Origin of the sequence: Kibdelosporangium persicum, from assembly GCF_013280595.1 — a bacterium.
Taxonomy (GTDB): domain Bacteria; phylum Actinomycetota; class Actinomycetes; order Mycobacteriales; family Pseudonocardiaceae; genus Kibdelosporangium; species Kibdelosporangium persicum.
The window spans coordinates 342,940-392,958 of the sequence record NZ_JAAATY010000005.1; the positions used below are offsets into that span (position 1 = coordinate 342,940).

The following is a 50,019-nucleotide window of genomic DNA, read 5'->3' on the forward strand; positions in this document are numbered from 1 at the left end:
ATACCGCCCGGGTCCCAGCGTGAAGCCGAGCTTCTTGCCGCAGAGCCCGTCCGCCGGTGTCAAGGAGTTCGGGGTGTCCTCGTCCTCCTCCGCCGCGGGAATGCCGTAATCGGCCATTCCGTCGAGCGGAATGACGGCCCGGCGGACCTTCGCCTGCAGTTGTGCCCACGACTCCCCTTCCGTCGTCGGCGGAACTGACCCGGTCGTCGTCTGCCCGGTCGCGGTCTGCCCGATCGTGCTCGGCCCGCTCGAAGGTGGCCCTGACGGCGGGGTGGCCTGCGGGGCGGAACAGGCGGACAGAACAAGACAGGCGAACAACACTCGACGTAGCACGGCTTCTCCCCCGGTCACGGAAAGTCGAACACGACAGTATCGCGTACTCGACGGGCCACCGAGGCACATTCCGTTTCACATGCGAGTTGCATCCGGTACCGGGGTACAGGTTTACCGTCGAACCCATGAGCACAGAGCAACAGTGGGCGCCGCAGGCGTGCACCTTGCCGACAGAGCAACAACCACTGCGCGAGGCGGAGTTCGACGAACTGTTCGCGGCCTCGGTGCACGGGGTGACTCGGCGGACTCCGGCCGAGCTGCGGCTGGACCTCGACGCGACTGAGCAGGTCGCCGCGCGGACAGCGGGTCTGGTCGTGCGCGAGACCGGATGTTGTTCCTTCTTCACCTTCCGGCTCACCGCCACCGGCGGCGGTCTGCGGCTCGACATCACTGTGCCCGAGTCCCAGACCGGTGTCCTCGACGCGCTGCAGGCCCGAGCCACCGCGAAGGCGACGAAGTGACCGGGCTACGCAGCAAGCAGCTCGCCGAGGCAGCCGGGGTGAATCCGCAGACCCTGCGCTACTACGAGCGCCGCGGCCTGCTGTCCGAACCGGAGCGGACACTCGGCGGGCACCGCGTCTATCCGCCGGAGGCCGTCGCCGTGCTGCGGATGATCAAGGCGGCACAACGGCTCGGCTTCACGCTCGACGAGATCGCCGACCTCCTGGACGTTGGCCGTCATCGGCACAGTCCCGGGCTGCGGGCCCGGGTCACCGCGAAACTGGCCGACGTGGAGGCCAGGATCGCCGACCTGGGCGCCATCCGGGACACCCTGCGGACCGCGCTCGCTGCCGGGTGCGACGACCTGATCACGTGCTCACACACCGCTTCCTGCCCGATCCCGTTCTCCGGCGTCGCCGGGGCGGAACTATCGTCACGGCCATGACCCTGGCTCGTTCGCTCGTGTTGTTCGCCCTCGCCGCGCTCGCCGAGATCGGTGGTGCGTGGCTGGTCTGGCAAGGCGTCCGGGAACACCGGGGTCTACTGTGGATCGCCGGTGGCGTGGTCGCCCTTGGCGTGTACGGGTTCGTCGCGACGCTGCAACCGGACGCTCACTTCGGCCGGATCCTCGCGGCGTACGGCGGTGTGTTCGTCGCGGGTTCACTGGCGTGGGGCATGATCGTGGACAGGTTCCAGCCGGATCGCTGGGACTACGCCGGCGCCGCGATCTGCCTGATCGGCGTGGCGGTGATCATGTACGCGCCCAGGGGCTAGCACGCCCAAGCCGACCGATGAGTTTTCACGATCGGCCGGGTCCATCCTCCGAGACGACTGAGAGGAGGGTCCGAGTGGACCTGTACAGCGTGATGCCGGTGAGTGACGCGACCAAGGCACTGGCGTGGTTCGAGGTGTTCTTCGGGCGCCCGGCCGACGAGGTCATCGGCGAGGAGTACCTCTGGCAGGTCGGCGTGAACGCGTGGGTCGTCGTCGACGACCGGAACGTGCGGGCCGACCGCGTGGGTCAGGCCATGATCACGCTCGGAGTGACCGGCCTCGACGACATCCTGGCCCGCCTCGCCGCACACGGCATCGGCCATGAACCGGTGGAGACCTACGGCAACGGCGTACGTCACGTCGTGGTGCTGGACCCGGACGGCAACAGCCTGTCGCTCGCCGAGGCGCCAACTCCGTAGCACGACCGCGACCGGCGGCAGTCGGCACCCCGTGTCGACCTTTGCGGCACCCCGTGTCGACCTTTGCGGCACCCCGTGTCGACCTTTGCGGCACCCCGAAATTCCCCTGGCGATGCCGCGACGGTCAGGCGGACTCCCAGTGCGTTGGTCCGGGTCGGACCAGCACAGCGTTGTGCTGGCCCGACCCGGTGCTCTACTGCTGGCCGAAGGTCACCACCAACCGGCCGTCCGCCGCGAACGACCACCTCGGCGCACCGGGGTAGGACGAGCACCGGGACCCGTTCGTACCGGACCAGAACTGGTTCGAACTGTCCGAGTTGCCGATGATCCTGTCGTTCGAGCCGCTGCCGCTACGGCAGGAGACGTTGTTCCGGAACACCGAAGTGCCGCCGTCGAACGAGTAGTCGCGCTCGGCGTTGTCGATGCTGACGTTGTCCGACACCGTCGATGTTCGGCAGGCCGCCGGAAGTGGTCGGGTTGAGCCGGATCGTGTTACTGCCCGCGTTCACGGTGACGGGCAACGACTTGGTGACCCAGGTGTTCCACGCACCCGTGCTCTCGAACGACACCGCCTGCACGGTCGTACCGTTGACGATCAGGTCGGCGGGGCGGCTACTGCTCGTGCCGTTGGCGAACCGCACCTCCAGCGTCGCCGTACCTGCCGCCGAGGCGGTCGCGGTGAACTGGGCGTAGGCGCCAGTCGCGTTGGTGCCGTTGCAGAAGCCGGAACCGGAGAAACCCGACCAGTTGCTGTCGATCGTGCCGGTGCAGGTCGCCGGGGACGCCTCGACCTCATAACGTGTGGTCGCGGCGCTCGCCGACGCGGGGACCACCACGGCCAGGAGCACGGCACCAGAGACCAGAAGCGAGCATCTCATCGTCTGCCACCCATGTCAGAGCTTGCCCGCGCCCGCGCCGGCAGTGACGGATGCCTTGACGGTGCTGACGTTGTCCGCGGTGTAGCTGTACGGGATGGGCGCCACGGTTCCGTTGACCTCGCAGGGTCCGGAGTTGGTCAGCGAGTTGTCGCGTGCCACCAACCGCCCGGGATCAGATTCCGCGTACCCGCTCGCCGACCAGCACGCCTGCTGCACGTTCTCGAAGACGTTGCCCTCCACGAGCAGTCCGGCGTCCATAAGAGACGCGATGGCGTACGAGTCCTCGTTGTTGTTCACATTGGAGTAGTAGTTGTTGAACACGTGGACCGTCTCACCGAAGCGCACGCGCGGGCTGCGCTCGAACGTGCGGTCGAACCAGTTGTGGTGGTAGGTGACCCGCAGATGACCGCGGTCCTCACCGCCGTTGCCGTCGGAGTGGCCGACCAGCGAGGTCTTCCAGTGATTGCGGACGATGTTCCAGGACACCGTGATGTAGTCGGCGGCGTGGGTGATGTCGATCATGCCGTCGTAGTGGTCGGGGTCGTTCTCGATCGTGCTGGACATCGTGTTGTGGTCGAGCCAGATGTGCGTGGCGTTCTCGATCTGGATCGCGTCCCTGCCGGGTACGCCGCGGATGTTCATGTTCTGGATGATCACGTTGGCGGGGCGCATGTCCTCGATGTTGAGGGTGGTCCCGGAGATCCCCGATCCGGCGCCGACACCGCGGATCGTCTTGTCGGCACTGATCTCGACGGTGCCTGAGCCGCTGAGCATCCCGTTGACCAGAATGGTCCTGGCACCCGAGGCCTGCGCCTGGGTCCGGAAATCGGCGAAACTGCTCACGGTGACCGTGGACCCGCTTGCGCCACCGGTGGTACCACCGGCCTGTGTGGCCCAGCCGAGGATCCCACCGGGCGGCGGCTCAGTGGAGCCACCGCTGTCGAAGTCGAGGTAGTCGATGTTGGGCAGGCCGCTGGACGTGGTCGGGTTCAGCCGGATCGTGTTGCTGCCCGCGTTCACCGGCACGCTCACCGTCTTGGTCGTCCACGTCGACCAAGCCCCGGTTGCCTCGAACGACGGCGTCTGCACTGAGGCGCCGTTCACGACCAGGTTGGCCGGTCGAGCCGCCGTGGAACCGTTCGCGAACCGCAGCGCCAGTGTTGCCGTGCCAGCCGTCGACGCGTTCACCGTGAACTGGACGTAGCCGCTCGTTCCGTTGGTACCGTTGCAGAAACCGGCGCCGGAGTAGCCGGGCCAGTCGGAGTCGATCGTGCCGATGCACGCCGCCGGGGCGGTTTCGGCCTCATAGCGGGTGATCGCGGCGCCTGCCGAGGCAGGGACCACCAGCCCGGCCAGCAAGGCAACGCCTGCGACCAAAGGCATGCGTCTCATCATCCATCTCCCAAGTCAAAGTGTGGCCCGCGGTCCGGCGTACTGCCGCGACATGGCCGGGATGTCCGCTGCGAGTGCAGGGTGTACGAGTGGAAAGCCTCCGGCCGAACGCCGCCCCAGGCATGTGACGTCTTGTCGGAATGACGATGTGCCGGCTGGACCGCGGGTCGTGCGGTCCAGCCGGGCCGGTCGGCCTTACTGGTAGGTGATGTCGGACGCGGAGTAGACGCAGTTCTTCCCGTCCGCGCCGGTGCCGACCTTCTTGGACTCGCCTTCGCCCTTCTTGACACCGTTGTACTTGTCGCAGATGGTGACCTTCCTGCTGCTGTCACCCACGATCGTGACGCGGCTGAGCCGCGCGGTGTCGCCGTAGTTCACGTTGATGCTGACTATGTTCTTCGCCGACATCTCGATCCGTACGTTCTCCACCCGCACGTGCCGGGTCTGCGGGTTGTTGCTGCAGTTGCCGCATGTCCGGACGAGCTTGCCGATGCCCTGGGCGGCGAAGTTGCGCACGATCATCGTGCCGGGGGCGTTGTGCTGGAACACCTTGTCGCTGGCGCTCAGCGCACCGCCGCCGTCGATGGTCATCGTCTGCGAGGCGGACGTGCCCTTGAACGTCGCGGCGTCCTCACCCACGTCCTCCCACCACACGTTGCGCAACGTGCAGGTGCCCAGGCAGTGCACGCCGTCGGCGCCGGGCTTGCCGATGATCACGTTGGCCAGCGTCGCCCCGTCGGCGAGCTCGAACACCGCCTTCTGGCTCTCGCTGCCGCCGCCACCGCCCAGTCCCTCCGGGATGATCCGCTTCATCCCGTAGTCCCGGGAGCCGGAGACCTTGACGGTGCTCGTCACGGTCTCCTGGCCGTTGGCCGGTGGCACCGTCAACGCCTGCGCGGGCTGCGCGACCACCACGATCATGCCCGCCGCGAAGACGCCGGCGAACCCACCGGACAGGAACCGACGCCACTTCGTCGTGGCCATAGAACCTCCGAAGCACTTTGCAGGATGACTCCCCGAAGGGAAAGTCTTGTCGTGCGAGCCGGCCGCCGGACCGACCCTACGCACGGGAAAGCGCTTTCCGCAAGGCTCCTTGTCGATGAAACCCCTTTCACACAAGACGATCGCGCTGCGTCGCGGTTCGTGGCAGCCGAGTCGCGGGATCAGTCCACCGGAGCCGCCCGCGTCGCCGGCGCGAGTGTCCTTAATGTACTTCGGACGCGGCCCGGCCGAGCGGAAGCGGGACCGTCACCACTCCGCGGTCCGCGGCCTGAGGGCGTCCTCTCGGGACTCCATCGTTTTGCCGTTCACGTTCGAGTAGACACTGACCAGGTCGTCGGTGGTCAGGTACTGGTCGGGCACACCGGACGGCGCGGACACGACCAGCAGGGTCGGCGCCGGGACCTCGTTGAAGAAGCGGTGGATCGCCAGCCCGTTGCTGACCGCGACCTTGATCCCGGCCTGGATGCCCAGCGTCTCCCCGGCCTTCGCCTGCCAGCCGCGGTTCCACATCGCCGCGGCGAGCACCGGTACGAACAGGTGGGTCACGCCCGCGGCCGTCACCAGCCCATGCCGCTCCGGACGGCCGAAGTCCTCGCAGATCTGGATCGCGAACCGGCCCAGCCGGGATTCCAGGAGATTCAGCTGCCGGATGTGCGGGATGTACTCGTCACGCTTGATGTCGCCGAGGTCCACGCCGTACTCGTGCTGCTTCGCGGTGGTGAAGGCGAAACCGGACTGCTTGTCCTGGGTCATCAGCAGGCGTGCGCATCCCGAGCGGTGCACCAGGACCGCACGGTTCGGCGGACGGCTGCTCTGCAGGTTCGGCCCGACCGTCTGCACGGGCCCGCTGCCCAGCAGCAGCCAGGTCAACAGCCCGCCCTCCGGCCGCGGGGTGGACTGGAGCAGCTCGCACCACTTGGCCAGCAGGGTGTCGTCCAGGCTCGCCTCAGGCAGGATCGCCAGCATCGCGCCGCTGGCGTCGAGCGCGGCCAAGGCTTCGGCCAGGTGCGGGAGCAGTCGTTCGGCGGACGGCGTGACGGAGTAGAAGGCTCCCCGCCCGGGGAGCGTCCACAGCACGTCTTCGGGTTCGGCCAGGAACGGCAGCTGCGCGATGACCGGGGACGGCGGCGAGTCGAGCTCCTCGGCGTCCACGGCCATTTCGGTGTCGGGCAGGTCGTAGAGCTCGGGAACGAACTGCAGGTGCAGGTCGGCGCTGTGGTATGGGGGCACCCTGATCAGGTTCAGGAAGCCGTCGATGTACTCGGGATCCTCGTTCGGCCGCAGCCACGAGGCCCGCTTGAACACCAGAGAACCGCTGGTCTGGTCGTTGAGCCTGCCGGTCATCGTCAATCGGGTGCGCAACCCGTCCAGCGGGCTGAACGCGAGGGTGTCGGTCTCCTTGCTGGCGTGCAGCAGGGCCAGGTCGAGGCCCAGCAGCACCCCGAACGCCTCAGGACTCGCGGTCGGCGGATCCGGCAGCAGGTGGTCGGCCAGCGAGCCGGTCTGCTCGACGTCCAGCCGGACCTGGCCGGCGACCTCGCCGACCCGCCTGCTCTCCGACCAGTCGCTCAGCACGCTCGCGTCGACCGTCCGCAGCAGGTCGTAGAGCTTGACATAGGCATCCGCCGGGTCCATACTTAACACTTCCTTGACGATTGGGCGGTGGTTGCGAGATGGATGCCAGTTGCGCGTTTCCAACGCGCTCGCACACGTCCAGCGCGTCGTCGACCGGCCTGGAGCACGGGCTGAAGGTCTGGGCAGGCCGCCTCGCCGAGGAGACCGGGGACGGCAAGGTCCTCGGTGAGCAGGCAGCGGTCGACCGGTGGACCGCCGCGGTGAGCCGTTGGCTGGTGGACGCGACCCTGCTGGCCGATGTGCCGAACCTGCACGAGGCCTTGGAAGTCCTGCGTGCGGCGGCCATGCGTGCGCACCCCGCGGGCCCGACGGCCCGGCTGGAGACGACACTCGTCACGCTCGCGGAATTCGCGCGGGCGGGCTTGGACCGGGCGCGGCAGAACCAGCTCGCCGACACCCTCGACCCGAACTCGTGGGCGGCGCGGATGCTGGTGCTCGTCTTCGAGAGGCCGCACATCACCAGCGCGGACATCGTCACCGAGCTCGCGACGCACGAAGCCCAGATCAGCCGCAGCGGGAAGGCTCTCGTCGAACGAGGCCTGCTCGTCAAGAACCGGCACGGCCGATCGAAGGGCTGGCACGTCACGCCGCGTGGTGCCGTCACCGCCCAGCGGCTCACCGAGCGGCGAACACACCCCTGACCTGTTGCTCACTCCGTCTACCTTGCAGAACAGACAAACGGCGATCCGGCGGGCGTGTTCGCCGCGGATCACCGCGCACTGTTCCATCATCGCCGACTTTATAGTGCAGTTACAGCGAGTTACCCAAATGGCGTAGCGGAACCGCGGGAAAACCCGCGGCCGACGCCAGGCGGCGCGGCCGATCTAGCGACCGGAACACCAGGAAAGCAGCCGCCCCCGCACGCCGCGAGGGGAATTTCGCGGTGCCGCAAAGGCGAACTCGACGTGCCGGAAAGGTCGACACGGGGTGCTGGAAAGGTCGACACGGCGGGACGTCGCCGGGAGCGTGCAGCACGGTGCCGCGCATGGGGGTCTCCTTTCGGGTATGCCTCCAGGAACCGTCATCGTCGCTGACCAGGGAGCTTCTGGCGAAAGGTGCACGGACCGGGCACCTCGCCGGGTTTACCGTCGTGACGTGGACAATCGCGGGGAAGTCCGCGAGTTGCCGGCCACGCGGCGAGCCAGGATTTCACCCGAACAGGGGCGGGGCCTGCCCCGTAGCTGTGCAGGTGGAACGGGTGATCCATGGTGTGGTCGTTGACCAGCTCCCAGACCTCCGTGGTGCCGGAGCGGACCCGGATGTCCACCCGGTCGTGGTCGAACGTGCGGCCGTCGATGGTGAACACGCTGCCGCCGTCGCCGTTGAGCACCAGCCGCCGGGTTCGTACGGCCGGAGTGGGCGGCTCGATCGTGCGCAAAGCGCCAGGCAGAGCCACCGGCGCGAGTCCGGACGGCACGTTCAGGCTCGCCAGCAGGCGGTCTTCGCTGACCGTGCCGTTCGGGCCGTACACCGAATACGGCAACGCCCGCAGTTCCAACCGTCCTGCCGTGGTGGCGTCGACCAGAATCTCGGCCCGCTCCCCCGGCGTCAGCAGGATTTCCGTCACCTCGACAGGGTGTTCGACCAGTCCGCCGTCGGTAGCGACCAGGTGGAAGGCCCGGTGGTCCGCCTCGGCCAGCGCCAGGTGCCGCAAGGGGGCGTCCACGTCGGGCGAGAGCGGCAGTCCGTGGATGTGCAGGCTCGTCGGCACGTCGAGGCCGTTGCGGAACGGCAGCCGGACCCGCTCACCTTCCCGCCACCGCAACAACGGCCCGGGAACGCGGCCGGAGTACGCGAGACGGTCGCCCAGTGGCGCCGCGGTCAGTTCGCCGGTCAGCCCGGGGAATTCGGGTAACTCCCCGGCGGCTCTTCGTCCACAGCAGACCCGCGGCGATCGTACGCGGGTTCACGACTGCTCCCCGGCGACGAGAACGACCTTGCCCGCGACCGTGCCGGATTCGGCCAGGCGCATCGCGGCCGTGATGTCGGTCATCGGGATCCGGGCGGCGACCTGGGCGCGCAGGGTTCCGTCGGCCAGCAACGCGAACACCTGACCGAGGTCCTCCCGCATCCGAGCCTGGAACGCGGCCTTGTTCCGCCGGCCCGCCCAGATGTTGTAGAAGGACGCGCTCCGGCCGTTGGGCAACGCGTTCCACCACAGCAGACGCGCGATCAGCTTCAGCACGGGCAGACGCGACGAGCCTTGCTGGTCACGGGTCGACGCCGTGCCGTACGAGACGAGCGATCCGCGGCTGTTGAGCAGCCGGTACGAGTCCACGATGCCAGGCCCGCCCACGTGATCGAAGACCGCGTCCACACCGGACGGCGCCAGCTTGCGAACCTGGTCGACGAGATCCTTCGCCCGGTAGTCGAGCGGGATCGCACCCAGCTCCCGGACAGCGTCGTGGTGACGCGGGGACGCCGTGCCGATGACACGCACACCAGCCGCGTGCGCGAGCTGCACGAGCGTCGACCCGACGCCACCGTTCGCGCCCAGCACCAGGATCGTCTGGCCCGCACGGACTTTGGCGGACCGGTGCAACATCTGCCACGCCGTGATCCCGTTCACCACGACCGTCTCCGCGTCTTCCGGGGCGATGCCGTCCGGCACCGGAACCGCGTCGCCGGCGTCGGCGAGAACGTGGCTGGCCCAGCCACCGATCTTGGTCAGCACGGCGACCCGCGTGCCGATCAGCGTCCGGTCGACGCCGTCACCCACGGCCTCGACGACACCGACCACGTCATAACCGGGAACGAACGGGAACGGCGGCTGGTCGTAGTACTTCCCCCGGCGCATCTGCTGCTCGGCGAAGGACACGCCGCTTGCCTCCATCCGCACCAGGACCTGCCCAGGTCCGGCCGGAACACCGGGACGCCGCCGGACCTGGAAGCCGTCCGGGCCGACGATCCCTGGGAGCACGATCTCGGTGACAGTCGCGTTCAGTGATGTGTTCATGCCCCATTTCTCGCACCCGCGGCCGGGGTTCCGCCTCGGCGAAAACCACCTATTCGGCCGCGGTGGACGCACTAGGCGATTTTCACCGACGCGACCACATCGGCCCCGCTGCCAGCCTCGGCACCATGACGAGCACGACGGCGACGACCACGACGACCCAGCGAGGGCCGACCCCGGTGGCGCGGGCCACCCTGCTGGGCGCGGCCACGCTGACGATCATGGCGGCCGCCGTCATCGCACCGAGTCCCCGGCCATGAGCACGGTTTTCCCAGGTCAGGACGTGCTGGTCCGGCTCGCGCTGACCGTCACCTCGTTGGCGATCGCGATCAGCGCCCCGCTCTCGGGTCTCCTCGCCGACCGCTTCGGGCGACGGCCACTGCTGGCCGGCGGCCTGGCGCTGTACGCGGTCGCGGGCACGTCGGGCTACTTCGTGTCCGACCTCGCGGTGTTGCTGGTCACGCGAGCCCTGCTGGGGATCGCGGTCGGCGCGGTGATGACCGCGGTCAGCGCGATGATCACCGACTGGTTCGACGGACCGCGCCGCGCGTCGTTCCTCGGCCTGCAACAGGCCTTCGCGAGCCTCGGCGGCGTGCTGTTCCTGCCGCTCGCCGGTGTCCTGGCCACGGTGGACTGGAGGTTGCCGTTCTGGCTCTACGCCTGCTCGGCGCTCCTGCTGCCGTTCGCACTGTGGGCCCTCGACGAGCCGCCGCGCGTCGACAGACCCGTGTCCGGCTCCGGCCGGTCACGACATGTTCTGCGAATCAACGGCATCTACGTCCTTGCCCTGGTCGCGACGCTGGCGTTCTACATGGCGCCTACGCAGTTGCCTTTCCTGACGGCCGAATTCGGGCTCGGCCCGGCGGTCACCGGCGTCGTCGTCGCCGCAAGCACCTTCACCGGCGTGGTGGGCGCCCTCGCTTTCCCGGTGCTGAAACGAAAACTGACGGCCACGGCGATCACCACGGCCAGCGTCGCCCTGCTGGGACTGGGCTGGCTGGTGATCGGCACGGCGGCCGACGTCGTGCTCGTCGGGGCAGGCCTGCTCATCGGCGGCGCAGGCGTCGGGCTCGTGGTTCCCAATGTGAACCTCAGGCTGGCGGACCTGGCCACCGCCGAGCGACGCGGCCGAGTCCTCAGTGGACTCGTCACCGGCATCTTCCTCGGCCAGTTCCTCTCGCCGCTGGCCGCACAACCCCTTGTCCAGACCATCGGCATCGCCGACGCCTTCACCTACAGCGGCGTCGCGATGGCCGCGGGCGCGGCACTCGCCGCCCTGGTCCTCCCGCACCGAAACGAAAGGAAAGCCCGATGATCTACCACGGCAACCGCTTCACCCTCAAACCCGGCGTCACGCCCGAGCAACTCGAAGAGGCCCTGGAGAGCCTGCGCAACCAGGGCCGCGTCATCCCCTCGGTGAAGTCCTTCGTGGTCGGCCCCGACCACGGCGGCGAGTACGACTACGGCGCTGTCTTCGTCATCGAGGACCTGGCGGGCTACTGGGAGTACCTGGTCCACCCCGCGCACCTGAACACCGACCGGGTCGGGCTGCCGCTGGTGGACAAGTTCGCCTCGTTCGACGTGACCGACGACGAGGACCCACAGCTGGGCGAGAAGATCGCCGAACTGCACAAGCGCCGCTACGACAGCATGCCCGACATCAGCGATCTGGTCGCCGGCCTCGGTGAGTACACCGGCAGCGCCGCACCCGGCCGGCACGGCGAATGACCACAAGACATCCTCTGGAGACAACCATGTCCTACGACAGACTCGCCCGGTCCTGGGTGGACATCTGGAACGGCGACCTCTCCCTGATCGACAGCACGGTGCACGAGGACTTCGTCTCGCACGCCGCCCCGATGCGGGGCGGCCCGGTCGCGGACTCGGTGGGGCGGGCCGGCCTGGCCGAGTGGATCGGCGGAATCCGGGCCGCCGTCCCGGACCTGCGCTTCACCGTCCAAATAGGACCACTGGTGGACAATCCGTACCTGTTCATGCGCTGGCACGCCGAAGGCACGTACCTCGGCGGTATCCCCGGCGCCGCCGACGGCCCGATTCCGGTGGATTTCCACGGCACCGACATCCTGCGGATCACCGACAGGGCGAACGGCGAGGGAGTGATCACCGAGTACTGGCTCAACGCCGACATCCTCTGGCTGACCCAGCAGCTAGGCCTGCAAGTCGGGCAGGTCACGTAGCTGCCTGCGGGAGGTGATGCCGAGCTTGCGGAAGATGTTGCGCAGGTGGGCGTCGATCGTGCGGGGGCTGAGGAACAGCCGGGCGGCGACCTCTTTGGACGTCGCCCCGGTGGCCACCAGCCGCGCGATGTGCACCTCCTGCATGGTGAGCTCGTCGTAGCTGTGCACGGAACGGCTGCGTGCCTGTCCTCCGGTGGCACGCAGTTCGTCCGCGGCGCGGCGGGCGAACGCCTCCATCCCTGTCTGCGAGAACATCTCGTGCGCGTTGCGGAGGATCTGGCGGGCGTCGAGCCTTCGGCCTTGACGCCGAAGCCATTCCCCGTACAGCAACAGTGCCCGCGCCTGGTACGGCAGCACGGCGCTGCCGTCCAGCCGGGAGATGGCTTCGCGGTAGTCGTCCTCCTTGCCGGTGACCAGGCCACGGGCGTACGCCGCGACACCCAGTCCCCAGGTCGTGTTGCTGGCCTCGGTACGTTCGGTCAGCGACGCCAGTGCCTCCTCGGCGGCCGCGTCCTCGCCGCACCGGACCGCCGCCTCGACCAGCTCAGGCAGCGTGATTCCGGCGATGAACAGGTCTCCGTTGGCGACCGCCTGCCGTGCCGCGGTCAACGCGGCCGGGTAGTCGGCCAGGCCGTTGTTCAGGATCGCCGCCGCCCAATGGATGTTGGCGACAAGTTGCCCGATTCCCCGGGTGTCCGCCATCGCCCTGGCGGCCTCGATGGTCTCGAGCGCTTCCTTGCGGCGACCGCGCATCCCGGCCAGGTGCAGGCGGGGATACATCAGCGGCGGTATGCCCGCGGCGTCCGCGATCGCCTCCTCCTCGGCGATGGCAGACATCGCCTTGCCGAAGTCCCCGCTGTACACGGCGTTGGACGCGGTCAGCGCGAGGCCGAGCCGCAGCATCATCGGCGAGCCGGACTCCCGGCCGGACTTCGTGATCCACTCCGTGACCGCGGTGTGCGCGTCCGCGTCCCACAGCTCGGACGCGATCATGGAGGCCAGCGCGGGACGCGCGGCGATCGCCTCGTCGTCGGCGACGACCGCGCGCAGCACCGGCACGGCCGCCCGGTACCCCTCGGTGGTCAGCATGACCAGCGCGTCCAGGACGTCCGGTGATTTCGGGGCGGGCGGGGCGCAGCGGGCCGCGTCCACCACCGTGTCCAGCACACCACTGGCCCGGCCGACCAGCAGCGCCATCTCCAGCGCGTCCAGGTAACAGTCCCGCGACCACTTCGGGTCCAGCCCGGCCAGCCGGTCCGCGGCCCGCAGCATGAACCTCGGCCCGTCGCTGTCGTTGTGCCTGACGAACGCGATCTGCCCACGGAGCAGGTCGACCGTGGCCTGCCGCACCTCGTCCAGCCCGCTGGCGTCCACAGTGGACAGAAGTTCCGCGGCCGCCTCGGCGGTCCCCGCTTCGAGTTTCGCCCGCACCGCGGCGAGCGTGCGTTCCGTCCGTCTGTCCGGGTCCAGCGACAACGCGGCGGCTCGTTCGAGGAACGCGGCCGACGCCGCGACGCCGCCCCGCGCCCGCGCGCGGGCCGCCGACTGCTCCAGTTCGGCGGCCAGGCTCTCGTCCGGGCCGGTGCCGGACTGTGCTCGATGCCACGCCCGGCGATCAGGATCGCTCTCCGGGTCCGTGACGTCGGCGAGCACGCGGTGCGCGGTGTGCCGCAGGCCCACGTCGGCCGCGTGGTAGACCGTGGACCGGGCCAGCGGATGACAGAACCGCACCCGCGTGCCGAACTCGACCAGCCCGGACGCCTCCGCGGCGCCGCTCGCCGCCACGTCGATGCCCAGCTCACGGGCGGCGGCCCACAACAGGACCGGGTCTCCGGTCGGCTCCGCGCTGGCGACCGTCAGCAGCGTCCGCACATCAGCGGGCAGGCCGGCCAGCCGAGCCGCGAAGCTGCGCTCGATCCGGGTCGGCACCGAGGACGTCTCCGGCAGGTCGAACCCACCGGCCCTGGGCAACTCCAGCAACGCCAACGGATTGCCCCGCGCCTCGGCCAGGATTCGGTCACGCACCTGCTCGTCGAGCGTGGCCGGCAGCAACGCGCGGGCGTCCGGCTCGGCCAGCCCTTCGACGACGAGACCAGGAAGCTCCTCGAGCCCCTGACGAGCCGCGAAGATCATCGCGACCGGCTCCGAGACGATCCGGCGCGCGAGGAACGTCAACGCCTTCGCCGAGGCGTCGTCCAGCCAGTGCGCGTCGTCGATCACCAGCAGCACCGGCTGCCGGGCGGCCGCGGCCCCGAGCAGCTGCAGAGCCGCCAGCCCGATCCGGAACATCTCCGGCGTGCCCTCGGCCAGGCCGAACGCCACCCGCAGGGCCTCCGGCAGTTCACCGGCGTGCCCCAGCATCGGCATGCACAGCTGGTGCAGCGCGGCGAACGGCATCTCCGACTCGAACTGGGACCCGGAAGCCTGGATGACCAGGAAACCCGGCGTCGACCGGCGGGCGTGGTCGAGCAGTGCGCTCTTGCCGATGCCCGGCCCGCCCCGCAGCACCAGCGCACCGCCCTGGCCCTTGGCCGCGGCACGCGTCAGTTCCTCGACACGGCGGATCTCGTCATGTCTGCCGATCAGCATGAAGGAACCGTAACGCCTGTCCCCAGCCCCACCTCGTGAGTGTTTATCGGTGTTCTAACCCTGATAAACACTCACGAGGGGGTCCTGTGGGGTGCGTGGCAGGCGGAGGACGAACCGCGCGCCTCCGCCGGGGGCGTTGCCCGCTGTGAGGTCGCCGCCGTGCAGACGGGCGTTCTCCCGGGCGATCGCCAATCCCAATCCGCTGCCGGGCGTTCGGGTACGAGCGGAATCGGCTTTGTAGAAACGGTCGAACACGTGCGCCAGGACGTGTTCGGGCAGACCAGGTCCGTGGTCGGTGACCTCGATCGACACCTGTTCACGTGACGCCGAGACGGACACGCGCACGGGCGGTTCGCCGTGCCGCAGCGCGTTGCCGACCAGGTTGGCGACGATGACGTCCAGGCGGCGCCGGTCCAGCCGCAGCTGGATGTCGTCCGGCGCCACGAGTTCGACCCGGTCCGCCCAGCTACGGGCACGCAGGCAGTCGCGCACGGCATTGGCCACGTGCACGTCCTCGATCCGCAGGTGGGCGGTGCCCGCGTCGAAACGGGACACCTCCATCAAGTCCTCGACCAGCCGGACCAGCCGATGGGTCTCGGTGATCGCGAGTCGCGCGGACTCCCTGGCGTCCGGCTCCATCCGGTCGGCGGTGGTCGCCAGCACCTCGGCCACCGCCGTCAGCGTGCTCAGCGGCGTACGCAGCTCGTGCGACACGTCGGCGGCGAATCTCTTCGCGTCAGCCTGCATCCGCTGCATCGCGGCCATCGACGCCTGTACCGACTCGGCCATCTCGTTGATGGTGACGGTCAGCTCGGCCAGTTCGTCGGCACCTCGGGGTGACGACCGCGCATCGAGGTCGCCTGCGGCCAACCGGCGCGCGGTGTCACGCAGTCTGCGCACCGGGCGCAGCACGCTGCCCGCGGCGACCAGCGCCAGCAACAATGCCAGCGGTAACGCCCACGCAGCGGTGACGGCCGCGGACCGGGTGAGGCCGTCGATCTGCTGCTCGACATCGGTGAGGTCGTGCATGGAGTACACCTCGATGCCGGACGGCGTCCGCACACCGTCCAGCGCGGTGATCATGATGGGCGTGCCGACCAGGAGCCAAGGCGTGCCGTTGACGGTGATCCGTTGCGTGACGAGCCGGTTCTGGGTGCGCACGGCGGTGCGCAGTTCGTCGGTGACCAGGTCGGTGCCTTCCGCGGAGCGCAGGTCCTGGAAGGTCACCACCGCGTTCGTCCCGACAGCCGCTCGTAGCCGGTCGAGCGTGCTTTGGATCGGCGGATACGTCAGCTCCGGGGTGATCGCCTGGATCTGGCCGGTGATGGTGCCGGTGATCCGTTGCTGGGTCGAGGTGACCAGTGCGGAGCTCGCCGATCCGGCGCTCGACCAGGCCGCCGCGGCGGCGCCGAGCACGGTCACCAGCACGAAGGCGACGAGCAGCCGGGCACGCAGTCCGCCCGGCCGGAACCGTCTGGTCATACCGGCCCGAACCGGTAGCCGAACCCGCGCACGGTCTGCACATACCGCGGCGCCGCCGCGTTGGCCTCGATCTTCGCCCGCAGCCGCTGCACGCAGTTGTCGACGAGCCGGGAATCACCGAGGTAGTCGTGCTCCCACACCTCCTCCAGCAACTGCTGGCGGCTGAACACGCGGCCGGGCGCCCGGGACAGGGTCAGCAGCAGCCGCAACTCGGTCGGCGTCAGCGTCACCGGCTTGCCGTGTAACGACACCGTCAGCGCGGTGGTGTCGACGCTCAGGTCGCCATGCACCCGGACGCCGTCCGGAACACCGGCGCTGCGGCGCAGCACCGCGCGAATCCGGGCGTCGAGCACGGTGGGCTGCGCGGGCTTGACGACGTAGTCGTCCGCGCCCGCCGCCAGCCCTTCCACCACGTCGAAGTCGTCCCCCCGGGCGGTGAGCATGATCACGGGTATCTCACCGGCCGCCCGGATCCGGCGGCACACCTCGATTCCGTCGACGCCCGGCAGCATCAGGTCGAGCACCACCAGGTCCGGCGGGCCCGCGTGGAACTCACGCAGCCCGTCCTCGCCGGTCTCCGCCGTGCGGACGTCGTGGCCGTGTCTGCCCAGCGCGATCTGCAGCCCGCGCCGGACCAGGGGATCGTCCTCGATGAGCAGAATCGCCGCCACGCGTCCAGTATGGACACCACTGACCCGCGCCTGCGGAATGTGTGCCCGCTTGCGACACAACCGGGACACGGCCACGGCAGCGCCGGGACACGGCCACCGTGACCGGCGCGGGCCGCCGACCGGCTACTGGTTCTCGATCTGGGCGCGAACCCGCTCGACGGCCTGGACGGCGGCGTCCGGCTCGTCGACGTAGATGTAGTGGCCGCTCTTGGTGGCAGTGGTCAGCTTGGCGCGGCTGGACAGGGCGAGCCACTTGCGCTGCCCCTCGTTCCACGCCTGCTCCAGGCCCGGCCCGTACTCGGGAAGGGCCGCGAGGTACGGCTGGCCGTGCTCGACCACCTCGACGGGGATGTCACCCGCGGAACGGACCTCGCCGTCGGTGATCGCGAGCTTCTCGGGGTTCTCCCCGCGGAAGACCGCGACGCTCTGCGCACGGACGTCGGCCGCCGGGCCGGTCGCGGACTCGGGGATCAGCCTGGTCGTGTCCGCGCCCGTCGTCGCCGGGGTGGCGTCCAGCAGGACCAGCCCCTTGACCTTGTCGCCGTGGTCAGGGGCGTACCGGGCGGCGATCCACCCGCCCAGTGAGTGCCCGGCCAGCACGACGGGCGCGTTCCCGGCGACCTGGCTGAGCACCCCGGTCAGGATCTTGCCGGTGCTCTCCAGGGTCTGCGGCCCGTCCGGCTGGTCGCTCGCGCCTTCGCCGAGCCGGTCGTAGGAACAGACCCGGCCCTTGCCGCTCAGGGTGTTCTGGAAGCCGGCCAGCTTGTCCAGGCCGTCGCCCAGACCGGCCAGCAGCACCACGACCGGCCCGCCGTCCTCCGAACTGCCGGAGCAGGACACGTTCACCGACCGGCCTTCGACAGTGATCTTCGTGGTGCCGGTGACCAGGCCTTCGGCGGCCTCGTCGCAACCAGCCAGCGCGCCGACGAGCATGGTGCAGCACAGCGCGGTCACAGCGGACGCCCGGACGTTGGGGAACAAGATCTCTCCAAGGGAAAAGTCAACCAGTGTCGGAAGGACTCGAACGCTAGGGATTCGACGGTCCCGAGTCGTCACCGCACAGTGGACACCTGCACGTAGCTCGCTCGGGGGACGCGACCGCTACGCTCGCCCCCGTGATCGACCTCCAGCGAGTCGCGGACTTGTGGCGACGGTCCGACGTCACGGTCCGGGATCTCCCCCTCGCGCTGTTACTCGCGGTCCTCTCGCTGATTCCGGCGTTCGACGGCCACGGAACGCAGGTCGGCGACGTGCCACGGCACTCCATGGACACGTTGGCGGTCGCGGTGGTCGCCCTCGAATCGCTGCCGCTGACCGTGCGCCGGAAGTGGCCGGCGCTCTGCCTTGCCCTGGTGGCGATCGGCTTCGCCCTCGACCAGCTCCGCGGCTACCACACCGTGGCGGGCACCGCGCTGCCGATCGCGTTGCTGAGCGCGGGAGCTCACCTGGAACGTCACCGGCGCACCACCATCGTCGTGGGCACCGCCGCGTACGTCCCGCTGGCCATCGCCCTCGACCATCAGGGCGGAGCCGAGGACGTGACCGGGTTCGTCACGTTCTACTTCGGGATGGCCATCGCCTGGGGCATCGGCGGGTGGCTCCGGCTTTTCCGGGCGAACGAGGCGGAACGCCGCCGCCACGTCGCCGAGACAACCCGGGCCGCGGAACGCACCCGCGTCGCTCGCGAGCTGCACGATGTCGTGACCCACCACGTGACGGTGATGGTGGTTCAGGCCGAGGCGGCACGCTACCTGACCACGTCCCCCGAACGTCTCGACGAGACCCTCACGGCCATCACCGACACCGGCCGCCGGGCCATCACGGATCTGCGGCACATGCTCGATGTGCTCAACCCCGACCACGGCACTGATCACGGGCTGCACGCCCTCGTCGAGCAGATCCGGCAGGCCGGGCAGCCGGTGGAGTTCATCGAGGAAGGCAGGCCGGTGAACGCGGCGGACAGCGCCGGGGCGGCCGCCTACCGGGTCGTGCAGGAGGCGCTGACGAACGCTCTCAAGTACGCCCACGGCAGCCGCACGACCGTCCACGTGCACCACGGTGACAAGGAGATCACCGTCGAGGTGGGCACCGACGGACCCGGTTCGCCGGCCACGTCCCCCGGCGGAAGCGGGCGTGGCCTCGCCGGTCTGCGCGAACGGGTCGACGTGCTCGGTGGCGAGTTCACGTCAGGCTGGCGTGACGGAGGCGGTTTTGTTGTGCGGGCCCGTATCCCGGCCGGGAGTTCGTCGTGACGGCGCCGGTCCGTGTCCTCGTCTGCGACGACCAGGAGCTGATCCGCACCGGGATCGCGACCATCGTCGACGCGCAGCCCGACCTGGAGGTGGTGGGCGAGTGCGGGGACGGGTGCACCGCGGTCGACCTCGCCGTCCGGCTGCGACCGGACGTGGTGGTGATGGACGTCCGGATGCCGGTCCTCGACGGCATCGAGGCGACCCGCCGGCTGGCCGGTGCCGGCGTCACCCAGCCCACCAAGATCCTCGTGGTGACCACGTTCAACCTGGACGAGTACGTGTACGAGGCGTTGCGCGCCGGAGCCAGCGGCTTCCTGCTCAAGGACGCACCGCCGGCACAGTTGCTGCACGGCATCCGGACCGTCGCCACCGGTGCGGCGCTGCTGGCGCCCGAGGTGACCCGTCAGCTCGTCGGCCGTTACGCCGCGCGGATCCGCCCGGTCAAAGGCACTCCGGACGACGTGCCGCTGACGCCACGCGAACTGGAGGTGCTGCGCCTCATCGCGGACGGTCTCTCCAACAGCGAGATCGCCGCGACTCTGGTGATCAGTCACGAGACCGTCAAGACGTACGTGTCACGCATCCTCACCAAGTTGCAGCTCCGCGACCGCGTACAGGCGGTCGTCTACGCCTATCGCCAGGGCCTCGTGGCCTGAGTCCGACCGTCACTGTCCTCAGTGGACATGGGTTGACGGCACCGCGACTGTGACCGCTGGAGCGCGATCCAGGTCAAGCCAGCAGCAGCACTCCGCCCGTGAGCAACGCGGCGACCTTGACGAGCTCCAGCGCGACATACGCGACATGGGCGTGCGATCGTGGCAACTCCTCGCCCGCGAGCACGCGATCCGACCGCTTGCTCAACCGGGGCCGGACAAGCGCCACCTGGATCACGAGCATCGCGATCGCCAGGCACAGCGGTATCAGCACCCGCACAGGCGGTGCCGCGATGACGAGCGCGGCCGCGATCACCAACGCCAGGACACCTTCGACGACGTTGAGCGCACGGAAGACGATCCGGCCGATCCCCAGGCCGATCGGCACCGTCACCCCCGGCGCCCGGAACTTCAGAGGCGCTTCGAGGAACGAGATCGCCAGCACCATGCCGAGCCACCCGAACGTCACGGCCACCGCCACGCCCACCAGCCGACCACCTTTCACCCTCGATCACGCCGAATCCTACCGAGCGTCGCGCGCTTCGCCCTGGCCTGAAAAACCTCGTGAGTGTTTATCAGGGTTCTAACGCTGATAAACACTCACGAGGTTCGGCGGCGCGCCGCTCGCACTGTGGCGGTCCAGCCGGAGACGACTCGTCAGTCGAAGTCGTACACGGTGGTGGGCACGTCACGAGCCAGCAGTGTCTCGGCGATGATGGGTTCGATGTGCTTCCACTGACCGCCGGCGATGCCGGTTCCTATCCGGGGCATGTGCACGCTGGCCTTGAGCCGTAGCGCGTGGTCGGCGACAGTGCTCAGGCAACGCGCCACGGCGTCGTAGCGGATCGGCGGCCCCTTGCTGCCGGTACGCATGCCGCGCTGGGCCACCATGTTCGCCACCCACGTGTCGGGACGGACCTGAACCAGTTGCGTCGCACCGAGCCTGAAGTCGTTGCGGGCCCGCTCCCGGTGCCAGTCACGGTAGGCACGTTCCGGTTCGGGCCACCGCTTCGAGATCGCCAGCACAAAACCCTTGCCCCATCCGCCGAGATCGTTGCAGACATGATCGATGATCTTCGGCCCCTTGGCCTGGGGGCTCGTCGCATCGCCCTTGATCACTCGCAACGCCTGCATCCTGGTGATGGTGCCAGCGGCATCGGTTGCCGTCGACGCGTTTTCCCCGCTGCCGTAGCGACGTCGTCGCGTGTCCCGGCCGCCCGGAACCAGGCGGGTAGGGATATCTCCACTCACGGCTGGGGTGTTTTCCGGCTGTCGGACCGGGCCCGCCGCACGCGAGTCTTTGTCCATGACGATCGTGTCTCCACCGCGCGGCGACGCGGCCAGAACGCAGCCATGGCTGATCGTGTCGGCCGGGGCGATCTGTTGGGGCGCGCTGGCGTTCGTCGTGCTGCATCTGGTCAGCGGCCGTGATCCACTTCGGGATGCCGTGTCGCTGTACGCGTTCACCGACCAGGCGCCGGGACTGCTGGCCGTCAGCATCCTGTGGGTGGCCTTCGGTTCCGTCACGACAGTGGGCGCGCTGGCCGCGGCCGGCGTTCCGCTCAGCCGCACCACGAAGGTCCTTTTTGGACTTTGGTCCGGTGGCTTGGCGCTCGCGGCCGTCTTCCCGGTCAGCTACGGGCAACTGTCCAGCCTTGTCAGCGGTGAGATCCATCAGTACGCCTGCGTGGCCGCCTTCCTGAGCGTCCCGGCGATCGGTCTCTCCCTGGCCGCTGGGACCCGGGGCATTCCCGCCCTGGCACGCGACCGCGCCACGGTGCTTCGCTGGACCCGCTACAGCATGGCCGGCCTTGTCCTGTTCGCGGTCAGCTACCTGCTCGACAAGAGCGCAGGTGTCCCGCTGGGCACGATCCTGCCGGTCGGCCTCACCCAGCGGATCACGCTCGTCATCGACATCGGGCTGCTCTGCGCGGTCATCCGGCTCGCCTACGGCGCCTCGGCGTCCAGCCGGACCGCCCGGCCGATCACCGCGGCGCCCGGGTACGCGGACCTCTCCCCGGGCAGGTGACGGCCTCACTCCACGGGGGGATACCAGCTGATTGAGCTTCCGCCGAACGGGTAATCAGTGCCAAAGACCCGAAGGGAGCAGCTGATCATGTCTAGTCGGACCGACGATCGATCGGTCGCGGAGCTGGTGGGGCAGGCATCCGAGCAGGTGTCCCGTCTGGTCCGGGACGAGATCCGGTTGGCGACCAGGGAACTCGCCGAGAAGGGCAAGCGGGCCGGGATCGGCGCCGGGTTGTTCGGCGGAGCCGGGCTGTTCGCGTTCTTCGGTGTCGCCGCACTGATCACCGCCGCCATCCTGGCGTTGTCGCTGGCGCTGGCGCCGTGGCTGGCCGCCGTGCTGGTCGGACTGGTGCTGCTGCTGATCGCCGGTGTGGTCTCGCTGCTGGGCAAGAAGCAGATCGACGCCGCCACGCCGCCGATCCCGCAGGAGGCCGCCAAGAACGTCAAGACCGACATCGCCGCCGTGAAGGAAGGCCTGCACCGATGAGCGACACACCGCGACCGGATGTCGACGAGATCAGGCAGGACATCGAGCGCACCCGCCGCGAACTGGGCGATACGGCCGAAGCGTTGGCGCACAAGGCCAACGTGTCCGCACGCGCCAAGGAGAAGGCCACCGAGGTGCTCGACACCACGAAGGCCAAGGCGGCCGTCGCCAAGGACACCGTGAAGGCCAAGGCCGAGCAGGCGATGCACGTGGCGCACGTCAAGGCCGAGGACGCCTCCCTGCAGGCCCAGAAGACCATCGACAACCTCCCCGAACCGGCCGCGCGCCGCGCCCGGGGCATCGTCGTGGCGATCCAGCGCAGGCCGGGTGTCTTCATCGCAGGCGCGGTCGTGTCCATCGCGGTGCTGCGGCGGATCGCCCGGCGGAAGAAGGGACAGGCCTGATGCTGCGGTTGCTCTACCGGCCTCTCGGCCTGCTGTTCGGGTTGCTCGGCGGAATCGCCGCCAGCGCGGTCTTCGCCCGCACGTGGAAACTGGCCACCGGCGACGCCGAGGCGCCCAGCGCGACCGACCAGGACCGCGGCTGGCGCGAGGTACTGCTCGCCGCCGCGGTGCAGGGCGCGGTGTTCGGTGTGGTCAAGACCGCGATCGACCGCGGTGGCGCCGTCGGGTTCCGCAAGATGACCGGTGAGTGGCCGGGCGACAAGTCGTCCAAGACCGACGACTGATCCGCCCGGCCGGTGGTGACGTCCGGCAAGGGCACTTGGCGGTGTGGCGGTTGACGATGTGCCAGGGCCCGTCGGGGCACCCCGGCACGTCCGGCGACCGCCGCCCGCCTGTCCTGGGTCGAATCCCCGCGCCCTTGACAGTCCTTTTCGCGCCAGAAGTTTTTCGGAGGTGACCACCACAATTAGTTGAGGAATCAATCAACAACCTTGTACGTTCGGCAGCGTTATGAAGAACATCGGTTTCCTCTCGTTCGGGCACTGGTCGGACAGCCCGCACTCGCAGACCAGGACGGCGTCCGACGCGTTGACGCAGGCCGTCGACCTGGCCGTGGCCGCGGAGGAGCTGGGCGCGGACGGCGCGTACTTCCGGGTGCACCACTTCGCCAGGCAACTGGCGTCGCCGTTCCCGCTGCTGGCCGCGATCGGCGCGAAGACCGGCCGCATCGAGATCGGCACCGGCGTGATCGACATGCGGTACGAGAACCCGATGTACATGGCCGAGGACGCCGGTGCCGCGGACCTCATCGCCGGTGGCAGGCTCCAGCTGGGCATCTCCCGTGGCTCACCCGAGCAGGTGATCGACGGCTGGCGGTACTTCGGCTACCAGCCGAGTGAGGGCGACACCGACGCGGACATGGCCCGCAAGCACGCCGAGGTCCTGCTGAAGGTCCTCGAGGGCAAGGGGTTCGCCCAGCCCAACCCCCGGCCGATGTTCGCCAACCCGCCCGGCCTGCTGCGGATCGAGCCGCACTCGCCGGGACTGCGCGAGCGGATCTGGTGGGGCGCCGCGTCCAACGGCACCGCGGTGTGGGCGGCCCAGCAGGGCATGCACCTGATGAGCTCGACGCTGAAGACCGACGAGGGCGGGGCGCCGTTCCACGTCCAGCAGGCCGAGCAGATCCGGGCGTTCCGCAAGGCCTGGACCGAGGCCGGCTGGGCACACGAACCACGCGTGTCGGTGTCGCGCAGCATCTTCGCGCTCACCTCGGAGCTCGACCGCGCGTACTTCGGCAGCGACGGCGACAGCACCGACCAGATCGGCTACATCGACGCCGACACCCGGGCGATCTTCGGCCGTACCTACGCCGCCGAACCGGACGAGCTGGTCAGCCAGCTCGCCGGCGACGAGGCCATCGCCGAAGCCGACACACTGCTGCTGACCGTGCCCAACCAGCTCGGCGTCGACTACAACGCGCACGTGATCGAGAACGTGCTCACCCACGTGGCTCCGGCGCTCGGCTGGCGCTGACCGCCAGGCGTCCCACTGTGCTCGGTAGGGCCACCCCCAGCGGCCCTACCGAGCACTTCATTCGCCGTCGAAACTCGCCACGAGCCCTCCCCAGACAGCTGACACCATCGTGTCGGACCGCGTGTACCAACCGCGTACCAACCGCGTACTCACCGCTGCTCCAGCAGGCTCTTAGTCCAGTCGTCCACCACGTCGGCCAGCACGGCCAGCGGCAAGGTTCCGCCGTTGAGGACGGTGTCGTGAAACGTGCGGATGTCGAACCGGTCGCCGAGGGCGGCCTCCGCGGCGGCTCGGATCCGGCTGATCTCCAGGCGTCCGACCATGTACGCCAGTGCCTGGCCCGGCAGCCCGATGAATCGGTTGACCTCGGCTTCGACCTCCACGTCCGGCAGGACCGTGTTGGCGCGCACGTAGTCGATGGCCGCGGACCGGCTCCACCCCTTGGCGTGCAGTCCGGTGTCGACGACCAGACGGACCGCACGCAACACGTCGGCCACCAGCATGCCCATCCGGGACAGCTCGTCGGAATAGAGGCCCATCTCGTCAGCCAGCCGCTCGGTGTACAGCGCCCAACCTTCGACGTAGGCCGTGCTCAGCGGCAGCCTGCGCAGCATCGGCAGGTGGCTGAGGCCCTGTGCCCTGGTCACCTGGAAGTGATGGCCGGGCACGCCTTCGTGGAACGCCACGGTCTCGCAGGAGTAGCGGAACCGCTCGGTCGGCCTGGTGATGTTGGTGAAGAAGGTGCCGGGTCGTTGTCCCTCGGGCGAGGGCATCAGATAGGTCCCTGACGGGATCGCCGCGTCCTGTGCCGGCGGAACCGCTTCGACCACACACCGCTGCTCGGGCACGACGGCGAACCACTTCGGCGCCTCGACTTCGGCCTTGGCCACCGCCACGCGGGCGGCTTCGAGCATCTCCTCCCCGTCGTGCCAGCGCAGCCGCTGGTCGAACCGCAGCCGGTGGAAGATCTCCGCGACGTCCGAGGTCCCGAACAGCTTCTCGCCACTCCGGGCGATCTCGGCGTGCAGGTTCGCCACGTGTTCTCTGCCCGTCTGGTGCAGATCCTCCGTCGACCTGTGCGCGTCGGTGTGCACGCGGATCAGGCTCGCGTAGATCGGCTCGCCATCAGCGATCCAGCACAGGCCCGGTCGCTCGTCGGGCCGGGCGTGCAGCGCGATCTTGCCGATGACCGCGCGGTACGAGGCCATGGCCGGCCGGATCTCCGATTCGAGCAACCGGCGGCCCTGTTCGGCGTACGTCTCCAGACCGTCCTGGCGCAGCGGGTGCAGCAGCGGGTCGTCGGCGCCGAGCGCCAGTGCCCGATCAAGCTGTGTCGTGGCCGAGTCCACCAGTCTCGCGACCGGCGGCCGTCCCGCGTCGGTGCCGTCCACGTGACGCTGCGCCGCTGTCGACAGGTAGCCGCGGAACTTCGCCAGCCGTGCCAGATAGGCCTCTGCCTGGGCCGTGTCGGTGACCGTGACCCTCGGCAGGAAGTACATCGCCCTGGCCGCCGGGGCGACGAAGAAGTCGGTGACCGTGTACTCGGCCGCCCGGGAGTCGATCCGATGACATACCGCTTCGGCCTGCTGCTCGACCATGGCCTTGGTGACCCGGTCGACGGCCGGCAGCGCGGCGTCGTCCAGTGCCCGCGCTCGGGTCACGATGTCGGACGCCCGCGCCCGCACCGCGTCGCAGGCGCCCACGGACAGGTCCGGCATGGCGCTGTCGGCATCCCTGATGCCGAACATCGACGCGAGCAGCGGGTCCTCGTCGGTGATGACCTCGACGAGTTCATCGGCCAGCATGTCGGCGGTTGTCATCAAATCCCCTAGGCACTGTGTCTCATCACCGGCTCGATCCACGCGAGCCACCGTCAAGCCCACTAGACGCCGCGTACTTCCCGCGTACTCCCACCGAACGGCGCTAGGATCGCGGTACGTCGCATGGCCCGAAGACCGACGGGGGCGAACATGGTGGGAGACACGGACTTCCGCCTGTTGGGGACCTTGGACGTGACGGTGGCGGGCCGGGCGATCACCGTTCCGGCCGGCAGGCAGCAGGTGGTCCTGGCGGGTCTGCTGTTGCGCGGCAACCAGATAGTCCGGGTCAGTGAGCTGATCGACTGGTTGTGGGACGAGGAGACGCCGGACAACGCGGCGTCCACGGCCCAGGCCTACGTCCGGCGGCTGCGGCAGACGCTGAACGCCAAGGACCTCATCACCACCATGCCGCACGGGTACCGGATCAACCTGGCGCCCGACGAGCTGGACTTGTTCCGGTTCCGCAGCCTGGTCAAGCAGGCCGACGAAACCGCCGACCCGGCCGCGCGGACCGACCTGATCACGCGGGCCCTCGCGCAGTGGCGCGGCCCGGCACTGGCCGACATCCCGGCCTGCTCGTTCCGGGAACGCGAAGTGACCCGGCTGACCGAGGAGCACCTGCGGGCGACCGAGATCCGTGTCGACTGCGACCTCGCCCTCGGACGGCACGCGCAACTGCTGCCCGAACTGCGCAACCTGACGACCCAGCACCCGTTCCGGGAGCGTTTGCAGAGCCAGTTGATGGTCGCGTTGTACCGCTCGGGCCGCCAGGTCGAGGCACTCGCCCAGTTCCAGGACGTGCGCGCCAGGCTGGCCGACGAGTTCGGAGTGGATCCCGGTGAGCAGCTGCGGCAGTTGCACCAGCGGATCCTCACCAACGACCCGGCACTGACGCTGCCGTCGAAGCCGCGTCCGGCCGAGGCCGCCGATGTCCCGGCTGTTGCCGCCGTGCCCGCCCAGCGCCCGGTGCCGCGGCAGCTGCCGGCCGGTCTGCGGGACTTCGTCGGCCGGGAGGAGACGTACGAACAGATCGTCACGCTGTTGTCCGGCGACGCGGGCACAGGTGTTCCGGTGGTGGCGATCTCCGGGCAGCCCGGGGTCGGCAAGTCCGCACTGGCCGTCCAGGTGGCCCACCACCTGCGGGCGCGGTTCCCGGACGGGCAGCTCTTCGTCGACCTGCTCGGCAACGCGCTGGACAGGGAGCTGACCGCGGAGCAGGTGCTCGCCCGGTTCCTGCAGGCTCTCGGCCTGCCCCCGGACCAGCTTCCCGACGATCTCAACGGCCTCGTCGGCGCTTACCGAACCGCGCTCGCCGACCGGAACGTGCTGGTTGTCCTCGACAACGCGGCCAGCGCCGGACAGGTGCGCAACCTGCTGCCCACCACGCCGGGGTCGGGAGCGCTGGTGACCAGCCGCAGACCACTGCGCGGCCTGGCTGTGCTGGGCGGAGCACAGTTGGTCAACCTGGACGTCCTCGACACCGAACAGTCGATCGCGCTTCTCAACACCATCGTGGGGCACGACCGCCTGCACGATCCCGACGCGTTGGGCGAGGTCGCCGAGTTGTGCGGCCATCTGCCGCTCGCACTGCGCATCGCGGGAGCGAACCTGCTGCTGCGGGACGACGACTCGGCGCAGGCGTACGTCACCGATCTGCGGCACGGCAACCGGCTCACCGCACTGGAGATCGAGGACGATCCCGGCGCCACGGTACGGGCCGTGTTCGACCTGTCCTATCTGGCGCTGAAACCGGAGGTCGCGCGTCTGTTCCGGCAGTTGAGCCTGGTGCCGGGGCCCGACTTCTCCCGGGAGGCGGTGGCGGTCCTCGGCCGGCTGTCCCAGCAGCGCGCCGACAAACTGCTGGCCGAACTGGTCGTCGCCGGGCTGATCCAGCAGACCGCGGCGGACCGGTTCCGCTTCCACGACCTGTTGCGGCTCTACAGCGCGGAGCGCTGCCAGATCGAGGAGAACCCCGGCGAGACGGAAGCGGCGCGGGCCCGGCTGTTCGCCTACTACGTGCGCTGGCTCGACGCTGTGGCCGACGTGCTGTGGCGGACCTGGAGCCGGCTGCCCCGTACCGAGGTGGAACTGGCGGTGCCAAGCCCGACCTTCGACCACCAGGCGCCCGCCTTCGCGTGGATGGACCAGGAAGGCCCTAACGTCATCGCCGCGATCCTCGACGCCGCGGAACACGGACCGGTGCATGCCGCATGGCACCTCGTCGAATCGCTGTGTGCCTACCTGGTGACCCGTGGCCGATACCGGGCCGAGGGGTTCATCGCCGCGCGAGCCGCCTTGCAGGCGGCTCAAGCCGCCGGAGACGCCCATGCCGAGGCGGCCATGCACTACGTCCACGCCTCCATCTCCTACCGCGTGCAGGAGCACGCCGCGGCGATGGCGCACACGTTGGCCGAGCTGGAGGCCTACGACCGGTGCGAATCTCATGAGGGCCGGGCACGGGCGCTGGTCAGCCTCGGCATCCTGTACCAGGCCGACGGGAAGCTCAGGGCCGCCGCCGAACAGGTCGAGAAGGGCGTGCGCCTCGCCGAGGAACACGGGTTCGACGCGGTCCGGCTCTTCGGGCTGATCAACCTGAGCGTCATCGAAGAACAGCGGGGTCACCTCGACCGGGCGGAATGGTCCGCGTACGAGGCCCTGAAGATGGCCCCGGCGAGCGGCAACCCCGTGACGGAGGCCGCCTCCCGGGTGTGCCTCGGCCACGTGATGGTCCGCCAGGGCCGGTTCGGCGACGCCATCGGCCAGTACACGGCGGCACTGGCCCGCTACCGGGAAACCGGCACCCGGCATTACGTGGCGGAGACGTTGCGAGGGCTGGCCAACGCCAACACCTTGACCGGCGATCACCAAGCCGCGCTGGCCCACGCCCACGAAGCACTGGCCGTCGCCGAGGAGTCCGGCATCGACCAGGATCAGGTCGACTCACTGGTCACGCTCGCCGCGGCGCACCAAGGTATGGGACACACCGACGAGGCGGCGACCTGTGCCCGCAACGCGTTGGAGATGTCGCGGGGCCTCGGCTATCGGCGCGGCGAGATCGTCGCCCTGCTGGAGCTGGCATCGCAGTGCCGTCAGCGTGGTGACCTCTCCACCGCTGGGGAGCACGCGCGCCACGGTGCCGAGCTCAGCAGGCGCGCGGAACTGGTCGGATTCGAAGGACGAAGCGAGACTTTCCTGGCGTGGCTCGCGTTCGAGGCACGGGATCTCATCGTCGCGCGGGACCACGCCCAGCGAGCGCTGGCCGTGTACGTCAACGCCGGTTCCCCGTTCGGCCAGGCGCAGGCACTGCACGTTCTCGGCCTGAGCTTCGCGGCGGGCGGCGACCACGAGCGGGCCAGATCATGCTGGGAACAGGCCCTGGACCGGTTGGCCGGGCTGGCCATCCCGGAGACCGACGAACTACGCCGGCTGCTGGCTCCCACCTGAGGAGTTGGCCAGCCGCCAGGCCACGAGCAACAGCGCGCACAGGGCCAGACCGGCGACACCGGCGCCGGTGATCACCGATGACGGCGCGAACGACTCGGCGAGGACACCGAACAGCACCACGGCACCGCCTTGGGTCACCCGCATGAACGTGAAGAGCAGGCCTATCGTCTGCCCGCGCCGCGAGTCGGGGGCGGTTTGGCTGTACTCCGCGCCGAGCGGAACCCAGAAGCAGGTGGCGACACCGGCGAGCGCGAACAGCGCGGCTCCCGCCCACACACCGGGCTGCAGGACGAAGACCACAAAAGGCAGGCAGGTCATCGCCATGAGCGGTGCCATGAGCCGGGACCGGTGGGCGGGCTTGACCCAGCGCGAGTACGCCCACAGACCGACCACGATCCCCACGCAGTTGCCCGCCATCAGCACTCCCGCGACGGCGACGCCGGCCCCGATCTGTGCGGCGTACGGAACGGCGAGCGTCTCGCACACCATGCTGACCGCAATGAGCAGCGGGAAGAACACGAGTACCCGTAGCCTCCGATGCCGGGCGACAAATCCGACGGCCGAACGCAGCGAAGCGAGCCACGGACCCGCGTCCGTCCCGGCTGCCGTCGCGGGCCGGTACGCCAGCCCGACGCGGAGCAGGACAGCGGAGGCCAGGAAGGTGCCGGCGTTGAGCACCAGCACCGTGCCGATGCCCAGCCAGCCGACCGCCACCCCGGAGAACCCGTACCCCAGTGCGAAGCCCAGGTGCCCGACGATGAGGTTCATGGAGGTGCCGGTCACGAAGTGTTCGCCGGTCAGCACCACGGACATGGTGGCGGTGTGCGAACTGGTGAACGGTGTGTCCAGCAACCGGGCGGCGATCAGCAGGATCCAGAGCCCGGCCAGGGGCATTCCGGGGATCGCCATGCACAGCAGCAGCGCCGCCCGGCCCACGTCCGCCCAGATCATGACGGTCCGGCGGGGATACCGGTCGGACAGGCCGGCCAGCAGCGGGCCGCCGAGCAGGTCGGGGACCACGGTCAGCGCGAACGTCACGGCCATCAGGCCGGCGGACTGGGTCCGCTCGTACACCGCGATCATCAACGCGGCTCGCGCCAGGTAGTCCCCGGCCGTCGACAGGCTCCGGCCGAAGAAGAGCGCCCGGAACTCGCGGTTCGCGAGCACTTCCCGGTAGCCGACGCGCTCGGGCGCCGACGTCGGCCGGCTCACGCCTTGGTACCGATCACCGCGCAGCCCATCACCAGTTCCCCGGCGGGATCGAGACCGAGCAGGTCCTCCACCAGCTCGTCACGGATCGCCGACGTGAACGTCATCCCCAGGCCCAACGCGGTGACCAGCAGGTACACCGTCTGATTGAGGTGTCCGACATCGAAGTGCAGCACCCGGTAGGTCCGTGGTGTGTGGTATTTCCACATGCTGCGATCCAGGACCGCGGTGTAGAAGACCACCATCGCCGAATTGTCGACCCAGGACTGTTCACAGACGATGCGGGCGATGTCGTCGTCACCGCACGGTCCGCCGATCCGCTCGAGAACGTGGGCCGTGGGGTTGTAGTGATAAATCCCCGGCTCCACCCCGTCGATCGCCCGCGCGCAGACATAAACCTCGGTCGGATGCCGGCCACCCCCCGAAGGCGAGGTCTTGAACACCGTCTGCGATCGCTCATCGATTTCCACAATGCCCGCGGAGACTTTCAGCAGGGCGGCCGCCGACTCCAGCGGAATCGGCTTGTCGACGAACGTGCGGTCACTTCGCCTGCGGTACAGCAATTCGACGAGATCACGCTCGCGCCAGTTCGCCGCAGACCCGTCGGGCAACCGGACGACCGGAGCGCCGGCGAAGCTACGGTGCGCGCGCGGCGCTGGTCCGTGCTTGAGGTTCTCGGCGAGCATGACGTCGTAGTCCTCGGGGGACTTCGCCGCCTCACCTGCGAGATTACGCACGGAGAAGTGGAACGCGGGCGCCAGCCTGCCCCACGGCCGCCATGCCGAGACGATCGACTCCTCGAGCCGGTGCCGAGGCGATCCTTCCGCGACGAGAATGTTGCTGTCCAGAAAGATCCGGGCGATCTTCGTATAGCGTTCGCGGAGCACCGGATCACCGGTCATGGCGTCCGTGGAGCCCAGCGGCTTCCACTCCGAGAACCAGCGCAACAATGCCTCGGCACCGTCAACCAGAGCGAATTGACGGTGCCCGACAGTATCGTCCCAGACGAGTTTCCCGGAATCCCAGAAGGACACACCGCACGCGGAAACCCGGACCCGGACGGTCTCGTGAGTCATGGGAACCGATTCCGGGGAATCTACCCCTCGGCCCGCTGGACGAACCCGAAGATCTTGTCGATGGGTTCTTCGTAGCTTTCCGAATACGGCTCGAACGCGATCTCGAGGTCCACGTCCTCGATCATGAAATCCACCCCCGTCTAGTCCTGACAGACACTTGCGGAGTCCTGCCCCAGCATTCGGACCCCGCCCCCGACTGTACCCGGATCGCCGGAAACCGGAAAGGTGATAGTGACACACCGGGACGAGGGCCGGTGAGCGACTGACATCGCTTCACGCCGCGTGCTTGACTGGCCGGCATGCTGCCCTGGGAGACCGAACTCGCCGGCCGGCTCGACCGGCACACCCTGGACTCCGTGCTGTTGCGGGACAATCCCCTCGGCGACCCGCATGAGCGGCCGCTGTGGGTGTACGTCCCGCCGGGCTACGACGACACGACCACCCGGTATCCCGCCGTGTACGTGATCCAGGGCTTCACCGGGCACCTGTCGATGTGGGCCAACCGGATGCCGTACCGCCAGCCGTTCGTGGAGACCGCGGACGCCGTCTTCGCGGGCGGCGCACCCGGCTGCGTGGTCGTCTACATCGACGCCTGGACCACCTTCGGCGGCTCGCAGTACGTGGACTCCCCCGGTACCGGCCGCTACCACTCGTACCTGTGCGACGAGATCGTGCCGTGGGTGGACGAGAACTACCGGACCATTCCGCACCGCGACTCCCGTGCGATCGCAGGCAAGTCCTCGGGCGGGTTCGGGGCGATGATCACGCCGATGCTGAGACCGGACCTGTTCGGCGCACTGGCCACGCATGCCGGGGACGCCTTGTACGAACTGAGCTACATCAACAGCTTCGGAGCGGCGGCCCGCGCGCTGCGGAACCACGACCACGACATCATGCGCTGGTGGGCGGACTTCCGGTCGCGTCCGGCGTTCACCAAGCCCGGTGACGAGACTCTGCTGGAACTGCTCTGCCTGTCCGCGTGCTTCTCGGCGCGGGAGGACGGCACGCCCGAACTGCCGTTCGACCCCGTGACCGGTGCGCTGAAGCCTGACCAGTGGCAGCGGTGGCTGGACTGGGACCCAGTGCGGATGGCCGGACGGCACCTGGACGAGATCCGGTCATGGCGAGCCGTGTGGATCGACGCGGGCAGCCGGGACGAGTGGTACCTGGACCTCGGCGCCCAGGCGTTCCGCACCGAACTGGCCAAGGCAGGCCTGCCCGACGACCGGATCCATTTCGAGTTGTTCGACGCCGGCCACAGCGGCATCGACTACCGGTATCCGCTGGCCCTCGCCTGGCTCGCCGCACGCCTCAAGCGCTGACGACGGTGTCCGGCCCGCGGACCGGACACCTGTCTGCATCGTCAGTGGTGATGGGCGTGCACGACCGCGTGCCCGCGACCGCGCCCGATCATCCACTTGTTCACCGGCAGCGTGATCACGAACGCCACCACCAGCGCGAACGCCAACGCACCCCAGAACAGCGGGCTGGCCAGGCCGGCGTCCATCGCGCCGGGAACGCCGATCATCACGGCGTTGTCCACGATCTCCATGACCGCGATCGACACGGTGTCCGCGGCGAGCGCCACCTTGAACGCCTGCTTCACGGTCAGGCCCGCCTTGAGTACGCCGCGCATCGTCAGCGCGTAGCCGAACACGAAGGCGAGGGCGACGGCCAGCGCGATCGTCGCGACGTCGTGCAGACCGAGCCACGTGCCGATGACCATGCCGAGCACCTCGCCGATGGCACAGCCAGTCAGGCAGTGCAGCGTGGCCGACGCGGCCGTGGACCAGGTGACCACGGCATGACCCTGGTGCTCATGCGCTTCCGACATCACAACCCTCCGTTCATACCCCTATGGGGTATCTACACGTCCTGAGGTTATATACCGGCCGGGGGTATAAAGCAAGGGTGACCGGAAATGTGACCACCACCATGCTCCGCAGGTGGCCGGGCCGACGCGAGCGGACCGCGTCACACGTCCGGTTAGGACATACACGAACCGTTGCCAGCACCGGCTTCGCTTGTTAGTATTGGCGCGGCCTCGCCGGACCACCCCCAGTCCGACGAGCGCGAACTGTGCGGGACGGGCCGCCCCTCCCCCCTCGACGACGGCCCGTCCCCCCTTTTTCGCCATCGTCCACTGTGGACGATGGCGGTGCGTCTACAGTGGACTGTAACCGACCGCCCAGGTCAGCGGCCACGGTCGAACCGCGTACCGCCGGTCGCGCGTGGCAAAATCGGCCGGGTGCAGATCGGGCTGCTGGGGTCCTTCCAGGTTCGCGCGGATGACGGCACCGTCGCCGACGTGCCGGGCGCCCGGCTGCGCGCGCTGCTGACCGCCCTCGCGCTGGAACCCGGCCGCGTGGTGCGGAAGGCGACGCTGATCGACTGGATCTGGGGTGAGAATCCGCCCGCCGAGTCGGCGAACGCCTTGCAACGGCTGGCTTCCCGGCTGCGGAAGGTGCTGCCGGCAGGGGTCGTCGAGGGACAGCCGGACGGCTACCGGCTGATGGTGGAACCCGACGCTGTCGACGCCGTGCGGTTCGAACACCTCGTCGGCCAGGCACGCGGCGGGGATCACCTCCAGCAGTCGAAACTGCTGGGTGAAGCTCTCTCGTTGTGGCGTGGCGCGGCCATGCAGGACGTCGGTCCGCAGGACAGCGCGGCATTCGACGCGGCGGTCGCCCGGCTGGAGAGACTGCGCCTGGCCGCGCTGGAGGACCGGTGCGACGCGGAGATCAGCCTCGGCAACGGCGCGGAACTGGTCGCGGAGCTGACCGGCTTGGTGGCCACGCACCCCGTACGGGAGCGGCTGGTCGCCGCGCTGATGCGTGCTCTCATCGCGGCGGGCCGCAGCTCCGAGGCGCTACAGGTGTACCAGCGTGCGCGGGAGGCCCTCGCCGACGAGCTAGGGGTCGACCCGTCACCGGAGCTGTCCTCGTTACACGTCGCGTTGCTGCGCGGCGAGGTGGGACGGCGCGACGAGACTCCCCACCACAATCTGCGTGCCGAGCTGACCAGCTTCGTCGGCAAGGACGCCGACGTCACCACGGTCCGCCGGCTCATCGGCGAGCATCGGCTCACCACCCTGATCGGGCCGGGCGGCTCAGGCAAGACCAGGCTGGCCACGGAAACCGCGCGCACGCTGCTCGGCAACCTGCCGGACGGAGCGTGGCTGGTCGAACTGGCAGCCCTCGGCACGGGCGGTGACGTGGCGCAGGCGACGCTCGCCGCGCTCGGCCTGCGGGACGCGCTGCTCGGCGGGACACCGCACGCGGACCTGACGGACGGCCTCATCGCCGCGATCCGCGATCGGGAGACGGTACTGATCCTGGACAACTGCGAGCACGTGATCGAGGAGGCGGCCACGTTCGCCCATCGTGTGCTCGGCGCGTGCCGCCGGCTGCGGATTCTGGCCACGAGCAGGGAACCGCTCGGCATCACCGGCGAGGCGCTGTGGCAGGTCGTGCCGCTGGCCCTGCCCGCGGAGAACGCCGACCCCGGCGCGATCGAGTCCTCCCCGGCCGTCCGGCTGCTGCGGGACCGGGCCGGCGCGGTGCGCAAGGATCTCACGACCGGCGCCCGCACCTCCGTGACCATGGCGCGCGTCGCCCGGGCGCTGGACGGCATGCCGCTGGCGATCGAACTGGCCGCGGCCAGGTTGCGCACCATGCCCCTCGACCAGCTCGCCAACCGGCTCGACGACCGGTTCCGGCTGTTGACCGGCGGCAGCCGGACCGCGCTGCCGCGGCACCGGACACTGCGCGCGGTGATCGACTGGAGCTGGGAGTTGCTCACCGACGCCGAACGGATGGTGCTGCGCAGGCTGTCGGTGTTCTCGGGCGGGGCGAACCTGGACGCGGCCGAGTGGATCTGCGCGGCGGACACGGGCGAGGTGCTCGACCTGCTGACCGCGTTGACCGAGAAATCCCTGCTGATCGCCGAGGGCGGCACGGTGCCGCGCTACCGCATGCTCGGCACGATCAAGGAATACGCGGCCCACCGGCTGGCCGAGGCGGGGGAATCGGACTCCGTGCGCCGGGCGCATCTGGCGTACTTCATCGAGCTCGTCGAGTCCGCGGAACCTCATCTGCGCCGCGCCGAGCAAGTGGAATGGCTCGCCGCGCTCGAGGCCGAGCACGACAACATCAGTGCGGCGATGCGTGGTGCGATCGCGGCCGGTGAGGCGCATGAGGCGATGCGGCTCGCGGCGGCCGCCGGCTGGTACTGGTGGCTCGGCGGACACAAGGCCGAGGGCAACGAGCTGGTCACCGCGGCCGCCGCCGTCCCCGGCGAGGTGCCCGACGAGGTCCGCGCCATCGTGTACGCCATCGTCTCGATGTTCCTGAGCGCCGGGCGCCGCTCCGAACACGAGGCGGCGGAGTGGATCAACCAGGCGCACCGGTTCTATGGGCGCGGCCGGCACAGTCATCCGCTGCTGGCGTTGCTCGAGCCACTGGTTCGCATGGTGCGGGAGCCGGACGCGTTCCTGCCCGCGTGGGAACCACTGCTCGACAGCGAAGACCTCTGGGTGCGTGCGCTGGGCCGGCTGCATCTGGGCAAGATGCGGATCGTGCTCGGCCACGGCGGGCGGGACGCGGACGCGTACCTCAGGACGGCGCTCGCCGAGTTCCGCGCGATCGGCGAACGGTTCGGGATCTCGTTCGCCCTGACCGAACTGGCGGAGCGAGCCGCCGTGCGCGGCGAGTTCGCCGAAGCGTGCGAGTACTGCGAACAGGCGATCGCTGTCGTCATCGAGATCGGTGCCATCGAGGACGTGATCCCCCTGCGGTCGCGCCAGGCCCAGCTGTACTGGCTGTTGGGCGACGAAACGTCGAGCGCGGCCGCCTTGGCGGAGGCGGAGCAGTACGCGAAACGGGTCGTCTGGCCGGACGCGCTGGCCGAACTGGCCATGGCGAAAGCGGAACTCGCACGCTGGAACGGCGACACCGAGGAGGCACACCGGCAACTCCGCGTCGCGACAACGTTGCTCGGTACCGACTCGGAGCAGGTGGCCGCCGTCCGTGCGGCGACCCACGACATGCTCGGCTACCTCACGGACGATCTCAGCGTTGCCCGTACCCACCGCGCGGCGGCCTGTGAGGCGGCGTCCGAAGCCAGGGCCGCCCCCGCGGTCGCGCAGGTGCTCGTCGGAGTCGCCGACCTTGCCCTCCGCTGCGAGCAGTACGAACAGGCGGCACGGCTGCTCGCGGCGAGCGCAAGCGTGCGCGGCCTGCCCAACCGTTCCCACCCGGACGAGGCCCGGATCGAACAGGCCGTGCGGCAGCGTCTCGGCGACGCCCGGTTCGCCGAGACGAGCCAGGAGGGCACGCAGGCGGACTGGCGGGAGCTGGTCGCCGCGACGCTCGACGCCTGAAGCGAGGCCGGTCTCGGCCAGGGAACGGCTGTCGCTGTCAGTCCTTTTTGGTCCATGCGAGGTCGATCCGTCCCTCGTGGAACCGCCAGCCCGCCGGGGTACGGGTGGCTCGGTATGCGACGCGCAGCCCGCTCGTCTGGTGCGGCGGGGCGCCGTCGCGGTAGAAGTACGTGACCTGGTTGGCCGACGCCTCGGCCTCGTCACCGTTCATGGTGACCAGGACGTCGCCGTGGATGTGCTGGGTGAGCACGTCGTTGTCGTGATTGCGGTGCAGGAACGCGATCACGTTGGCGAGACCTTGGATCTCACCGCTCTTCGGGGAACGCACCACGATGTCGTCGGCGTACACCGTGCCGATGTCGTCGTACCGCGCCTCATCCAGAACACGCGACAGGCGCGCGAACAAACTGCCGACTTCGAGCTGGTCCTGCGATGACATGACTTCCTCTTTTCATTGGTCGCACCAACGTTGGCTCAACCAACTATACACACCTTCGTTGGTGCTACCAACAGTGTTAGGGTGAGCGCCGTGGCGGAGATCCCCGAGCGGCTGGTGACCAAGCCGAGCTTCCTGATCACGCAGCTCGCCGTGCACGCGCGGCGGATCGTGTCCGACGGGTTCGCCGAAGCCGGCGCGCGCGGATACCACTACCGCATCCTGGCCGCACTGGACGAGTTCGGACCGGCCAGCCAGATCGACCTCGGCAGGCGCGGCGGCGTGGACCGCAGCGACGTCGTGGCCGCGGTCAACGAACTGACCGCGCAGGGCTACGTCGAACGCACGCCCGACCCCGACGACCGCAGGCGCAACGTCGTCAGCCTCACCAAGGCCGGTGCTCGTCAGCTACGCCGCATGGACCAGGTGCTCGACGCAGTCCAGGACAACCTGTTGGCTCCGTTGGACTCCGACGAGCGCGCCACCCTGACCGCGCTGCTCACCCGACTGCTCGCCCACTCACGCGACCTGCCGGATGGTCCTCAGCAGTGAACCTCGTCAGTCCGCGAGCAGGCCGGAACCGATCAAATCGTCGTCCTCGGTGACGGAGTACAAGGGTGTGATGGTCGCGTGGCCTGCTGCCAGCAGGGCGGCGTCCGTGCCTTCTTCGAGTTCGCCTTCCACCTCGATCGTCGTCACCTCGATGGTGCCGGGGTCAGCGCGACTGATCTTGGTCTGCGCCTGGCCGTAGGTGGCCAGCCGGGCCCACCTCAGCGGGCCCACCTGTTCGGTGTTGGGCACGTTCACGTTCAGCACCGGGCTGCCCGCGAGCCGGGCCACCGCGGGCAGGAGGCCGGCCAGGATGCGGGATGCGTTGTCCCAGCGGAGTTCCACGTCCTCGGCGAGGCCGACGTCCAGGGACACGGCCACCGCGGGCACGCCGTTGATCCCCGCGGTCAGGGCCGCGCCCACGGTTCCGGAATGCAGGACCGCACGGCCGACATTGGCGCCACGGTTCACGCCGGACAACAGCAGCGTCGGCCGGTCACCAAAGCCGTCATGGCACGCGATCAGCGCGATGAGACCTGGGCTCGCTTCGACCGCATAGGTTTCGACGTCGCTCAGCCCCGCTAGTTCACTCTGTCGCACAACGACTTGGCGGTCTCGTGCCGCCGCCGTGATCCCGGCGCTGGTGCCGCTCGACTCCTCGGCGGGGGCGGCCACGACGGTGTCCCAGCCCAGTTCCACCGAGCAGCGTGCCAAAGTGGCGAGGCCGGGCGAATCGATGCCGTCGTCGTTGGTGATCAGTACGCGTGGCGTCATCCGTCTTCGTTCCCCGTGTCAGACTTCCCCGTGTCAGGTTTCCCAGTGTCGGGTTTCTCGGTGTCGATACGGCGCAGGGAGACTCGTTCGGACAGGGTCCGCACGGCCTGGTCGCCTCCGGTTCCCAGACCGTGCCTGGTCACGTTGATCACGCCCGCGGCGGCGCCGAGCCGCAGGGCCTCGGTCTGGTCCATGCCCTGGGCCAGTCCAGCCGCGAGGGCGGCGGTCATGGAGTCACCGCCGCCACGACTGTCCACCGGCTCCAGGCTGGGGGCGTCCAGCAGGAACGCCTCGCCGTCCAGCAGGACCAACGCGGGCTCCGCGGCACGAGAGATCACGACCAGGTGCACGCCCTTGGCCGCGATGTCCCGGGCCGCTTTCAGCAAGGCCGGCACGGAGTCATCGCTCGCCCGGCCGTCCGACAGCAGCTCCTCGTGGCTGACCTTGACCACCGTCGGCCCGCCTTCGAGCGCGGCGGCCAACCGGTCGGCGGACAGGTCGACGACCACCTTGCAGCCGTTGGACGTCAGGTCCTTGGTCAGCCGCTCGTACATCGACGCGGGGACGACCTGTCTGTTCGGCTCGTCGGACGCGCCGCTCAGCACGGCGACACCTGCTTCCAAAGCGGACAGCAAGGTCAGCTCGTACAGGTCGTCGAGTTCGTGCCGGGTCAACGCGTCCGGCAGCATCTCCGCGATCTCTTCGCGCTGCCCGTCACGACGGTCATGCACGTAACCGCCGTTGCGAGCGGCAACGGGTCGTTCCCGGACTTCGATGCCCTCACCGCCTACCAGATGACGCAGCACCTCGCCCGTCTCGCCGCCGAAACAGCAGCACAGCACGACGCGCGTGCCGAGCGCGGCGATCATCCTGGCCTGCCAGACGCCCTGGCCACCAGGATGCAGATGGAGATCCGGCGTGCCGTGCAGTTCCTCGACCGTCACCGTGAGCTGGGGGGAGGGAGCGAACACCACCACGTGCCCCTTGGGTTCGTTCACGGCCTTCGAGTACCCGCTGAGGCGGTCCCACACGCCCGATCTCAGGAACGGGCGTTGTGCACCTCGGCCAGGTCCTCGGCCGTCACCAAGCGGTATTCGGCGATCCGCTTGCCGACGGCGAAGCGCGGGTTCTGGATACGGCCCTGCCGCGCCTCGGAGTACGGGTCGGCCAGTTCACCGAACGCGACGCGGGCGATGACACGGATCGCGTCGTCGACACGTTGGGTGCGGTCGAGGTTCCAGGCGTCGCCCGCGCGCCATTCGCGCACGCGTTCGTAGATCCGGCGATTCGTCGGCGGGAAGGGTGAGTCGTCGTCGCCGGTGAGCCACGGCTCGGCCAGCGCCAGGGCGACGTACCACTCCTTGGAGTACCTCGCCAGCTGTCCCTTGCGGATGTGCGGTTTGTGCTCGGTGTCCCTGCGGCTGGGCGTGAGCGATTCGCCGGTGCTCGCGTCACGCGCGGTGATGGCGAACGTCAGCAACAGGTCGGTGTACAGGTCGTGCCCGACCTGTTTGCCCGCCAGCACAACGAGTTCGTTCTTGCCCAGGTCGAGCATGGCCGACATGCCACGGACCAGCGTCACCCGCCGGGCCCCGCCGGGCGCGTCCAGCAGGCTCGACAGCCGCCCCTCCCCCGCGCCCAGCCACCGCAGCATCGCGGCTTCCTGACCGACGACCAGCTCGGCGAGCACACCCGAGACGTGCGGGGCGCAGCCGGGCAGCCGCAGGGCGACGCGGCCGGGCCGTTGCGGGCTGCCGTGCGGGTCACGACCGAACACCAGACGCTCACCCGACTCGACACGCACCGGGTGCAGATCGCTCCCGCGCACCATGGCCTGCAGCATCCCGCTCCTCGCAGACGATCCCCGGACGATTCCTCGGGGAGGAGCCGAGAATACGTCAGCGGCAGCCGGTGGTGCCCAGGTCGTCCGGGGCCGCGTCGAGCAGGCTCGTGCACACCTGGCGGGTGACGTCCGCCGGGTCCAGGCGCCACACCGCGACGTTGGTGTCCGTCCCGCCGCTGGCCAGCCGGGTGCCGTCCGGGGAGAACACGATGTCGTTGAGCGACGACAGGTGGGCGTTGAGGTTCGCGGCCAGGCCAGGTTCCGGATCGGCGAGGTTCCACAGCCTGATGGTGGAGTCCTCGGCGGTCACCGAGGCGAGCGTACGGCCGTCCGGGGAGATCGCGATCCGGCGCACCATGGACGGGTGTTGGCCGAACTGTTTGCGCACCTGGCCGGTGGCGGCGTCCCGGATCTGCAGCAGCCCGCTGATCCCCGCGGTGATCAACGACCTGCCGTCCGGCGTGTAGACCACGGTGTTGAGCGTGTTCCCGCCCAGCGGAGTCCGGGATTCGCCGGTGAAGCCGGGAGTCCGCCACGTCACCATGCCCGCCGCGGTGTCGCTGCCGTCCGGGTCACTGCCGGCGACCCCGGTGCCCGACGAACTGGTCAGCGCCAGCAACTTGTCGCCGTCGGGCGAGAACGTCAGGTCCAACGGCCATTCCCGGCCCATCTCGAGCACGGCGCGCTCGGTGAGGGTCGCGGTGTCCCACACGGTGATCCTGAAATCCTGGGCGGCGAGCGCGGGGTCCGCCGGTTGGTGCGTCGCGGCGATCCACCGGCCGTCCGGGGACACGGCCATGGCACCCCGGCCGATGAACAACCGGCCAGGCAGGGCGACCTTGCGTGACGTGGCCCCGCGTTCGGGCGGCGTCACGGTGAACGTGGCATTGCCCGCGCCGGTGATCCGTGTGCCGTCAGGGGTGTAGGCGATGGCGAGGACCCCACCGCTCTGCTCGGTCGTCCTGGTGATCTCCGCCCCCGACACGGTGTCCCATGTGTACAGTCCACTGTCGGCGTCACCGGCCGCGATCTCGTTGCCGCCAGGGCGGAACGCCAGGCTCATCACCGACGCACCGGGATCGTTGTACCAGTTCGTGTTGGTGTGCCAACGCTGCACGGTGCCGTCGCTGTTCGCGGCCACCCAGGTACGGCCGTCCCGGGTGACGGTGATCGCGACGACCGTCAGGCCGACCGTGGTGCCCTTGCGCAGCCCCTGCGGCAGGTTGCCGAGGAACGTCCCGTTGCCCGGGTCCCACGCGGTGATCGAGTTGAGATCGCTGTTGGTGTACAGGGTCCTGCCGTCCGGCGTGAACATCAGCGAGCTCGGTCCCGCCGCCCCGGCCGAGTCCGCCTGACGCGTGACGTCCGGGAAGGCCAGCACCGGCTCGCCGGTCCTCGGGTCCCACAGCCGGATCATGTTGTCCAGCACACTGGAAGTCGCGAGCAGCCGCCCCGAGAACGTCACCTGGACCGGCATGAGCCCACCGGGCCCGCGCCTGGTCGTGGCGTCGGCGTGCTCGGTTCGCCTGCTGACCCGGGTGGCCGCGGCCGTGTCCCACAGTTCGGCGCTGCCGTCACCCCGGCCGATCGCCAGCCGGTCGCCCGTCGTGCTGTAGGCGATGCTGGACGCGTCCACAACGCCCTTGGCGATCGTCCTGATCAGCTTGCCGGAGCGGGGATCCCACTCGCCGACACCCCGCGTGTCGTCCTGCTGCAACGACAGGGCGGCGACTGCCTGCCCGTCCGGGCGCCAGGCGAGCTGACCGATGGCGGGCAGGTTGTTGGCCAGCTGCGCCACCTGGCGGCCGGTGGCCACATCCCAGATCCGCACCGAACTGGCACCGACGTCGCCGTCGCGGTCGGCGTCCGAGGTGGCCAGAAGCGTTCCGTCGGGCGAGAACCGCACCACGGAGACGAAGCCCTTCGCGGTGATGCCGGTGTCCACGGGCTTGCGGGCCTTGGTGTCCCACAGCACGATCCTGCCTTCGCCCGAGCCGACCGCGACCAGCCCGCCATCCGGACTGACGTCCACCGAGGACACATTGGACAGTCCAGTTGAGAACGCGGATGGGTAGGTGATCAGCGGCGCGGACAGCAGCGCGCCCCGTGCCTCCATGGTCGGGCCGGCCCGCCAGCTCTCGACCGCCTTGCGCATGGCACTGACCGGATTCACCTCGGCCTCGGCCCGCGACTCCGCCGCCAGCTGCCGCGACTCCGCGTCCTGGCGGCCCTGCTCGGCCTCCGCACGTGCGACCATCGCGAGCACGCCCGCGACGAGCGCGCCGACGAGCAGGATCGCCAGCCCGGCGACGACACCTTGCAGCTGCCGGGTCCGGCGCCGCCGTTCCCGGTCGCTGGCCCGCAGGAACGCGCGCTCGTCCGGCGTGAGGTCGGTCCGGCCGGCCGCCCACTCCTGCGCGGCGGCGAGCCGGGCGCCGCGGTAGACGTCCGACCGGTCCCGGCCGCTGGTCCGCCAGCCGGCGACGGCCACACCGAGCTGCTGGCGGACGAGCAGACCCTGCCGGTCCTCCTCCACCCAGCCCCGCAACCGCGGCCACGCGGTCAGCAACGCGTCGTGGGACAACTGGACGTAGTCCCGGTCGATCGTGACAAGCCGGACGGCGACAAGGCTTTCCACGACACGGTTGGGCACCTCCGCGCGGTGTGCCCAGCGCCGGGCGATGCCGCCGCCGTCGAGCAACGTGATCATCCGCAGCACCGCCGCCCGCAGCGCGTGCCGGTCGTACTCGTTGAGCCGCGCGTACATGGTGTCGGCGGTCAACGCCACGGCCCGGTCGACCCCGCCGGTTTGCTGGTATCCCGCCAGCGTCAACCGGTTGCCTGTCCTGTTGCGCCACGTTTCGCGCAGCGCGTGCGCGAGCCGGGGCAGCGCGCCGAGATCGTCACCCGCGCCGACGTCGGTGATCAGCCGGTCGACGAGGCCGGGCTCCAGTTCGAGACCCGCTGCCTCAGCGGGGCCGACGATCACGCGCGCGAGCTCCTTGGCGGTCATCGGCCCCAGCACGAACGGCGCGGCCAGCGACGGCTTCAGCGAAGGCAGCCTGATGAAGTGCTCCACGAAGTCCGCACGCATCGCGAGCACGACCCGCGCCGGCCACGCGTTCGCGAGCGCGGTGGCGAACGCTTCACGCTCACGGGGATCAGCGCACTGCGTGAACAACTCCTCGGCCTGGTCGACCACGATGAGCATCGGCGCGTCCGCGCGTGCGACAGCCGCCTGGCACATCGCACGGAACGACGCGGGCTGCTCGTACAGTTGCCAGGCCAGGCGATTCGGGTCGGCACGGACGAAGGTCGCCATGCGCGCGGCCAACGTGGCGATCGGCCGTTCGCCGGGAGTCATGGCCAGCTGCGGCGCCATTCCGCCGGCGCCCGCGTGCGCGGCGAGCAGCCCCGCGTGCAGCAGTGACGACTTGCCCGCGCCCGAGGCGCCGACCACGACCAGCGGCCCGGAGTCCCGCTGCCGGGACAACCGGGCGAGCAGGTCGCGCACGGCCTGCTCGCGGCCGAAGAACCACTGGGTGTCCGCCGCGCCGAAGCTCTGCAAGCCTGGATACGGGCACTGGTCCCGGATCACGTCGGTGCTGTCCGTACCGACATCTTGACGGGCCTGTGCGGAGGGCGCGGTGCGCTGGCTGTCACCGTGTCCCGCGCCGACAGCGGCCAACAGCCGGACGAAGTACGCCTGGCCGTGATCATCGGTGCTCGGCGGGTCGGGAGGCGCACTCGCCGGTGCCTCGGTGAGGATCGCGGCGGCTGCCGCCATCAGCTCGCCCGCGCTCGGATAACGGCGGCGCGGGTCCTTGTCCATCCCGGTCTGGATGACCAGGTCGATCGCGGGCGGGATCCAGCGGTCGAACAGTGACGCCGCCGGCGGCGGGTCGTTGAGCTGGGCCGTCAGCTTGCCGACCGAGTCCGCCGCGGGAAACGGAACCCGTCCGGTGAGGCACTGGAACAGCACGCACGCCAACGAGTACACGTCCGACGCCGGCCCCGCCTCGCCCTCCGTCAGGCGTTCCGGCGCCATGTAGTCCAGCGTGCCGACGGCGTCGCCGGTCTCGGTCAGCCGGGTGACGTCCGGCGTGAACAGCCGGGCGATGCCGAAGTCAGCGAGGTACGCGGTGCCGTCGGCGTCCAGCAGCACGTTGGCGGGCTTGACATCCCGGTGCAGCACGGATCGCGCGTGCGCGGCGTCGAGGGCGACGGCCACCTGGGAGAGGATCTCGACGATCCGCTCCGGCGGCACCGGCCCGTCGGCCAGCAGCCGTTTCAGGTCCGGCCCGTCGATGAGCCGCATGTCGATGTACAGCCGGCCGTCGATCTCGCCGTGCGCGTGGACCGGCACCACGTGCGGCGCGCGGAGTTGCTCCGCGATCCTGGCCTCACGCCGGAACCGGTTCTCGAACTCCCGGCCCGCGAGCAACGGCAACCGTTTCAGCGCCACATATCGCTCGTGCACGGTGTCGAAGGCACGGTGCACCTCACCCATGCCACCCCGGCCAAGCAGTTCGTCGATCCGGTACGGCCCGAACAGTTCCGGTGCCGCGTCCACGGAGACCGTGTCGGTCATGCTCGACCCTCCCAGTCGTTGCGCGGCAAGCTTATTGCCCAGGGGCGCGGTCCGGAACGGCTACCCGCATTTGGTGAGTAAGTCACGTGCGGCGGCAGCGCGCCGTGAGTCCGCCAGACCGTCCCACAGGTAGTGCCGCATCGCCTTCACACATCCGGACATGGCCGCGTTGTCCGACTTCAGCACGGTGTTGCGCTCGTCGGCCCGGCGGCGCCCGGCCTCCGCGGACGCCACCCGTTCGTCCACTTCGGCGAGTTCGCTTCGCCGTTCTTCCAGCCGTGCCACCGCGTTCGCGTGATCACCGCGCGCGATCAGGAACAGCGTCACGAAAATCCCCGCCGACACGAGGAACAACGAGGCGAGCACGATCAACGTGGTGACTCCGTCCCGAACACCTGACACCGGACCCGGCGGAAGGGGCGGTGGTACGAACGGGCGATATCCGTTCAGTTCGGTTTCGTATCTCATGGTGTGCATGCGGTCACCTCCTGCAGTGAACGAAGGCCTTGCCCATCGCCGCGCCGAAGGCCGCCTCGTTCGCCCGCCGCGCGGCCGCGACGGAATCCTTGGCGGCGTCGGCACACGCGTGCAGTTCGGCGTTCATCGTGGTCAGCCGGGCGCGCTCGGCGTCCAATTCGTCCACTGTGGACTTCATGACAGTGATACGCTCGTTGCCGCCGGCGATCGAGACCTCGGCCGTGGCGATCCGCTCCTCCACCCGGCTGATCTCGGTCTGCTCCCGCACGTACAGCACAACGAACAACGCTGTCGCCGCCACCAGAACACCGGCGGCGACCGCGAGCGTGACGACCGTCCCGCGGCGCCCGGCCCGTTGCTCCATTGTGTCCTCCAGTCCTGCCAGCCCGGACCAGAACACTGTCGCGGCAACGCCGCGCCGCGCGTAAGCGGAACGTTCCGGTACGAACTGTGACCTGAGTCGGTGAGAATCACGGTATGACTGAGACAGCGCCTGATGACGCCGTTACCGCCCCCATCGATGACGGCAGGCCGCACGTGCCGGCCGTGGCAGTATTCGTCGCTGTGGCAGCGGCGCTCGTCGGGATCGCCGCGGTCATGCTGTTCGGGTGGACGTCCGCGGAGGGCTGGCGGCTGCTGATCGTGCTGGCCATGATCGTCGGCGGAGCGGCGATCGTCCTGCCGGCCGGTGACCCGGACGTGCGACGGACCTGGGTGCTCGGCCGGTCGGTGCTGACCGGGATCGGCACGGCGAGCGTGCTGCTCGCGGCGTACCTGGCCGGGATCGTGCTGGTCGGCCTGTCCATTCCGGACGGACCGATCTTCGCTTCACAACAGGCGGAACTGCCGTCACCGGTGACGATTCTGGTGTTGCTGTACGGCGTTCCGCTGATCGCGCTGATCGTCCTGGCGGTCCGCGGGCTGGCGGCGGGGCTGGCCGGCGCAGGCGTCGTCGCGCCCGTCCTGGCCGTGTCGATCATGGCCGCGGCCGGTGCCGACGCGTCGGTGGTCGCGATCTCGTCGCTGGTCGTGGCGATCGCGTGCGTCCCGCTGGCGCTGTTCTCGGCCGCACAGTGGGGCAGGTTCGCGACGCTGGTCGGTCTGATGGCAGCGTCGTTCGCGGTCGGCGCCGGGGTGTCGCCGTTCGGGACGCTGGCGACCAGCACGTCCCGTCCTGCGGCGAAGGCGACCGAGGCAGAGGCCGCAGTCGGTACGCTGCCGGCTGGTCTGGTCCCGGTGGTGCTGATCGGTGCCCTCGGCGCGGCGGCCGTACTGCTGGCTCTCGCCGTGTCACGCCGGGACACCGCCGGCGGACTGGTCGGTGCCGCCCTGTTCACGGTGCCTCCGGCCGCTCTGCTGATCCCCACGCTGATGACCGGGGAAGGCCTCGACGTGACCAGGTCGTTGGCGCTCGCCGCGGTTCCGCTTGCCGTGCTGCTGATCGCACTGGTCGCGTGGCGGGTTTCGGCTTTGCGTGACGTCTGCGCACGGATCTTGCGGCTGCCGGCCGCGCACCCGGCGGGGTTCGCCGCCGCGGCCGGGGTCGCGGCAGTGGTCCTGGTGGTGCACAGTCTTCCGGCCTTCGGTTTCCCCGGCCGGGTTTCCGGTGTGATCACGCTGGTGGTGCTGGCCGCGGCGGCGGTGCTGGCGGTGCGGCTGCCGGGCACGCCGGGCGCGGTGCTGGCCGGAGCGACGCTGGCCGGCCTGCAACTCGGTGCGCCGTGGCTGCGAGTGATCAACGGCGACAGCGGTTTCCGGAACGGTTCCACGGAGTGGCGGATCGCCGCCATCGTCGGGCTGGTCGTCGCCGTCGCCGCCGTGGTGGTGCTGGTCTCCCGGCACCGGCGGGCAGGGGTCTGGGCGGCTGCCGTCTATCTGCTCGCCGGGACCATGGCCAACCTGCTGTGGGCGCTGCTGGGCGCGGACCGGCTGGTGTCCGGCCGCAGCGGCGCTCTTGAGGCGATCATAATTGTGGTACTGCCGCTGCTGGTGCTCGGCGTGCCCGCGGCGATCGCGGCACTGCGCGGAAGCGCCGCCGGTCAGGCCGCCGGGGCGGTGCTGGTGGCCGTGGGTGCGTTCATCCCGCTGAATGCCGCGATCAGTGAGCTGCCCTCCGGCGGCGGCCCGACTGCCGAGGTCGCACTGCAGTTCTCGCTCGCCCCCTTCACCCCGACCAACGCACAGGGCGTCGCGCGGCTGCTCGAAGCCGGTCCGTGGACACTGGCCGGTGTCCTGGCGATGCTGGCGCTTCTCCTGGTGTTGCTGGCATCCACGGCACGGCGTGCGTCCGCGCCGCTCACCGCCGCCGGTGCGCTCGCCGTGCTCGTCGCCTCCCAGGTCATCACGCTCTCCGCGTTGGAGGTGTGGGGCCTGGATGCCACCGAACTCGCCCTGGGGATCTTCGTCGCGGTCGCCGCGGTTCTCGGCCTGGTGGCCATCCTGACGGCAATCGCCGCAGGCGAACGACGCCATCCGCCCACGTAAACCCTCGTGAGTGTTTATCAGGGTTAGAACACGGATAAACGCTCACGAGGGGGGTTGGGGCTACTTGTACACGCGGACCCAGTCGACCTCGAACACCGCCGGGCGCAGGCCGCCGTCGCCGGTGAAGTTGTCGAGCTGGATGTTGAGGTGTCCCGAGGGCATCGCCTGGATGTCCCCGCGGTCGGAGCCCGCACCGCCGGACAACCGGAACCATTCGACCCCGTCGACGTAGCCGACCAGCGCCTCGGACGTCCACTCGAACGCGAAGTTGTGCCACTGCGTCATGTCCACCGGGCACAGATCGCGGCGTTCCTTGCGATCGGTCGGACTCTTCGGGTAGTGCAGGAACGCCGTCAGGCACTGCGCGTCCGGGTCGGAGTACTCGACCCAGTCGTACTCGCCGTTCTCCAGGCGGTTGCCCGCGGTCGGCCAGATCAGGTGCAGCGCGTGGTAGAGCCCGCCGCTCGTGCCGATGTTGCGGGAGCGCGACCGGATTTCCCACCGGCCATACTGGGCGTCACGCTTCTGCCTCAGCCAGCCCGAGTCGCCGTTCGCCTCGCCACGCATGGTGAGCATGCCGTCCGCGACGGTGCTGTTCTTCGCGCAGCGACGTCCGTTCCCGGCGTGACCTTCCCAGCATCCGGCCGTGCCGCCGACATCGCCCGTCGGCACGGCCCACTTCACCGGGTCGACCGGGCCGGTGTAGTCGAACTCGTCGGAGATCGGCTCCGGTGTGCCCCAGCCGTACCGCACGGCGGCCTGTGTCTGGTCGGCTGCCTCGTCGTCGTGGGTGACGGCGAGGTTGTAGATCTTCACCTCGCCGTAGTTGCTGTTGCTGCACGGCGACGCGTTGCCACAGTTGGCCTGGGTGTACGCACCGGCCTTGAAATAGCCGCCGGAGAAGGACTTCGACAGCGTGGCCTGCAGTACACCGTTGTAGTAGGCCTTGATCTGACCGTCGGAGACCACGAACTTGGCCTGGAACCTGGTCCCGAGCACGTAGTTGTCCGTCACCAGCTTGTGCTTGTTGTTGCCGTCGGTGATGTAGAGCTTGCTGCCCTCCAACCGGAAGACCGAGACATCGTTCTCGGCGTCATGGATCTGCCCGGCGACGATGTTCGGCCGCCCCTGCGGCACCGCGGTGATGGCCTGGTCGATCACCATCGTGTGCGTACCCGACGTCGAGGACCAGCTGGCCTTCGAACTGCCCGACATCTCCCGCAACTCCGAACGCGGATAGTTCGATCCGCTGGTGGTCACGCCGTTGACCGCCGCCCGGAACTGCACCGCCGTGCAGTCCGGGGCAGCCCGGAACCACGGGTCGATCGAATACGTGGCCAGCTCCGGCTGCTCGACGTTCAGCGGCTTCTCCTCCTCGCCGATCGGCAGCCCGATGTACCAGTTACGCAGGTCCAGCACGTCGGCCGGGTAGTCACACTCCCCACCACCCCCACCACCGTCAGCACCGTTGACGACCGTCTCGGTGATGCTGGTCCAGTCGTTGGACGTGTTGCCGTGCCCCACGACACGCACATACCGGGCAGAGCCGTCCGCGAAGTCGTAGTTCTGCGGCTGGAGTGTGGTGCCACTGCTGGTTTTGCCCGCCAGCACAGTCGTCCACGACGACCCGTCACCGGACAGCTGCACGTCGAAGGTGTCCCGCCGGGTGTCGCCCTTGTGCCAGGCGATGGACACCGACCCGACCGTCTGCGCCGAGCCGAGGTCGTACCGGATCCACACCCCGTCACCCTCAGCCGACCACCGGGTGGTCAGATCCCCATCGATCGTGTTGGCCGGGACGTTGCCGTCATC

At 69.5% G+C, this 50,019-nt stretch carries 47 protein-coding genes (1 of these 47 only partly in view); 21 read left to right on the top strand and 26 right to left on the bottom strand.

Translation table 11 applies throughout. The features are described from left to right. Positions 1-333, bottom strand: partial view of a hypothetical protein gene (locus GC106_RS12495; protein WP_173128628.1) — the start only. Its footprint begins 372 nt before the window's first position; 333 of the gene's 705 nt are visible here — the first part of the coding sequence; its start codon is at positions 331-333; its stop codon lies beyond the left edge, outside the window. A gap of 125 nt (positions 334-458) precedes the next feature. On the opposite strand from GC106_RS12495, the gene GC106_RS47705 reads away from it, so the two are divergent. From GC106_RS47705 to GC106_RS12515, 4 genes are all read left to right on the top strand, one after another. Next, positions 459-794: a hypothetical protein gene (locus GC106_RS47705; RefSeq protein ID WP_173128631.1), complete on the top strand. Its 336-nt coding sequence runs from the start codon at positions 459-461 to the stop codon at positions 792-794. Next, positions 791-1,219 carry a MerR family transcriptional regulator gene (locus tag GC106_RS12505; RefSeq protein ID WP_173128633.1) on the top strand — a complete coding sequence of 143 codons (429 nt, stop codon included), beginning with the start codon at positions 791-793 and terminating at the stop codon, positions 1,217-1,219. The genes GC106_RS47705 and GC106_RS12505 overlap by 4 nt, the downstream gene beginning before the upstream one ends. Continuing rightward, positions 1,216-1,548 (top strand): YnfA family protein, encoded by a 333-nt coding sequence (locus tag GC106_RS12510; protein ID WP_173128636.1) that lies wholly within the window; start codon positions 1,216-1,218, stop codon positions 1,546-1,548. Before GC106_RS12505 ends, GC106_RS12510 begins: the two co-directional genes overlap by 4 nt. Before the next feature lie 74 nt (positions 1,549-1,622). Then, on the top strand, positions 1,623-1,967 hold the full coding sequence (locus GC106_RS12515; RefSeq protein ID WP_312872614.1) for a VOC family protein: 345 nt from the start codon (positions 1,623-1,625) through the stop codon (positions 1,965-1,967). A 193-nt stretch (positions 1,968-2,160) separates the two neighbouring features. Here the strand turns inward: GC106_RS12515 and GC106_RS47025 are convergent, their stop codons facing one another. From GC106_RS47025 to GC106_RS12535, 5 genes are all read right to left on the bottom strand, one after another. Beyond that, positions 2,161-2,409 carry a hypothetical protein gene (locus tag GC106_RS47025; protein ID WP_246365614.1) on the bottom strand — a complete coding sequence of 83 codons (249 nt, stop codon included), beginning with the start codon at positions 2,407-2,409 and terminating at the stop codon, positions 2,161-2,163. Beyond that, a complete protein-coding gene (locus GC106_RS12520) occupies positions 2,318-2,845 on the bottom strand; it encodes a carbohydrate-binding protein (RefSeq protein ID WP_217280399.1) in 528 nt (175 codons plus the stop codon). Before GC106_RS12520 ends, GC106_RS47025 begins: the two co-directional genes overlap by 92 nt. Before the next feature lie 15 nt (positions 2,846-2,860). Next, positions 2,861-4,228, bottom strand: coding sequence for a pectate lyase family protein (locus tag GC106_RS12525; RefSeq protein ID WP_217280400.1), 1,368 nt, complete (start codon positions 4,226-4,228; stop codon positions 2,861-2,863). A gap of 204 nt (positions 4,229-4,432) precedes the next feature. Then, positions 4,433-5,221 (bottom strand): pectate lyase, encoded by a 789-nt coding sequence (locus GC106_RS12530; protein WP_173128641.1) that lies wholly within the window; start codon positions 5,219-5,221, stop codon positions 4,433-4,435. A gap of 264 nt (positions 5,222-5,485) precedes the next feature. Beyond that, entirely contained in the window at positions 5,486-6,874 is a 1,389-nt protein-coding gene (locus tag GC106_RS12535; RefSeq protein ID WP_173128644.1) for a hypothetical protein, read from the bottom strand. A 38-nt stretch (positions 6,875-6,912) separates the two neighbouring features. Here GC106_RS12535 and GC106_RS12540 point away from each other — a divergent pair, with 38 nt between their 5' ends. Then, positions 6,913-7,515, top strand: a complete 603-nt coding sequence (locus tag GC106_RS12540; protein ID WP_173128647.1) for a Fic family protein — start codon at positions 6,913-6,915, stop codon at positions 7,513-7,515. A gap of 380 nt (positions 7,516-7,895) precedes the next feature. Here GC106_RS12540 and GC106_RS12545 read toward each other — a convergent pair whose 3' ends face one another. Both GC106_RS12545 and GC106_RS12550 read right to left on the bottom strand, forming a co-directional pair. Next, the gene (locus GC106_RS12545) at positions 7,896-8,711 is read right to left on the bottom strand and encodes a multicopper oxidase family protein (RefSeq protein ID WP_312872617.1); all 816 of its coding nucleotides are present in this window, start codon (positions 8,709-8,711) and stop codon (positions 7,896-7,898) included. Between the two features lie 69 nt (positions 8,712-8,780). Next, the gene (locus tag GC106_RS12550; RefSeq protein ID WP_173128651.1) at positions 8,781-9,830 is read right to left on the bottom strand and encodes a medium chain dehydrogenase/reductase family protein; all 1,050 of its coding nucleotides are present in this window, start codon (positions 9,828-9,830) and stop codon (positions 8,781-8,783) included. Positions 9,831-9,955: 125 nt separating this feature from the next. Between GC106_RS12550 and GC106_RS48765 the strand changes: the two genes are divergently transcribed. The 4 genes from GC106_RS48765 to GC106_RS12565 are packed head-to-tail and all read left to right on the top strand — an operon-like array spanning position 9,956 to position 12,025. Then, on the top strand, positions 9,956-10,087 hold the full coding sequence (locus GC106_RS48765) for a hypothetical protein (RefSeq protein ID WP_281368451.1): 132 nt from the start codon (positions 9,956-9,958) through the stop codon (positions 10,085-10,087). Continuing rightward, positions 10,084-11,142, top strand: coding sequence for an MFS transporter (locus tag GC106_RS12555; protein ID WP_246365508.1), 1,059 nt, complete (start codon positions 10,084-10,086; stop codon positions 11,140-11,142). Before GC106_RS48765 ends, GC106_RS12555 begins: the two co-directional genes overlap by 4 nt. Next, positions 11,139-11,555 (top strand): Dabb family protein, encoded by a 417-nt coding sequence (locus GC106_RS12560; RefSeq protein WP_173128653.1) that lies wholly within the window; start codon positions 11,139-11,141, stop codon positions 11,553-11,555. Before GC106_RS12555 ends, GC106_RS12560 begins: the two co-directional genes overlap by 4 nt. Before the next feature lie 26 nt (positions 11,556-11,581). Next, positions 11,582-12,025: an ester cyclase gene (locus tag GC106_RS12565; protein ID WP_173128655.1), complete on the top strand. Its 444-nt coding sequence runs from the start codon at positions 11,582-11,584 to the stop codon at positions 12,023-12,025. On the opposite strand, the gene GC106_RS12570 is transcribed toward GC106_RS12565, so the two are convergent. The 4 genes from GC106_RS12570 to GC106_RS12585 all read right to left on the bottom strand — a co-directional run bounded on the left by GC106_RS12570 (position 11,996) and on the right by GC106_RS12585 (position 17,748). Then, positions 11,996-14,614 (bottom strand): AAA family ATPase, encoded by a 2,619-nt coding sequence (locus GC106_RS12570; protein WP_173128657.1) that lies wholly within the window; start codon positions 14,612-14,614, stop codon positions 11,996-11,998. The two genes, GC106_RS12565 and GC106_RS12570, sit on opposite strands and share 30 nt — an antisense overlap. A gap of 54 nt (positions 14,615-14,668) precedes the next feature. Next, the gene (locus tag GC106_RS12575; RefSeq protein WP_173128659.1) at positions 14,669-16,096 is read right to left on the bottom strand and encodes an ATP-binding protein; all 1,428 of its coding nucleotides are present in this window, start codon (positions 16,094-16,096) and stop codon (positions 14,669-14,671) included. Then, positions 16,093-16,767: a response regulator gene (locus GC106_RS12580; RefSeq protein ID WP_173128662.1), complete on the bottom strand. Its 675-nt coding sequence runs from the start codon at positions 16,765-16,767 to the stop codon at positions 16,093-16,095. The genes GC106_RS12575 and GC106_RS12580 overlap by 4 nt, the downstream gene beginning before the upstream one ends. A gap of 123 nt (positions 16,768-16,890) precedes the next feature. Further along, positions 16,891-17,748, bottom strand: a complete 858-nt coding sequence (locus tag GC106_RS12585) for an alpha/beta fold hydrolase (protein WP_217280401.1) — start codon at positions 17,746-17,748, stop codon at positions 16,891-16,893. 134 nt (positions 17,749-17,882) lie between these two features. Here GC106_RS12585 and GC106_RS12590 point away from each other — a divergent pair, with 134 nt between their 5' ends. Both GC106_RS12590 and GC106_RS12595 read left to right on the top strand, forming a co-directional pair. Beyond that, complete coding sequence (locus GC106_RS12590) at positions 17,883-19,019, top strand: sensor histidine kinase (RefSeq protein WP_173128665.1); 1,137 nt, start codon at positions 17,883-17,885, stop codon at positions 19,017-19,019. Continuing rightward, on the top strand, positions 19,016-19,675 hold the full coding sequence (locus tag GC106_RS12595; RefSeq protein WP_173128668.1) for a response regulator: 660 nt from the start codon (positions 19,016-19,018) through the stop codon (positions 19,673-19,675). Before GC106_RS12590 ends, GC106_RS12595 begins: the two co-directional genes overlap by 4 nt. Before the next feature lie 73 nt (positions 19,676-19,748). Here GC106_RS12595 and GC106_RS12600 read toward each other — a convergent pair whose 3' ends face one another. Beyond that, entirely contained in the window at positions 19,749-20,120 is a 372-nt protein-coding gene (locus GC106_RS12600; RefSeq protein ID WP_173128858.1) for a hypothetical protein, read from the bottom strand. A gap of 209 nt (positions 20,121-20,329) precedes the next feature. Continuing rightward, positions 20,330-20,806, bottom strand: a complete 477-nt coding sequence (locus tag GC106_RS12605; RefSeq protein ID WP_173128671.1) for a macro domain-containing protein — start codon at positions 20,804-20,806, stop codon at positions 20,330-20,332. 172 nt (positions 20,807-20,978) lie between these two features. Here GC106_RS12605 and GC106_RS12610 point away from each other — a divergent pair, with 172 nt between their 5' ends. The 5 genes from GC106_RS12610 (at position 20,979) to GC106_RS12630 (ending at position 24,124) form a co-directional block, all read left to right on the top strand. Then, positions 20,979-21,701 carry a DUF998 domain-containing protein gene (locus tag GC106_RS12610; protein ID WP_173128674.1) on the top strand — a complete coding sequence of 241 codons (723 nt, stop codon included), beginning with the start codon at positions 20,979-20,981 and terminating at the stop codon, positions 21,699-21,701. A gap of 87 nt (positions 21,702-21,788) precedes the next feature. After that, positions 21,789-22,187, top strand: a complete 399-nt coding sequence (locus GC106_RS12615) for a phage holin family protein (RefSeq protein WP_173128677.1) — start codon at positions 21,789-21,791, stop codon at positions 22,185-22,187. Next, positions 22,184-22,591 carry a DUF3618 domain-containing protein gene (locus GC106_RS47030; RefSeq protein ID WP_217280402.1) on the top strand — a complete coding sequence of 136 codons (408 nt, stop codon included), beginning with the start codon at positions 22,184-22,186 and terminating at the stop codon, positions 22,589-22,591. Before GC106_RS12615 ends, GC106_RS47030 begins: the two co-directional genes overlap by 4 nt. Next, complete coding sequence (locus tag GC106_RS12625) at positions 22,591-22,875, top strand: DUF4235 domain-containing protein (protein ID WP_173128679.1); 285 nt, start codon at positions 22,591-22,593, stop codon at positions 22,873-22,875. The genes GC106_RS47030 and GC106_RS12625 overlap by 1 nt, the downstream gene beginning before the upstream one ends. 226 nt (positions 22,876-23,101) lie before the next feature. After that, positions 23,102-24,124: an LLM class flavin-dependent oxidoreductase gene (locus GC106_RS12630; protein ID WP_173128682.1), complete on the top strand. Its 1,023-nt coding sequence runs from the start codon at positions 23,102-23,104 to the stop codon at positions 24,122-24,124. Between the two features lie 149 nt (positions 24,125-24,273). Here the strand turns inward: GC106_RS12630 and GC106_RS12635 are convergent, their stop codons facing one another. Continuing rightward, positions 24,274-25,944 carry a DUF885 domain-containing protein gene (locus GC106_RS12635; RefSeq protein ID WP_173128684.1) on the bottom strand — a complete coding sequence of 557 codons (1,671 nt, stop codon included), beginning with the start codon at positions 25,942-25,944 and terminating at the stop codon, positions 24,274-24,276. Positions 25,945-26,094: 150 nt separating this feature from the next. On the opposite strand from GC106_RS12635, the gene GC106_RS12640 reads away from it, so the two are divergent. Then, positions 26,095-29,388 (top strand): AfsR/SARP family transcriptional regulator, encoded by a 3,294-nt coding sequence (locus GC106_RS12640; protein WP_173128687.1) that lies wholly within the window; start codon positions 26,095-26,097, stop codon positions 29,386-29,388. Here the strand turns inward: GC106_RS12640 and GC106_RS12645 are convergent. Both GC106_RS12645 and GC106_RS12650 read right to left on the bottom strand, forming a co-directional pair. Then, positions 29,362-30,600: an MFS transporter gene (locus GC106_RS12645; protein ID WP_173128690.1), complete on the bottom strand. Its 1,239-nt coding sequence runs from the start codon at positions 30,598-30,600 to the stop codon at positions 29,362-29,364. The genes GC106_RS12640 and GC106_RS12645 overlap by 27 nt on opposite strands. After that, entirely contained in the window at positions 30,597-31,673 is a 1,077-nt protein-coding gene (locus GC106_RS12650) for a SagB family peptide dehydrogenase (RefSeq protein WP_173128693.1), read from the bottom strand. The genes GC106_RS12645 and GC106_RS12650 overlap by 4 nt, the downstream gene beginning before the upstream one ends. A gap of 299 nt (positions 31,674-31,972) precedes the next feature. Here GC106_RS12650 and GC106_RS12655 point away from each other — a divergent pair, with 299 nt between their 5' ends. Then, entirely contained in the window at positions 31,973-32,995 is a 1,023-nt protein-coding gene (locus GC106_RS12655; RefSeq protein ID WP_173128696.1) for an alpha/beta hydrolase-fold protein, read from the top strand. Positions 32,996-33,036: 41 nt separating this feature from the next. On the opposite strand, the gene GC106_RS12660 is transcribed toward GC106_RS12655, so the two are convergent. Beyond that, entirely contained in the window at positions 33,037-33,507 is a 471-nt protein-coding gene (locus tag GC106_RS12660) for a DUF4396 domain-containing protein (RefSeq protein ID WP_173128699.1), read from the bottom strand. A 414-nt stretch (positions 33,508-33,921) separates the two neighbouring features. Here GC106_RS12660 and GC106_RS12665 point away from each other — a divergent pair, with 414 nt between their 5' ends. Beyond that, the gene (locus GC106_RS12665; RefSeq protein WP_173128702.1) at positions 33,922-37,053 is read left to right on the top strand and encodes an AfsR/SARP family transcriptional regulator; all 3,132 of its coding nucleotides are present in this window, start codon (positions 33,922-33,924) and stop codon (positions 37,051-37,053) included. A gap of 37 nt (positions 37,054-37,090) precedes the next feature. Here the strand turns inward: GC106_RS12665 and GC106_RS12670 are convergent, their stop codons facing one another. Then, positions 37,091-37,492, bottom strand: a complete 402-nt coding sequence (locus GC106_RS12670) for a nuclear transport factor 2 family protein (RefSeq protein WP_173128705.1) — start codon at positions 37,490-37,492, stop codon at positions 37,091-37,093. 81 nt (positions 37,493-37,573) lie between these two features. On the opposite strand from GC106_RS12670, the gene GC106_RS12675 reads away from it, so the two are divergent. Next, positions 37,574-38,041, top strand: coding sequence for a MarR family winged helix-turn-helix transcriptional regulator (locus GC106_RS12675; RefSeq protein WP_376777727.1), 468 nt, complete (start codon positions 37,574-37,576; stop codon positions 38,039-38,041). A gap of 6 nt (positions 38,042-38,047) precedes the next feature. On the opposite strand, the gene surE is transcribed toward GC106_RS12675, so the two are convergent. Genes surE through GC106_RS12705 form a run of 6 tightly spaced genes read right to left on the bottom strand, consistent with a single transcriptional unit; the run spans position 38,048 to position 46,087 of the window. Beyond that, positions 38,048-38,812, bottom strand: coding sequence for a 5'/3'-nucleotidase SurE (gene surE / locus GC106_RS12680; RefSeq protein ID WP_173128708.1), 765 nt, complete (start codon positions 38,810-38,812; stop codon positions 38,048-38,050). Further along, a complete protein-coding gene (locus tag GC106_RS12685) occupies positions 38,809-39,810 on the bottom strand; it encodes a PfkB family carbohydrate kinase (RefSeq protein WP_312872615.1) in 1,002 nt (333 codons plus the stop codon). The genes surE and GC106_RS12685 overlap by 4 nt, the downstream gene beginning before the upstream one ends. Before the next feature lie 41 nt (positions 39,811-39,851). Continuing rightward, positions 39,852-40,655, bottom strand: coding sequence for a hypothetical protein (locus tag GC106_RS12690; protein ID WP_246365510.1), 804 nt, complete (start codon positions 40,653-40,655; stop codon positions 39,852-39,854). A 55-nt stretch (positions 40,656-40,710) separates the two neighbouring features. Then, positions 40,711-45,246 carry a serine/threonine-protein kinase gene (locus GC106_RS12695; RefSeq protein WP_173128711.1) on the bottom strand — a complete coding sequence of 1,512 codons (4,536 nt, stop codon included), beginning with the start codon at positions 45,244-45,246 and terminating at the stop codon, positions 40,711-40,713. Positions 45,247-45,306: 60 nt separating this feature from the next. Continuing rightward, positions 45,307-45,723, bottom strand: coding sequence for a hypothetical protein (locus GC106_RS12700; protein ID WP_173128713.1), 417 nt, complete (start codon positions 45,721-45,723; stop codon positions 45,307-45,309). Positions 45,724-45,727: 4 nt separating this feature from the next. Next, a complete protein-coding gene (locus tag GC106_RS12705; protein ID WP_173128715.1) occupies positions 45,728-46,087 on the bottom strand; it encodes a hypothetical protein in 360 nt (119 codons plus the stop codon). 113 nt (positions 46,088-46,200) lie between these two features. Between GC106_RS12705 and GC106_RS12710 the strand changes: the two genes are divergently transcribed. Beyond that, a complete protein-coding gene (locus GC106_RS12710) occupies positions 46,201-48,207 on the top strand; it encodes a hypothetical protein (protein WP_173128717.1) in 2,007 nt (668 codons plus the stop codon). A gap of 60 nt (positions 48,208-48,267) precedes the next feature. Here GC106_RS12710 and GC106_RS12715 read toward each other — a convergent pair. Next, positions 48,268-50,019 (bottom strand): polysaccharide lyase family 7 protein (locus GC106_RS12715; RefSeq protein ID WP_173128719.1); only part of this gene is annotated, 1,752 nt, incomplete at its 5' end.

Bases quoted from the DNA above. Each gene is read 5' to 3' on its own strand.
- GC106_RS12540 (WP_173128647.1), top strand. From the start codon at position 6,913: ATGGATGCCAGTTGCGCGTTTCCAACGCGCTCGCACACGTCCAGCGCG.
- GC106_RS12510 (WP_173128636.1), top strand. From the start codon at position 1,216: ATGACCCTGGCTCGTTCGCTCGTGTTGTTCGCCCTCGCCGCGCTCGCC.
- surE (WP_173128708.1), bottom strand. From the start codon at position 38,812: ATGACGCCACGCGTACTGATCACCAACGACGACGGCATCGATTCGCCC.
- GC106_RS12695 (WP_173128711.1), bottom strand. From the start codon at position 45,246: ATGACCGACACGGTCTCCGTGGACGCGGCACCGGAACTGTTCGGGCCG.
- GC106_RS12660 (WP_173128699.1), bottom strand. From the start codon at position 33,507: ATGTCGGAAGCGCATGAGCACCAGGGTCATGCCGTGGTCACCTGGTCC.
- GC106_RS12605 (WP_173128671.1), bottom strand. From the start codon at position 20,806: ATGCAGGCGTTGCGAGTGATCAAGGGCGATGCGACGAGCCCCCAGGCC.
- GC106_RS12630 (WP_173128682.1), top strand. From the start codon at position 23,102: ATGAAGAACATCGGTTTCCTCTCGTTCGGGCACTGGTCGGACAGCCCG.
- GC106_RS12625 (WP_173128679.1), top strand. From the start codon at position 22,591: ATGCTGCGGTTGCTCTACCGGCCTCTCGGCCTGCTGTTCGGGTTGCTC.
- GC106_RS12655 (WP_173128696.1), top strand. From the start codon at position 31,973: ATGCTGCCCTGGGAGACCGAACTCGCCGGCCGGCTCGACCGGCACACC.
- GC106_RS47030 (WP_217280402.1), top strand. From the start codon at position 22,184: ATGAGCGACACACCGCGACCGGATGTCGACGAGATCAGGCAGGACATC.
- GC106_RS12555 (WP_246365508.1), top strand. From the start codon at position 10,084: ATGAGCACGGTTTTCCCAGGTCAGGACGTGCTGGTCCGGCTCGCGCTG.
- GC106_RS12690 (WP_246365510.1), bottom strand. From the start codon at position 40,655: ATGCTGCAGGCCATGGTGCGCGGGAGCGATCTGCACCCGGTGCGTGTC.
- GC106_RS12600 (WP_173128858.1), bottom strand. From the start codon at position 20,120: ATGGTGCTGGCGATCTCGTTCCTCGAAGCGCCTCTGAAGTTCCGGGCG.
- GC106_RS12570 (WP_173128657.1), bottom strand. From the start codon at position 14,614: ATGCTGATCGGCAGACATGACGAGATCCGCCGTGTCGAGGAACTGACG.
- GC106_RS12635 (WP_173128684.1), bottom strand. From the start codon at position 25,944: ATGACAACCGCCGACATGCTGGCCGATGAACTCGTCGAGGTCATCACC.
- GC106_RS47705 (WP_173128631.1), top strand. From the start codon at position 459: ATGAGCACAGAGCAACAGTGGGCGCCGCAGGCGTGCACCTTGCCGACA.
- GC106_RS12700 (WP_173128713.1), bottom strand. From the start codon at position 45,723: ATGCACACCATGAGATACGAAACCGAACTGAACGGATATCGCCCGTTC.
- GC106_RS12705 (WP_173128715.1), bottom strand. From the start codon at position 46,087: ATGGAGCAACGGGCCGGGCGCCGCGGGACGGTCGTCACGCTCGCGGTC.
- GC106_RS12575 (WP_173128659.1), bottom strand. From the start codon at position 16,096: ATGACCAGACGGTTCCGGCCGGGCGGACTGCGTGCCCGGCTGCTCGTC.
- GC106_RS12710 (WP_173128717.1), top strand. From the start codon at position 46,201: ATGACTGAGACAGCGCCTGATGACGCCGTTACCGCCCCCATCGATGAC.
- GC106_RS12640 (WP_173128687.1), top strand. From the start codon at position 26,095: ATGGTGGGAGACACGGACTTCCGCCTGTTGGGGACCTTGGACGTGACG.
- GC106_RS12615 (WP_173128677.1), top strand. From the start codon at position 21,789: ATGTCTAGTCGGACCGACGATCGATCGGTCGCGGAGCTGGTGGGGCAG.
- GC106_RS48765 (WP_281368451.1), top strand. From the start codon at position 9,956: ATGACGAGCACGACGGCGACGACCACGACGACCCAGCGAGGGCCGACC.
- GC106_RS12560 (WP_173128653.1), top strand. From the start codon at position 11,139: ATGATCTACCACGGCAACCGCTTCACCCTCAAACCCGGCGTCACGCCC.
- GC106_RS12670 (WP_173128705.1), bottom strand. From the start codon at position 37,492: ATGTCATCGCAGGACCAGCTCGAAGTCGGCAGTTTGTTCGCGCGCCTG.
- GC106_RS12650 (WP_173128693.1), bottom strand. From the start codon at position 31,673: ATGACTCACGAGACCGTCCGGGTCCGGGTTTCCGCGTGCGGTGTGTCC.
- GC106_RS12520 (WP_217280399.1), bottom strand. From the start codon at position 2,845: ATGAGATGCTCGCTTCTGGTCTCTGGTGCCGTGCTCCTGGCCGTGGTG.
- GC106_RS12565 (WP_173128655.1), top strand. From the start codon at position 11,582: ATGTCCTACGACAGACTCGCCCGGTCCTGGGTGGACATCTGGAACGGC.
- GC106_RS12550 (WP_173128651.1), bottom strand. From the start codon at position 9,830: ATGAACACATCACTGAACGCGACTGTCACCGAGATCGTGCTCCCAGGG.
- GC106_RS12530 (WP_173128641.1), bottom strand. From the start codon at position 5,221: ATGGCCACGACGAAGTGGCGTCGGTTCCTGTCCGGTGGGTTCGCCGGC.
- GC106_RS12610 (WP_173128674.1), top strand. From the start codon at position 20,979: ATGACGATCGTGTCTCCACCGCGCGGCGACGCGGCCAGAACGCAGCCA.
- GC106_RS12535 (WP_173128644.1), bottom strand. From the start codon at position 6,874: ATGGACCCGGCGGATGCCTATGTCAAGCTCTACGACCTGCTGCGGACG.
- GC106_RS12525 (WP_217280400.1), bottom strand. From the start codon at position 4,228: ATGCCTTTGGTCGCAGGCGTTGCCTTGCTGGCCGGGCTGGTGGTCCCT.